The sequence below is a fragment of the Hydrogenoanaerobacterium saccharovorans genome (assembly GCF_016901815.1).
Classification (GTDB): Bacteria; Bacillota; Clostridia; order Oscillospirales; family Ruminococcaceae; genus Avimicrobium; species Avimicrobium caecorum.
On record NZ_JACSNR010000003.1, the window covers coordinates 115,071 to 171,325 of the forward strand.

A 56,255-nucleotide genomic window follows, 5' to 3' on the forward strand; every position below is an offset into this window, starting at 1 on the left:
GGGGACGCATGAACCTAAAGAAGAAGGTCAGCAGCAGGGTGCGGATATGGGAACCGTCCACATCGGCATCCGCCATGATGATGACCTTGCCGTACCGCAGCTTGGAGAGGTCAAATTCACTGCCGATGCCGGTGCCCAGAGCGGTCACCACCGGCATGAGCTTGTCGTTGCCATAGACACGGTCCAGCCGTGCCTTTTCCACGTTGAGCATCTTGCCCCACAGGGGAAGGATCGCCTGGTACCGGCGGTCACGGCCGCTCTTGGCAGAACCGCCCGCCGAGTCACCCTCGACGATGTAGATCTCGGTGAGGTCAATATCCCGCTCCGAGCAGTCTGCCAGCTTGCCGGGCAGCGAGGCTGTCTCCAGGGCGGACTTGCGCCGGGTGAGTTCCCGGGCACGCCGGGCAGCTTCCCGGGCCCGGGCCGCGCCGACGCCCTTGTCCAGAATGGTGCGGGCCACAGCGGGATTCTCCTCCAGGAAGTAGCTGAGCTTTTCATAGACAATGCCGTCCACCAGGGAACGGATCTCGGTATTGCCGAGCTTGGCCTTGGTCTGGCCCTCAAACTGGGCATCGGTGAGCTTCACCGAGATCACCACGGTAAGACCCTCCCGGACATCATCGCCGGTGAGGTTCTTGTCGCTGTCCTTGAGAATGGCATTCTTACGGGCATAGTCGTTGAGTGCCCGGGTCAGTGCCGCCTTGAAGCCGGCCTCATGGGTACCGCCTTCGGGGGTGTGGATATTGTTGGCAAAGGACAGCACCAGTTCGTTGTAGGTGTCGTTGTACTGCATGGCGACCTCTGCCATCTGACCGTTCTGTTCGCCGGAGATGTAGATAATCTCATCGTGCAGCACTTCCACGCCGCGGCGCTTGTGGATATAGTCCACAAAGCTCTTGATACCGCCTTCATAGCACATGGATTCGCTCACCGGTTCCTCGCCCCGGCGGTCGGTGAAGGTGATGCGCACGCCGGCATTGAGGAAGGCCTGTTCCCGCAGACGGGTGAGCAGGGTTTCATAGTCATAGAGGGTGGTTTCAAAGATGGCGGGATCGGCGGCAAAGGTGACAGTGGTACCGCTTTCATCAGCGGGACCGGCATCATAGAGGTCACCGGTGGCCTTGCCGTATTCAAAGCGCTGTTTCCAGCACCGTCCGTCCCGGCGCACCTCGACTTCCAGCCAGGTGGACAGGGCATTTACCACCGAAGCACCCACGCCATGCAGACCGCCGGACACCTTGTATCCGCCGCCGCCGAACTTACCGCCGGCATGGAGCACGGTGAATACAACAGTGACTGCGGGAATTCCCAGTTTGGGCTGAATATCCACCGGGATACCACGGCCGTTATCCCGGACCCGGACCACATTGTCGGGCAGCAGTTCCACTTCGATATGGGTACAGAACCCCGCCAGAGCCTCGTCGATGGCATTGTCCACGATCTCATAGACCAGATGGTGCAGGCCCTGGGGACCGGTGGAACCGATATACATGCCCGGGCGCTTGCGGACGGCTTCCAGGCCTTCCAGGACCTGGATCTGACTGCCGTCATACTGTTCGCTGATAGGTTTGTTTTCCACAGATGATTCTCCTTTGATGGTCGCCCGGTCCGGCGCCTGTGCCGGAACGGACATAGTATACAAAACAACCGGTTCCTGTCCCGCCCCGGCATTGCCGGCACAGAACAGGAGCAGAATGGCAGACGCGAAATTTCAGGAAAGCCGTGCCGGCTGTCCTTCCCCGTTTCCTGTATGGAACAGGGAAAGTCAGCGCAGGGCCGCGGCAGTATTTTCCACCCGGCGGCGCAGAGTAGACGGCGCCAGATGGGATACATAGACCCGTCCCACTCCATCGCTTTCACAGAGCAGGAAGGATTTGGGCAGTTCAGTGCCGCTCAGATAGATGATCTCGCCCCGGCTCTGGGCCGCGGCAAAGAATTCCCGGGTGATTTTGGAAACCGAGCTGTTCTCGATGTCCAGAATGGCAACGATCTCCCGGGTACAGATCACCGTATTGGTATCCAGATGCAGGTACATTATCCTTCCTCCTCACAGATGGGAAAGCCTCCGGGGTAAAATTCCCCGTTTTGGACCGCGACGACTTCGGCGTCACTGGTTTCCCAGAGAAGGCTGTCGTCACAGGCGGTGATGAACACCTGCCGTCCGGTGAGACGATTAAGAAGATATTCCCGGCGGGAACGGTCCAGCTCGCTCATCACATCGTCGAGCAGCACCACCGGCTGGCTGTGCATGGTATCGGCGATCATTTCGCATTCGGCGAGCTTCAGCGACAGCACGATGCTGCGCTGCTGTCCCTGGGAGGCAAAGTTCCGGGCAGCACGGCCCGAGAGCCGCAGCGCCAGGTCGTCCCGATGGGGGCCTGCCCCGGTGCTGCCCAGCCGGAGATCCTCTTCCCGCCCCTGTTCCAGCAGCGAGAGCAGAGCCTGTTCCAGCTCTTCCCGGCTGCCTTCGGGGTCGAGGATACCGCTGCCGGTGCCGCCGATGGTATAGCGCACCGAAAGCTCCTCCTTCCCGGCGGAGATCCCCTGATGGAACCCGGCGGCATATTCTGCCAGGCGGGTCAGATAGCTCTGCCGGGTGACCTGGATCAGGCTTCCCAGCCGTGCCACATGGTAATCGAATACCGGCAGCAGATCCAGCCGGCCGCGGTCCCGGAAGGCCTCCCGGAGCAGGGTGCTGCGCTGGGCCAGGGCACGGTTGTAGTCGCTGAGCACCTTGATATACTGGGGCCGCAGCTGGGAGATGGCGCCGTCCAGGAAATCCCGGCGTTCCGCGGGGCCGTCCCGCACCAGGGAAAGATGGTTCGGGGAAAAGATCACACAGCATAACTTCCCGGAAAAGGCGCCCCGTCCGGGTTCGGTGATGCCGTTGATCTTCACCTGCCGCCGGGGCCAGAGGATATATTCCAGTTCCTGATCCCGTCCCTCGGCAAAGACATTGGCATAGACCCGGGTGCGCTGGGTTTCCCGGTCCATATCCAGCCGGGGAATATCATGTTCCCGTCCGTAGCGGAAGGTTTTCTCCCCGGTGAGCAGCCAGATGGCCTCCATGAGGTTGGTTTTGCCCTGGGCGTTGTCGCCGACAATGAGGTTGACCCCTTCCCCGGGGGTGAGGTCACACCGGATAATATTGCGGTAATTCTCCAGGGAAAGGCTATTGATCCGCACGGGCAATGACCTCGAATTCCAGATCGGGAATATCCGGGGTGGTGACAATATCCCCGGGACGGAGCTTTTTGCCCCGCATGGTGCAGACTTCGCCGTTTACCAGCACAGCGCCGGCCTGAATGGCATCCTTGGCCTGACCGCCGGTCTGGGCAAGGCCCGCGAATTTCAGAAAGCTGTCCAGTTTGATGAACTCGCTGTCAATGGCGATCTGTTCACGTTCCATAGCGGCTTCCTCCTTTTTGTATGATCGGTTACTGTTCGGTCTTGAGGCGCACCGGCAGTACCAGGAACAGGAAGCTGTCCCCTTCCGGCGGCACCAGCTTCATGGGCGAAAGCGGTCCGCTGATCTGCAGGCAGATCTCATCGCAGTCCGCTGCCCGCAGGGCATCCAGGACATATTTGTTGTTGAAGCCCATCTCCAGGGCATTGCCCTCGATATGGCAGGGCACTTCATCATAGGCCTTGCCCAGGGAGGTGGTACAGGTGATGCGCAGGCTGTCCTCCTCGAACCTGAGACGCAGAGGGCTGCGCAGCCGGTCGGAGATGATCAGCGAGGCACGGTCCACCGCGGCGATGAGTTCCCGGGTGGAGACGGTCACCTGAGTGGTATAGCCCTGGGGAATGGCAGCCTGATAGTCCAGGAATTCGCCGTCCAGCAGACGGGATACCAGGCTGTAACTGCCGATGGTGGTGAGGATATACTGCCGGGATACCTGAATGGAGGCAGTCTTTTCCGGCTCTCCCTCTCCGGCGGGCTCGTCCGAAAGGAGCTTGGCGATCTCCGCCAGGGTCTTGCCCGGCACCACAAAGCGGGTTTCCAGGCCGGTGTCGCACAGTTCCCGGCGCACTGCCATGCGGTAGCCGTCCACCGATACCACGGTGACGCTGTCGGGCATCACATCAAAGAGGGAACCGGTGTGCACCGGCTTGGTATCGTTCTGGGAGATGGCGAACTGGGTCTGTTCGATCATCGACTTGAGGGCATGCTGGGGCAGGGTGAGGCTCTCGGCATCGCCCAGGCCGGGCAGCTCGGGATAGTCAGCGGCATCCATGCCCAGAATGGTGAACTCAGCGCCGCCGCCCCGGATCTCGGTGAGCAGCTTGTCGTCGCTGGCTACAAATACCTCGCCGCCTTCCAGCTTGCGGATCATCTCACCGAACAGCCGGGCGCCGAGAATGATGCTGCCCTCTTCGGATACCGCAGCGGGGATCACGGTGGTGATGCCCAGTTCCAGGTCGTAGCCGGTGAGGGTGAGGGTATCCCCTTCCGCCCGGATCAGAATGCCTTCCAGGGCCTGGAGAGCGGTGCGGGTGGTCACCGCCCGGGATACATTGGAGACCGCGGCAGAGAGCACGGCCTTGTCGCAGGAAAACTTCATCTCAAAAACCTTCCTTTCAGTACAGCTCCTTGAAGGAAATCAAGGAGGGACCTCCGCCCTGGGACAACCCCTCCACTCTAAGTGAACGAACCCTGGTTTAGGAAGGTACACTGAGAGTGGATCGGCTGGTTTTCCCCGAAGGACACTGCCGCAGGCAGCTGATCCATCATAAAAACAGCGGAGTATATATCTATACAGGTAGATAATATTTAGTAGGAGTAGTAGGGGGCGCCGAAACCTTGAAAACCGGAAAAAACCGCATAGTGACGCGGTTTTTTGAGGGTGCGGCGCTGTCCGGAGCCTGTGGAAAAGGCTGTGGATTCCCGCCGGCGGGTCCGGGGCAGCGTGGAAACTTCTCAAAGCGGTGGAGAACTTCCGGTGTTTTCCGGGAAAATCCGGTGGAAAAGCACCAGTGGAGTCCGGCGGAGTTTTCCACCGTCCGGATAAGTGGATATGTTAAAAACCCGGGCAGAACCGGCGGCCTGTGGAAAACTCCCCCGAAAAGGGGGTTCTGCCGGGAGCAGTTTAGCTGTCCCGTATATTTTTCACAATGTCTTCCACCGTTTCCTTGAAGTGGGTGTCCTCCTTCATGCGGCTTTCCACCTGACCGATGGCATAGACGATGGTGGAGTGGTCCCGGTTGCCCAGCTCATCGCCGATGGCCTGCATGGACGCCTGGGTGATCTCCCGGATCACATAGGCGCTCACCTGCCGGGCGGTGGAGATATGGGCGGTGCGCTTCTGGGAGCGGATCTCATCGGGGGTGACGCCATAGGTGCGGCCCACCTCGCTGATGATGCGTTCCACCGTCACCTGGATGGGCTGGCTGTCATTGAAGATGTCCCGGATGGCATTCTGGGCGATGAGAATGGTGGTGGGGCTGCCCACCAGCAGCTTATAGGCCTTGAGCTTCTTCACCACGCCCTCCAGCTGCCGGATATTGGATTTCAGTTTGTTGGCGATGTACTCGCTCACCTCCGGGGGCATATCCAGATCCATGAGCTCGGCTTTGCGGCGGACAATGGCCACACGGGTTTCGAAGTCCGGGGGCTGGATGTCTGCCAGCAGGCCCCATTCAAACCGGGTCTTGAGGCGGTCCTCCAGGGTTTTGATCTCCTTGGGCGGCCGGTCGGAGGTGAGAATGATCTGCTTGCCGTTCTGGTGCAGCGTTTCAAAGGTATGGAAGAATTCCTCCTGGGTACGCTCCTTGCCGCCGATGAACTGAATATCGTCCACCAGCAGCACATCGGCACTGCGGTACTTGTTGTGGAACTCATTGGTGGTGTCATTCTTGATGGCGTCCACGATCTGATTGGTGAATTCCTCGCCCTTGATGTAGATGCAGTTGTAATCGGGGTGATTCTGTTTGATCTCGCTCATGATGGCGAGCATCAGATGGGTTTTGCCCAGTCCCGAACCGCCGTAGATGAACAGCGGATTGTAGGCCTTGGCAGGATTGGCAGCCACGGCCTGGGCAGCGGCATGGGCAAACTTGTTGGAGTTGCCCACAATGAAGGTGGCGAAGGTGTATTCATAATCGCCGCCCTGACTGCTCTTTTCGATCTCCTCGGGGCTGTACCGGTTGAAGGCCACCGACTGTTCTTCAGCCGCCAGGATGGGATTGACCTCGGTGGGTTTTTCCACGCAGAGGATCTCCACTTCCGCAGGGAAGCCCATCACTTCGGAAAAGCCCCGGGTGAGGACATCCATGTACTTTTTGGAGACCACGTCCTGCATGAAGCTGCTGTTCACCGAGAGCCTGGCTTTGCCGTCCTCAAAGCCCACCGGCTGGATCGGGGCGATCCAGAGGTCATAGGGCACGGGGCTGACTTCCTTTTTGCAGTACTCTTTGACGAGGGTAAAAACTTCCGCAAAGGACTCCATAACTCAACTCTTTCCTTCCTTTGGTTTTTCACTGATTCCACTTCTCCGGAACTGCTCTGTGGAAAGGGTGGGAGAAGGGTGTGGATAACTTGGTGGAAAATGTGGAAAACTCATCTTCCACGAATTTTCCGGGATTTTACACAGCCGGAAACTGTTCAAAATTCACTCATAAATGATACCATAGTTTCACGCTCTTTTCAAGATTTCAACGGGTTTTCAGCCTATTATATATAAATAGTATAGCCCATCGGGCCATAAACTGGGGCGGATGCCGGAAATAACCGGAAAAAAGTTTTGGGAAAAGGCGATTTTCCGGGAAAAAATGTGGGTTTGTGCCTTGACAGCGGGGCTTGGGATAAGCTATACTATATTCTTGCAAGGTTTCGCTTTGAAAGGAGGGTGTCCTGATGCTTAGAACCTATCAGCCCAAGAAGCTTCAGAGAAAGAAGGAGCATGGCTTCCGCAAGAGAATGAAAACTAAAAATGGTCGCAAGGTGCTCGCTCGCAGAAGAGCCAAGGGCAGAAAAAGACTGTCTTACTAAGATATTATAGGACCGCAAACGATCGCTTTGTGGTCCTGTTTTGTTATTGGTAAGAATCCGGAATTTCTGCTGCCTTACGGCAGACCATCAGGCAGGGAAAGCCAGAAGGAGTTTGCATGCAGTCGGTTACGCTCAATGAGAACAGGGATTTCAGACGGGCCTATGCCAAAGGCAAGAGCCGGGTCCACCGTCTTTTGGTGACCTATGTCCTGAGGAACCGGCTGGGTGTGAACCGGGTGGGTTTCACTGCCACCAAAAAAATCGGCAAAGCCTGCAGACGCAACCGCGCCAGACGAGTTATCCGCGAAGCCTATCGTATTCTGGAGCCGCAGCTTCGTCAGGGGTATGACATCGTATTTGTCGCCCGCGGCGCCACCGGCGAGGTAAAAATGCAGGAAGTCCTGGCTGTGATGAAAAACCAGCTGGGTTCCATTATGCTGCCGCAGCAGGCCGATGCTGCCCGGACTGAGGAGAATGCCCGATGAAAAATCCCCTCAAGGGGCTGTGTCTGGCCCTGATCCGGTTTTATCAGAGATGTATCAGTCCATATACGCCTGCCCACTGCAGGTTTTATCCAACCTGCTCCTCTTACGCGTTCCAGGCGATCAGTCGCTTCGGCGTACTGAGGGGCGGGTTTCTTGCTGTCAAACGGATTCTGCGATGCAATCCCCTCTTCCCCGGCGGATATGATCCTGTCCCGGAAGAGTTCCATTTTTTCCGCGGAAAATCCGAACCGGACTGATCGTCCCGCGTTTCCCCGAAAAAGGGCAGGGTCCCCGTTCCCCCGGAGGACTCCCTCTTTTCTGACCAAAACACCGTATCATACAGGTTCGCCCCCTCCTTTTTACTACTCAGAGCCTGTGTGATCCCTGAAAATTCCGGGGGACCTATGAACCGTCCGAAATAATCCACTGTAAGGAGTACACAGAATGAGAATACTTGGTATCCCGCTTGGCTGGATTCTCCACTTCTGCTATTCGCTGGTACAGAACTATGGTCTGGCCCTGGTGATGTTCACTGTGCTGGCCCGTCTGATCCTGCTGCCCCTTTCCATCAAGCAGCAGAAGGGCATGGTCAAGATGGCCATGTTCCGCCCGAAGATGGAGGAGATCCAGAAGAAATACGCCAAAAATCCCCAGAAGATGAATGAGGAGCTCACCAACCTCTATGCCAGAGAGGGCTATAACCCCATGTCGGGTTGTCTGCCCACCCTGATCCAGTTCCCCATTCTCTTTGGTCTGATTGATGTTATCTATAACCCCCTGACCCATCTGCTGCGCATGGATGCGGCTACCATTTCCAATGCTGTTTCCATTGCCCAGAGCGTACTGGGTGAAGGCGGTATGAGCCGGTACAGCAAGGAAATGAGTGTCATCAGCGCGGTGGCACAGAATCCCGCGGCATTTTCGTCCATTGGCGGCGATTTTGTCAGCCAGATCCAGAACTTCGACTTTACCTTCTTTGGTCTGGACCTGGGTACAACTCCCACCTTTGCCCTGAATCTCTTCCTGCTCATTCCGATCCTGTCGGGACTGTCTTCCTTCCTGATGTCCTGGCTGTCCATGAAGAACAATGCCATGCCCAATGAAGGTTCCACCGCTGCCATGAACCGGTCGATGATGATCATGATGCCGCTGATGTCGGTGTGGATCTCCTTCCAGGTACCGGCAGGCGTAGGTATCTACTGGGTACTGTCCAACGCGCTGGCTCTGATCCAGATGTATGTGCTGGGCAAGCTCTACAATCCCCGTGAGATGGCACAGAAGGCCAAGGCTGAACTGGAAGCCCAGCGGGAAGCTGAGCGCCAGGAGAAGATTGAAGCCCGCAAGGCAGCCAAGGAAAAGCAGGCGGAAAAGAACCGCAAGGCCGCGGAAGCTGCCAAGGCAGGCAAGAAGCGGAATGCTCCGGTGGAAGTAGAGGAAGAGACTCTGATCGATCTGGTAGAGAACGATGAAGTAGACGAAAAGGCGCTCTCCCAGAAGGAGATCAACCGTATGAAGCTGGCAGCAGCCCGTCGCCGTGACGCCGAGCGTTATGGCGAGGAATATGTGGAAGTTTCGGACGAGGATCTGGAATAAGAGCAGATCTGTTCATCGGAACGGTTCCCGTCGCCGGGGATTCCTGTCCCGGCAGTTATACAGCGGTCTGTATCAAGAGGAGGAACACAGATGAAACGAGAATATATCGGCACCGGCAAAACGGTGGACGAAGCAATCGAAGCAGCTTGTGCGGCACTGGGCTGTGAGCGTTCGGAAATCGAGTTTGAGATCCTGGCACTGGCCAAGAAGAGCTTCTTTGGACTGCGTACCACACCGGCTCAGGTCAAGGTGACCTGGGAGGACGGCACACCGGAACCCCGTGCCAACCGTCCCCAGGAGGGCCGTCGGGAGAAGAAGGCGGAAAAGCCTGCCGAAAAGCCGGCAGAGAAGAAGCCGGAACCCCGTGCGGAGAAGCCGAAGAATGAGCCGAAGCCCGAGAAGCCCAAGGCAGAAAAGCCGGCGGAACCCAAGCCGGAAAAGCCCAGGGCGGAAAAGGCAGAGAAGCCCAGAGCCGAGAAGCCGGCGGAGAAGAAGCCGGAGATCGAGCCCATGCGTCCCCTGCCCGAGCTGAGCGATGAGATCCCCGAGGCAGTAAAGCCCAAGGCAGAGCTGGCAGCGGCCTATCTCACCGAAGTGATCAGGGCCATGGAAGTCAAGGACTTCACCATCACCCCGAAGATGCGGGAAGACACCCTGGTGCTGCTCATTGAGGGCAGTGATCTGGGCGTCGTGATCGGACGCCGGGGCGAAACCCTGGACAGCCTGCAGGTACTCACCGGCCTGGCAGCCAACCGGGGCGAAGGCGAGTATGTCCGGGTGAACCTGGACAGCGGCAACTTCCGGGAGAAGCGCACCAGGACCCTGGAAGAACTGGCTGTGAAGATGGCAAAGAACGCGGTCCGTACCGGACGCAGCACCACTCTGGAGCCCATGAACCCCTATGACCGCCGGATCATTCACGCGGCGGTAGCGGGTGTGGAAGGCGCAGCCTCCACCTCCATCGGGGAGGAGCCCAACCGTCGGGTAGTTATCAGCTCGCTGAATCCCCGCAAGCCCCAGCAGGATCGCCGGGGCGGACATGGCGGCAGAGGCCGTCGGGGCGGACGCGGCGGCGACCGCCGCCGGGACAGCCGTCCGGTTGAGAATACCGCGGTAAACGCCGAGAAGCCGGCAGCTCCCAAGGCTCCCCTGAAGGAAGCCGAGGACAAGCCGCTCTACGGCAAGATCGAGCTGTAATCCTGTCTTTGAAGCAGACAGCGGGAAGAGAAATCCCCGCTGTCTGTTTTTTTGCGCTCGGGCAGGTGACAGCCCCCGGGCCGCTGTGGTAAGATAGAGGCAAACAAGGCCCAGTATGAAAGGAGATTTTCAGTTATGCAGCATCGTATGAAGGAGTTCTCCATGACACCCGAAGCCACCCTCGCCCTGCTCGGACGGGGACAGGTGGGTGTGCTCTCCACCTCGGGAGCGGACGGCGCACCCTATGGCGTGCCGGTGCACTATCTCTGGCAGGACGGCAAACTCTGGTTCCATGGCCTGCCTGCCGGGGAAAAGCTGGAGAATATCGCCCGGGATCACCGGGTGTGCTTTACCGTATGGGAGTTCGGCGGAATCCTCACCGAGGGCGCCGGGAATCCCTGCCAGGCCGACGCCGCCTATGTGTGCGCTGTCCTCCGGGGCAAGGCACGGCTGGTGGACGATCCCGCCGAAAAGCGCCGCGTCTTCCTGGCGATCACCGAGAAGTATGCCCCGGAGCTTCTGGATCTGCCCATTCCCGAGGCCCGCATCGCCGGTACAGCCCTGGTGGAAGTCACTCCTGTCACCCTCACCGGCAAGTATCACCGCTGATGGTTTCCTGTTCCCGCCCTGCCCCGTATTCCCGGAGCAGGGCGGTTTTCCGCTCTCCAGGCCGGAAAAGGTTGCCATCCCCGGCGGGAACGATTATAATGGGGTTTGTAAATCCTGTCCCGGAACGGGTGCCGTCCGGGGAGGGGAACTTTTTGCCGCAAGGCAGAATCTTTATGCCCTGGCCCCGGCTAAAAAAGAAGAATCGGGGATAGAATAAAAGGGAGAAAGAATCCCAATTTTCACCCAATCAGAGAGGAAGCGTTTCCTATGAAACTTACACTGGAACAGTACCACAGCATGATCAAGACCCGCTCCATCGGCTTTATCGGAGTGGGTGTCAGCCATCGGGAGCTGATCCGTCAGTATGCCGCTGCCGGAGCCCGGCTCACCGTCCGGGACCGCCGCAGCCTTGAGGAACTGGGCGACTTCGGCAGGGAGCTCACTCAGATGGGAGTCCGGCTCATGCTGGGCGCCGATTACCTCCGGGACATCACCGAGGAGGTGCTCTTCCGCACCCCCGGCATGAAGTTCTATACCCCTGAACTCACCGAAGCCCGCCGCCGGGGTGTGGCAGTCACCAGTGAGCTGGAGCTTTTCCTGGCGCTCTGTCCCTGTCCGGTGTATGGCATCACCGGTTCGGACGGCAAGACCACCAGCACCACCCTCATCGCCGAACTGCTCCGGCGGTCGGGCCGGACGGTGCATCTGGGCGGCAATATCGGCGCGCCGCTGCTGCCGGTCATCGACCAGGTTAAGCCCGAAGATGCCGCTGTGGTGGAGCTTTCCAGCTTCCAGCTCATCTCCATGCGCCGCAGTCCTGATACCGCCCTCATCACCAATGTGGCGCCCAACCATCTGGATATGCACAAGGATATGCAGGAGTATGTGGATTCGAAAAAGAATCTCTACCGCCATCAGGACGCCTTCAGCCGGACGGTGCTCAACTGGGATAATGACATCACCCGTTCCATGGCTGAGGAGGTCCGGGGGGATCTCTACTGGTTCTCCCGCCGGGAAACCGTTTCCCGTGGAACATATCTCGACACCGACGGCGTCCTCCATCATATCGATGAAACCGGCGATGTGGCGCTCTTCCCCATGCAGGAGATCCGCATTCCCGGCATGCACAATGTAGAAAACTTCCTTGGCGTCATTGCGGCGCTGTGGGGCGAGGTTTCCCCGGAGCTGTTCCGCACTGTGGCAAGGGAGTTTGCCGGAGTGGAGCACCGCATTGAGTTCGTGCGGGAGCTTGATGGCGTCAAGTGGTACAACGACTCCATTGCCTCCAACCCCACCCGTACCATTGCGGGACTGATGAGCTTCAATCAGAAGCTCTGCATCATCGCCGGCGGCTATGACAAGAAGATCCCCTTCCAGCCGCTGGCAGACCCGGTGGCGGAGCGGGTGAAGCTGCTGATCCTCACCGGTCCCACCGCTGATAAGATCGAAGCGGCAGTGAAGGCAAGCCCCAAGTATGACCCGGCTCAGTGCCGGATTCTCCGGGCGAAGGATCTGCCCGAAGCGGTGGCACTGGCCCGGCAGGAGACTGTCCCCGGGGATATTGTATCCCTCTCCCCGGCGTGTGCCAGCTTTGATGCCTATCCGAACTTCGAGGTGCGGGGACAGCACTTCAAGGAGCTGGTACGGGCGCTGTCCTGAGCCGGGACAGAACTCCCTCCCACTATAAGAAGAAAAAACCGGTGATCCGGGCAGAAAAACGCCCCAAAACCGGTGCTTTACATAAATTTTACACAAAGCCCGTCCTGTCCGACCAGGGACAGGACAGGAAGGAGGCGTTTCATGCGAACCATAGAGGAAATCCGCCAGCTGCTGCTGGAATTGTCCGCCTGTACCGGGGTATCCGGTGATGAGGGCGGCATTGCGAAAAAGATCGGGGAACTGCTCAGGCCGGCGGCAGACTGCCGGCGCACCCCGCTGGGGAATGTGATTGCCGTGCAGAATGCCGGCGCTCCCAAAAAGCTGATGACTGCTGCCCACATGGACGAAGTGGGATTTCTGGTGACCCATATTGAGGAGGACGGTTTCCTGCGGGTGAACCAGGTGGGCGGAGTGGACCGCAAGCTGTATGCCTCGTCCTGTGTGACGGTGCATACCGCGTCGGGACCGCTCTCCGGGGTGATCTCCTCGGTGCCGCCCCATCTGCGTAAGGAGGAAAAGGAACTCCCTGCCTCGGACGAAGTGGCAGTGGATCTGGGTCTTTCGGGCGAGCGGGCCAGGGAACTGGTCTGCCCCGGCGACCGTGTGACCATCGACTGTGAACCGGCGGTGCTGCTGGACGGCAGCGTATCCGCCAAGGCGCTGGACGACCGGGCCTGCTGTGCGGCAGTGATCCTGGCGGCGGAGGAGCTTGCCGGGAAAAATCTCCCGCTGGAGCTCTCCTATGTGTTCACCACCATGGAGGAGGTGGGCTCCCAGGGAGCTGTGACCGCCGCCGGGGAGATCGCCCCGGATTATGCGGTGGCACTGGATGTGTCCTTTGCGGTGACCCCCGATGTCCCCGCCCGCAACTGCGGCAAGATGGGCGGCGGCGTGATGCTGGGCATTGCCCCCATTCTCGACAATGGGGAAACCGACCGGGTACGCCGTGTGGCAAAGGAACAGGAACTGCCCCTGCAGTTTGAGGTCATGGGCGGCAGCACCGGCACCGATGCGGACTGCATAGCGGCATCGGGCAGCGGGGTGCGTACCGTGCTGTTCTCCATTCCCCAGAAGTATATGCACACCCCGGTGGAGACGGTGGCGCCGGAAGATGTAAAGGCCACAGCGGAACTGCTCTGCGCCTATATCACCGATCTTGCCAAGGATCTTGCGAAGGAGGGAAACTGACATGGAACTGACCCAGCGAATCCGGGAACTCACGGCGCTGCCGGGAGTATCGGGACAGGAGGACGCAGTGCGGGAGTATCTGCTCCGGGCGCTCCAGGGCCGGGAGGACTGTGACTGCCGGGTGGATGCCCTGGGCAATCTCATTGTGAAGAAGACCGGACGGCAGACCCCGGCAAAATCCCTTCTCATCACCGCCCACATGGACGAAGTGGGCTATCTCATCACCTATATTGAGGACAGCGGCCTGCTGCGGTTTGCCCCGGTGGGAGGCGTTTCCCCCGAGGTAATGGCAGGCAAGCGGGTGTATGTGGGCCAGAAGCTGCTGCCCGGCCTGGTGGGACTCAAGGCAGTCCATCAGCAGAAGGCAGCGGAGCGCACGGCCCCGCCCGAAGCGGACAACCTCTATATCGATATCGGCGCAAAGAGCCGGGAGGAGGCCGAAGCCGCCGTCACCCTGGGCGACCGGGTGAGCTTTGCCCAGAACTATGCCCGGTTCGGGGAGGGCTTTGTCCGGGCCAAGGCGCTGGATAACCGTCTGGGCTGTGCCTTCCTGCTGGAACTGCTCCTCTCGGAGAGCGAGTACAGCTTCACCGGCGCCTTCACCGTCCAGGAGGAGAACGGCTGTATCGGAGCCAAGGCGGCAGCGGGTTCGGTTCAGCCGGACATCGGCCTGATCCTCGAGACCACCACGGCGTCCGATCTCCCGGGCAATGACGGAGCCAAAAAGGTTTCGGTGGTGGGAGCCGGCCCGGTGATCTCCTATATGGACCGGGGCACCATCTATCCCCGGCGGCTGACCCGGTGGCTGGAACAGCTGGCAGCGGAGGCGGGAATCTCCACCCAGAAAAAGACCCTCATTGCCGGCGGCAATGAAGCCCGGACCGTACAGACTGCCGGAGCCGGTTCGGAGGTCATGGGGATTTCGGTGGCCTGCCGGTATCTGCACAGCCAGGCGGTGACCGCTTCGGAGCGGGATGTTGAGGATACCCTGCGGCTGGTGCGTCTGGCAGTGAGCCGGGCAGGCGAACTGTGATCGCCTATCTCAATCCCCTGCAGGGGGAGGAATTTCTCGACCTCTGCTGTGTGGAACCGATCATCGGGGCGAGGATCTGCAGCTGGTACTGCTGTTATGCCAATGCCTATCCCTTCTGTGACCTGTGGATCATCTATTCGGACAAAAAGAACCCCGACTTCCCGCCCTCCGAGATCCATGAGGGCTATCCCCATGGAGTGGCGGCCCGGTATCAGGGGACGCTGTGCATTGCCTGTGACCCGGACGTGGACTTTGACGAGCTGGCGGAGTTTATAGCGGGCAGCGGCGCCATGGAGGTGGAGTGTCTCTCCCCCATTATGGACGAGCTGCTTCCCCGGATTCCCTACCGGCTGCGTCAGCGCCAGATGGTGATGACCTACGACTTTGACCGGGAAGGCCAGCCGGGCTTCCCGCCGGCAGCGGTGCTGAGCGAGCGGAATTTTATATACAGCGACCATCTGGACAGCGATGCCGATGCCTTTGTGGAGAACCGGGAGCTGCGGGAGATGTATGAGGTGATCTGCCAGTGTTTTGAGGGCTTCCGGGAGAACAGCCCCTTCCCGGGGTGGTATGTGGATACCTTTGCCCGCATCAAGAAAGCGGAGAGCTATCTCTGCGGGCTCACCCGGGAGGGAGAGCTGGTGTCCACAGCGGGGGTGTACAATATCTCGCCGGTGTCGGCGATGATCAGTTCGGTGGCGACCCTCCCCCATTGGCGGGGACAGGGTCTGGCCCGGCAGTGCATCCGCCGGTGCCTGGAGTATATCCGCTATCTGGACTGTACTCCCTACCTCACCGCCGCCGAGCCCAGCCTGGTGGAGTACTACACCGGCCTGGGCTTCACCCCCTGCGCCGAGCGGTGTTCGGCCCTATACTGGCCACAACGCTGAAGCGTTGTGGCGCAGCGAATTTGCTTCGCAAATTCGTGGCAAGGTCGGGCGTTGAGGCGCTGCGAATTTGCAAAGCAAATTCGCAGGTGGGGTGTGTTGAGGCACTGCGAATCTGGCTTCACCAAATTCGGGGCGGGACAGGAGTGCGGAAGCGTTACTGCCCGGCGGCTGTGAGTTTTCAGAAGAAAACCTCCCGCCGCCGCACCTGGCCTAGTAAAATATTATACCGGTCTGGGCTTCACCCCCTGCGCCGAGCGGTGTTCGGCTTTATATTACCCACGGTAGCCCGGCGCCCCGCCCCCAAATATGTTTTCTCTCCGGCAGGAGCCGGATTTCCCATACGATTTTTACAGAAAAGAGGACAGATCAAACTACCATGAAAGAACCGTTTTTCACCATAGATGAGAGGATCGAAACCCTCTGCCGTCAGGCCGAGGAACAGTGTGCCGGCATTTTCCGGCAGATCGACGATACCGCCGACTACAATGCCCGGAAGGTACTGGCTGCCTTTATCAGGAACCGGGTCAGTGAGCCCATGTTCGCAGGCACCACCGGCTATGGCTACGGCGACATCGGACGGGAAGCCCTGGATGCGGTACTGGCAGACATCTTCGGCTGTGAGGACGCCCTGATCCGCCACAATTTCGTATCCGGCACCCATGCCCTCACCACAGCGCTGTTCGGCGTGCTGCGGCCCGGGGATACCATTGTGTCCCTCACCGGACGCCCCTATGATACCCTGGAAGAGGTGGTAGGTCTCCGGGGAGAAGGCCATGGCAGCCTCAAGGAGTGGGGCGTGACCTTCAAGATGCAGGAGCTGGCTCCGGACGGACACATCGATTTTGATGCCATTCCGGCGGCGGTACAGGGAGCCAGGGTGGCCTATATCCAGCGCAGCCGGGGCTATACTCTGCGTCCGTCGGTGACAGTGGCAGAGATCGCCCGGGTGGTGGAGCTGGTGAAGAAGGCCAGTCCGGACACCATCGTCATGGTGGACAACTGCTACGGGGAGTTTGTGGAGCGGCAGGAGCCCACTGAGGTGGGAGCCGAACTCATCATCGGGTCGCTCATCAAGAACCCCGGCGGCGGCATTGCCCGCACCGGCGGTTACATAGCAGGCCGGGCCGATCTGGTGGAGCTGTGTGCTCACCGGCTCACTGCCCCGGGCGTGGGCAAAGAGGTCGGCTGTACCCTGGGTGAGAGCCGCAATATGTTCATCGGCCTGTTCCTGGCGCCTACGGTGGTGGCTGCGGCAGTCAAGACAGCGGTGCTCACCTCGGCGGTATGCCAGAATCTGGGCTATGCGGTCACTCCCCGCTGGGACGAGAAGCGCACCGATATTATCCAGGCCATCACCCTGGGCGATGAGGCGTCGCTGGTGGCCTTCTGCCAGGGCGTCCAGAAGGGCGCGCCGGTGGATGCCTATGTCACCCCCGAGCCCTGGGATATGCCCGGCTATGAGAGCCAGGTCATCATGGCAGCCGGCGCCTTTACCATGGGCGCTTCCATTGAGCTGTCCGCCGATGCCCCCATCCGCGAACCCTACGCCGCCTGGATGCAGGGCGCCCTCACCTATCCCTCGGGCAAGGTAGGCCTCAAGCTCGCCCTCCAGTCCATGCTGGAGCAGGGCGCGCTCAAGCTGTAATGGAGAGAAAAATCATGTCCGGTTGTTTTGTGCCTGTTCTCTTTGCGGGAGTGTTTCTGCTGGGGCTGTGGAAAGGCCTGAGCCGGGGCCTCTGATACAAACCCATGGTTTTTCATGAAAAAAGGACTGTCTGTTTTCCAGACAGTCCTTTTTTCTGTGTGGGAAGGGATCAGTCGTCGATGTGTTCCAGCTTGAACACCACCGGACGGGCGCCGTCATTGCAGCAGGTCAGAATGGTGTGGTTCACCGCCCAGGAGGGTTCGCCGCCCTGCACCATGGTGAATACATAGGTGCTGATGGCGTTCCAGGCTTCGGAGCAGAAGGGTTTCTGAAAGCGGAGATTGAAGAAGCTCTCCCGGTCCACAAGGAACTCGTCCCCCACTTCGAACACCTCACAGGGGACGGTAGCGGGGTCACAGTACCGGGCGATGAGATCGGCATAGAGATCCTTTTTCACCACAGTGATCCGGCATTTCGACATGGGTTATTCCCCCTTGTACTCATAGAAATCGTCCATGTCCAGATTCTGATAGATGATCTCCACCGGTCTGGAGCCCTCAGCCAGCAGCAGGTCAGCCAGAGCTTTGGCAACCTTTTCCTGGAGCTCCTTGGGACGCTGTTTCCACTGGATCACCACCATAGCGGACCGGGCATCGGCCTTGCCGCCCCGGAAGAAGGCGACCTCATTGTGTTCGACCACGATCCATTCCTCCGGAACGGCGATAATGGACGCCACAGTTTCAGCGATCCGGGGAGCCAGAGCGGCGGTTTTTTCCCGGGAAATACCCTTGACAATGACCTGAGGCATAAGAAATACTCCTTTCTCAATCGGGTGGAAAACGGATAAGTATAGTATATCACAACCGGGACAGATGCGCAAAAACACCGCCTCCGGCTTGACAGACCGGGTGGATTCTGGTATGCTGATTTGCGAATGATTCGCAAATTGAGGAGGAAACGGATATGCCGCGTTATACCACCCGTCAGCGGGAAGCCCTGCTGGATTATCTGAGCCATCACCCGGACCAGCCGCTCACGGTCCGGGAGATCGCCGCCGGTGTGGAGCCGGACGGCGTGAGCCTGAGCGCGGTATACCGGAACCTTGCCGAGCTGGAAGCCGCCGGGCTGATCCGCCGGGAGAGCCGTCCGGGAAGCCGGGAGGCAGTGGTGCAGTATGTGGGCGCCGAGAACTGCCGGGGCCATCTGCACCTGACCTGTACCCGCTGCGGACGCACCGTGCATCTCAGTTCAGCTGCCGCCAGCCTGCTCACCGGCATGGCTGCCGGGGAGGGCTTTTCGCTGGATCTCACCCGCACGGCACTCTATGGGCTCTGTCCCCGGTGCCGGCAGGAGGTGCAGCCATGACCCGGCTGTCCCATCTGCCCCGCCTTTGCCGGCTGGATCGACTGTCTGTCCGTTCCAAGCGGCTGGCGGCTTTGCTGGCAGCGGTGCTGCTCACCCTCTCGCTGGTGACCCTGCCTCTCTTTGCCGCCGCCGAGCAGAACCATGCCTGTGCCCGGGAACACTGTGCCATCTGTGCCCAGTACCAGCAGCTGCGCCAGAGCACCGGAGCCGCTCCGGCTCCGGCAGCGGAACCTCCGGCATTGCCCCGTCCCCGGCGAACAGCGGTCTCTCTCCTGTCCGACGGGAGCCGGACTGCCCTGTCGCCGGTGATGCTCCGGGACAAGCTCTCCTGCTGAGTCCTGGCCCATACGCCAGCCAAGAGGCCTGCCGCAAGTTCCCGGAAGGGACGCCATGCGGCAGGACCCCCGGCCTTTTTCTGTCTTTTGCGGGGAGGGCCGGGCGAGGACCAGCCATCAGGCAAGGAGAATTTTTATGAAAAAGTATATGTTGGCCCTGGGACTGAGCCTGCTCACCGTCCTGGGACTGTTCACCGGCTGTTCCCCGAAGGCCGAAACGGCTTCGGGTTCGGACAGTCTGAAGATTGTTGCCACCATCTTCCCGGAATACGACTGGGTGCGTCAGGTGCTCGGCGACCGGGCCGGGGAGGTGCAGCTCACCCTGCTGCTTGACAGCGGTACGGACCTGCACAGCTATCAGCCCACAGCGGCGGATATGCTCACCATCGGGGAGTGTGACCTGTTTCTCTACAACGGCGGGGAATCGGATGCCTGGGTGGAACGGGTGCTTGCCACCGCCGCCAATCCCGACCGCCGCACCCTCAGTGTGATGGAAGTGCTGGGGGATTCGGTGCTGGAGGAGGAAGTTGTGGAGGGTATGCAGGAGGAAGAGGACCACGACCATGCCGAAGGCGAAGCCCATGAGGAGGAAGCGGACGAGCATGTATGGCTTTCGCTGCGCAATGCCCGGACCGCCTGTGCGGAGATTGCCCGGGTACTGGGCGAACTGGACCCGGACCATGCGGCTGAGTACCAGGCCAACGCGGAGAACTATATGGCAGAGCTGGAGGCGCTGGACGGGGAATATACCGCTCTGGCGGAGAATGCGGCCCGCAGGACGGTGCTGGTAGGGGATCGTTTCCCGTTCCGGTACCTGATGGACGACTATGGCCTGGAGTATTATGCGGCTTTTTCGGGCTGTTCAGCGGAGACCGAAGCCAGCTTTGAAACCATCGCTTTCCTGTCGGGCAAGACCGAGGAACTGGCGCTGCCCTGTATTCTCACCACCGAGAGTCCTCAGCCGGGGGTAGCGGAGACCATCCGCTCCAATACGGCATCGGGGGATCAGACGATCCTGCGGCTGGATTCGATGCAGTCGGCAGGGACAGGGGACAACTACCTGGATATTATGAAGGAAAATCTGGAGGTACTGCGGCAGGCACTGGCCTGATCCCGCAGGCAAGGGAAGGAATGATACAATGGCACAGCTTGTCTGTGAGGAGCTGACCCTGGGCTATGACCGTCCGATCCTGACGGGACTGAGCTTTGAGGTAAATGCCGGGGATTATCTGTTTATCCTCGGGGAAAACGGTGCAGGCAAAAGCACCCTGATGAAAACAGTTCTGGGACTGATTCCGCCGCTGGCGGGGAAGATCACCCGGGGTGAGGGACTCTCGGCGGGGAAGATCGGGTATCTGCCCCAGCAGACCCGGGCCCAGCGGGATTTTCCGGCGTCGGTGCGGGAGGTAGTGCAGTCGGGCTGTCTGGGCAGACGCCGGGGACTGCGCGCGTTCTATTCCGCCGGGGAAAAAGCCCGGGCGGCACAGGCTATGGAACGCATGGGCATCACTCCGCTGGCGGACCGGTGTTACCGGGAGCTTTCGGGCGGACAGCAGCAGCGGGTTTTGCTGGCACGGGCGCTCTGTGCGGCGGATTCCATGCTGCTCTGTGATGAGCCGGTCACCGGCCTGGACCCGGCAGCCACCGAGGAGCTCTATCATGTGATGGACGAGCTCAACCGCAGGGACGGCATGACCGTGGTGATGATCTCCCATGATCCGGCGGCAGCCCTGCGGTATGCCAGCCATATCCTCTATCTGGGAGAGCCGGTGTATTACGGCACCCGGGAGGGCTTCCTTGCCACCGGGGCCGGACAGATCTATTCCGGAAGGGGGAACCGTCCATGCTGATGACCCTGCCTGAGATGTGGGATTTTCTCAGCCTCTATCTTCAGTACAGCTTTGTGCAGCGGGCGATGATTGTCACCGTGCTGGTGGCGCTCTGTTCGGCGCTGCTGGGCGTGACCCTGGTGCTGCGGCGGTTCTCCTTTATCGGGGACGGCCTTTCCCATGTGGCCTTCGGCGCCATGGCAGTGGCGGCAGTGCTGAACCTCGCCAGTGAACTGCCCCTGGTGCTGGCAGTGACGGTGATCTGTGCCGTACTGCTGCTGCGCACCGGCCAGAACGCAAAGATCATGGGTGATGCCGCCATGGCAATGGTGTCGGTGGGGGCACTGGCTATCGGCTACCTGCTGATGAATATCTTCTCCTCCTCCACCAACCTCGCCGGCGATGTGTGTACCACCCTGTTCGGCTCCACTTCCATCCTCACCCTCACCGAGTGGGAGGTCTGGCTCTGTGTGGGTCTGGCAGTGGCAGTCACCCTGCTCTTTGTGCTGTTCTATCATCAGATCTTTGCGGTCACCTTTGATGAGAACTTCGCCGCCGCCACCGGGGTGCGCACCGGCATGGTCAACCTGCTGCTGGCAGTGGTCACCGCTGTGGTCATCGTCCTGGCTATGAACCTGGTGGGCTCGCTGCTCATCTCGGCACTGGTCATCTTCCCGGCTGTGTCCGCCATGCGGGTCTACCGCAGCTTCAGGGCAGTTACCCTCTGCGCGGCAGTGCTGTCGGTGGTGTGTGCCTTCCTGGGCCTGATCCTCTCCATTCTGTTCGGTACCCCGGTGGGGTCCACCATTGTGGCAGTGGATCTGGCAGCCTTCGGGCTGTTCTCCCTGGCAGGCCGCATCCGGAGGGCTTAGTCCATGGGCCGGGTTATCGGGGCCCTGCTGCTGACCGTCCTGCTGCTCACCGGCTGTGCCCGGGAAGAGCCGCTCTCCAGCAGTCAGCCAGAGCCTTCCGCCCAGAGTTCCTCCCGGTCCGGACCGGTAGCGGAGGAACCTTCTTCCCAGCCGGAGAGCCAGTCCGAAGCCTCCTCCGATACAGAGGCTGCGGAGGTGGATCTCACCGGCATGAGCAGTACCATGGTTTTTGCGGAGGTCTACAATATGATGGTGGAGCCGGAGAGCTATGAGGGCAAAACGGTGCGCATGCAGGGGGAGCTGGTGAGCTACCCTCACCCCTTCACCGGGGAGGACTGTCATGCGGTTATCGTCAAGGACGCCCTGGCCTGCTGTGCCCAGGGGTTCCAGTTCCAGCCGGCGGAGGGGGTCACCCTGCCCGCGGACGGCGCCGAGGTGACGGTCACCGGGATCTATACCCTGGACGAGTCGCTGATGGATCAGGGGATTATGATGAGCTATCTGGCAGAATGTGCCGTGGAATAGCCGGAATAAGAAAACGCAGAGGAATATCCTCTGCGTTTTTTGCGTTCTGTATAGGGATTTGGGGGTCAGTTCCGGCAGAGCGCCGAGAGAATCGCATAGATATAGGACGACCCCCGGACCAGGCTGCTGATCTGTCCTGGGCCGGACAACGGCATCTGTTGAAAGGCCTTTTCAAAATCGGCCCGGGAGAGCTGGTAGCGGGTACGGCTGGGGATTATGGTATTCCCCTGCACTGTGTAGCGCAGTTCCTTGCCCCGCACCGTGTAAAAGACCTGTCCCTCATGTGCTTTGATCTGTTCCCAGAGTTCCGGAAATTCCATGGCAGTTTCCTCCTTTGGCTGGCGGGGTTTTGCCTGTGCTGCGGTAGTACAGGATCTCCTCCCCGTCCTCCGCAGGTTCCGCCGGGAGTTCCGGCTCCTGAGGCTCAGAGGGCTTTTCCGGCACAGGACCGGTGGGTTCAGCGGGCTTGGTTCCCTCCTCCTCCGGCATGGGCTTTTCCGGGGAAACAGGCTGTACCGGGGGTTCTTCCGGCTGTTCCTGACCCACAGCGGATTTGGGGTCGGGATCTCCGGCAGCGGGACCCGGTTCCGGGGTACAGGCACAGAGGGTCAGGCAGAGCGCCAGACCAAGCATCAGACGGCAGAGTTTCATAAAACAGCACCTCCTGACAGTAGTACAGTTTCAGTATGGCATGTCTGGAAGGGATTTACAAGCGCACCGGGGATTTTTCGGCAGAACCGCCGGGGCGCAGACCGAAAATTTGGGCGGTTTTCTGTATTTTGAGTGGAGGCAGTTGATTCCCCGGGAAAATCCCCCTATAATGGAAGGTAAGAAACAATCCTTCAAGGAGGGACAGAATATGATGAATCACAGATGGATCGAAGAGCATGTGGATGCTTTTATTGCCGACAACCGGGAGGCACTGATCCGGGATCTCAAGACAGTCATTGACATTGACAGCGTGGAAGCGCCGGCAGAGCCCAATGCCCCCTATGGTCCGGGCGTGCGCAAGGCACTGGATGCCGCTCTGGAGATTGCCCGGAACCTGGGGCTTGAAGCCGGGGAATGCGATGGATATATGGGTTATGCCGATGTGAAGGGTGTGAGCGAAACCCAGCTTGCCACCATTGCGCACCTGGATGTAGTGCCTGCGGGCAATGGCTGGAACAGCGATCCCTTTGGCATGATCGAAAAGGACGGCTGGCTGATCGGACGGGGCGTCAGTGATGACAAGGGCCCGGCTCTGCTGACTTTGTATATGGCAAAGTTCTTCAAGGAGTACTGCGACCAGACCGGTGAGACCCTTCCCTATACCCTGCGGGTCCTGCTGGGCTGCAGTGAGGAAACCGGTATGACCGATGTGGATTACTATCTGGAGCGGAACCCCATGCCGGCCTTCTGTTTCACACCCGATGCCGACTTCCCGGTGGGCTATGGTGAAAAGGGCGGTTTTGGCGGTGCCTTTGTGAGCCGGAAGCTCTCGGGCAATCTCCGGGACTTTGCGGGCGGTGTAGCCGGCAATGTGGTGCCCGACCGTGCTTCGGCGCTGGTGAAGGCAGACATCGCCGCTCTTCAGGAAACCGAGAATGTGAAGATCGCTGCCGAGGGTGACTGTGTACGCATCACCGGTTATGGCATCGGCGGACATGCCTCCAAGCCTCAGGGCACCGTGAATGCCATCGGCCTGGTGGTAAACTACCTGCTGGACAATCACCTCTGCACGCCGGAGGAGGAGACCTATCTCTTGATGCTGCGCACACTGCTGTCCTGCACCGATGGTTCGTCCTTTGGCATTGCCTGTCAGGACGAGGTCTTTGACCCGCTGACCTGCATCGGCGGCACCATTTCCATGACCGATGGTGTCCTGCGCCAGACCATTGATGTGCGGTTCCCCACCTGCATCACCGGAGAGAAGCTCATCGAAAAGAGCAAGGCTCTGGCAGCCACCGGCGAGGCGGAGTTTATTCCCAGCCGGGTGAACAAGCCCTTCTATATCCACCCCGAGTCCCCGGCCATTGATGTGCTGATGAATGCCTATCGCAGCGTGACCGGCAGTGACAAGAAGCCCTTTACCATGGGTGGCGGCACCTATGCCCGTCATTTTGCCAATGCGGTGAGCTTCGGCCCGGACGACGATGCCGAGAAGCCCGACTTTGTGGGCAGCATGCACGGTGCCAATGAGGGCGTGAACACCGAGTTCATGCTGAGTGCTCTGAAGATCTATATTCTGGCGATGGCAGGTCTGATGGATCTCACCTTCTGACCCCATACCGCGCAAAATAAAAAAGGAGGCTGGAATCCAGCCTCCTTTTTTATTCCTCCGGCCAGTACCGGATATATTGTTCATAGATGTCCGGGTGGACAATCTCCGCCAGTTCCTCCCGGGAGATGCCGAAGTCCCGGAGAAGGTCATAGACTGTTTTTCCTCCGGAGCGGTTCTCTCCCCGGAGCCAGGCTTCAAAGGCATCACTGCCAATATAGTTGATCAGCCGGATATCCACATAGCCGCCGTGCTCGATGATCTCCTGATCGCTGGGAACACGCCAGGCCAGGAAGGAATTGGGGTCCGTGGCAGCCTCCTGGGCATAGGGTATGATGAATTCCAGCAGTTCCTGGTCGGTGATGCCGAAGTCCTCGATCAGGTCAGGTACCACCCAGTCCTCACTCCAGGGATTGCTCCAGGCTACCGCGTCCCAGGCGTTTTCCTGGGTCTGAATCCAGGCCTCCACCTCCTCGCTGCCAAGATACCGGCAGAAGGCAGCATAGAGCATCATTCGGTTTTCCTCCAGCAGAGCCTGTATCAGTCCGGCGGTGTCCTCCTCCGGGGGCAGGAGCGATGCCAGGTCGGCATTGGCGCCCTTTCCCAGCAGCCAGAGCCATTGGGTCCAGCCGGGACGCCCTCTGAGAAGCTCCTCATCAGGCCAGTACCGGATATACTGCTCATAGATGTCCGGTTGGACAATCTCTGCCAGTTCTTCCCGGGAGATGCCGAAGTCCCCGAGAAACTGATACACACCGGGCCGCAGCTGGGCAGTCACCCACTGTTCATAGGTCTCTGTTCCCACATAGTCGATGAGTGCGCTGTCGAAGTAAGCCCCTTCCTCCAAGACATCGCCATAGTATTCCCGGCGCTGGAGGCTGGTCAGGGCAGTGTCCGCCTGCCGGGGCAGGGCAGCGGCAGAGACCAGAGCCGCAAGGGTGCAGAGCAGCGCTGCAAAAGGCTGCATAATCTTCCCTTCTTTCGGTGGTTTTAAGGCGCGGGACCAGAGCTTCCCCTTTCAGCGTACCGCAATTCACCGGGAAATACAAGGGGGTCCGGGGCAGCGGCTTCCGGCAGGGTGGGCGCACTGTCTTATTCCTGGGCAGTTTCCGCTCCCTCCCCGTTTCCCGCCCCGGCAAATGAGTTTAGGACAAATAGTCCATTCTGCTTGTAGGACAATCTGTCCTTTGTTATAGTGGCACTGGTGATGAAAGATGAAACTGCGCATCCGGGACCTGCGGGAGGACCGGGACCTCACCCAGAAGGAGGTTGCCGCCTACCTGCACTGTGACCAGTCCCTCTATTCCAAATATGAGCGGGGCGAACGGCTGCTGCCGCTGGACCGGGCGGTGCAGCTGGCGGATTATTACGGGGTAACGCTGGACTATCTCACCGGGCGGACCGACACCCCGTAACCCGCCCGCACACAGCAAAAAAACAGAGCGGAACCAGTTCCGCTCTGTTTTTTTATATTGGGGGGTAATGAGGGGAAAACTCAGTCGTCCCAGTCGGTATCCCATTCCAGCACAGCGCCGGTATAGGCATCGATGGTGAACTCATAGTCGGTGCGTCCGGAGCGCATCTCGCCTTCATAGACAGTGCGTCCGTCGTCCCGCTCCAGCTTCAGTTCCCGGAAGGTGCCGCTGACACCCGCCCGGTCGGTGACGATGCTCTTGACCTTCTCGGTGCTGATGGTATCGCCCGAAGTGCTGGACGAGCCGTTCCACTGGTACTCGGCGTCATAGTCATAGCTGAGAATGGTGCCGTTCGAAGCCAGGATCTCATAGTCGTACTCCTTGCCGTCAGCCCAGAACTCCACATCATAGACCCAGCGCCCGTCGTCCCAGTCCTTCTTGGCATAGATGTAGCTGGTGTCGCTCTCGGAGATGCCGGCGTGACTGAGGGCAACGCTTTTGGCCTTGGCTTCGCCGATATCTGTTGTGCTGGCGGAAGCGGTGCTGCCAGTGCCGGTCGAGCCGCTCCACTGGTACTCGGCGTCATAGTCATAGCTGAGAATGGTGCCGTCCGAGGCCAGGATCTCATAGTCGTACTCCTTGCCGTCCGCCCAGAACTCCACATCATAGACCCAGCGACCATCGTCCCAGTCCTTCTTGGCATAGATGTAGCTGGTGCTGCTCTCGGAGATGCCGGCGTGACTGAGGGCAACGCTCCTGGCCTTGGCTTCGCCGATGTCTGTTGTGCTGGCGGAAGCGGTGCTGCTTGTGCTGGAAGCGGAGGCAGTGCCAGTGCTGCCAGTGCTGCTTGTGCTGCCAGTATTGGAGCTGCCGGAAGCGGCGGTGCCGTTCCATTCAGCCTCTCTGTCCCGGCTCAGAATGTCGCCGGTTTCTGCGTGGATCTCATAGTCATACTCCTGGCTGGCGGTGTAGAACTCCACCTCATAGATGCGCACGCCATCGTCCCAGTCGGGTTTTACAATGAGGTGCAGGGCGTCCCCGGCGGCAACACCGGCGTCTGCCAGGGCGATCTCCTGGGCTTTCTGCTTGCCGATGACATTCTGCCAGCCATATCCGGCGTCATCGTCTGCCGAATACCATTCCAGCTCGGTATCGAACTTGAGCACCCGGCCCGAAGCGGCGTCAATGGTGTAGTCATATTCGGTGCCGCCGGCGTAGAATTCCACCTCATATTCCTTGCGTCCGTCGTCGTAGTCCGCCTCGGCAATGAGGAAGACAGTGTCGCTCTCGGCAACACCGGCATGGCTCAGAGCAGCTTCCTTGGCCTTTTCGACACCGATGTCGGCGGTGGTGGCAGCGGCAGCGGGAACCGCCAGAGCGGCGATGAGCAGGGCAGCGGTAATGGTACGGGTCAGGGTCTTGGTCATGGTCATTTCCTCCTTGTGTTTCAGTAAAACCGGCGGGGGAGCCGGAGATCTTTTGTGTTTGGGTTTCGCCTGTAATATGCGTCAGCGGGAAGTTTTGTTGCAGCAAAAAAATAAAAATCCCACACTTTGGCGGAATACACAGAAAACATAGGAAGAAACTGGACAATTTTCATAAAAATACTGTGGGTTCTCCGGGGACAGACACAAAAAAGCGAAGGGCCCCGCTGAGGGGATACCCTTCGCCTGAGAGAGTCAGTCTTTCTTGTCCTGTTCCCGGAGGAGAACTTCCCGGGCCTCAGCCAGACGGGAGCGTTCGGTTTCCGAGAGCTCGGGATACCGGGGATCGCACTGCCGGAGCAGATCCACCAGGATCTCGCTGACCAGGTAGCGGGTGTACCACTTCTGGTCGGCGGGCAGGACATACCAGGGGGCATGGTCGCTGGCAGTCTCCCGGATCACCTCCTCATAGAGGTCGGTATATTCCTCGAACCGTTCCCGGGTCTCCAGATCCGACGAGGAGAACTTCCAGTTCTTTTCCGGCTCCTCGATGCGTTCCAGGAAGCGTTTGCCCTGTTCCTCCTTGGATACATGCAGGAAGATCTTCACCACCCGGTAGCCGTTTTCATAGAGGTATTCCTCGAACTGCCGGATCTGGCGGTAGCGCTTGTGGAAGAATTCCTCCCGGCTGTCCCGGAGGACCCGGTCGGGCATCTGATAGTTCTTCCAGAGGTCCAGGATCTGCACTGCCAGTACATCTTCATAGTGGCTGCGGTTGAAGATGGCAATGCTGCCCCGGGGCGGCAGATGCTGTACCACCCGCCAGAGGTAGTCATGGGCGAGTTCTTCGGCGCCCGGCTGTTTGAAGCTGTGTACCATCACACCCTGGGGATTGAGCCCGCTCATCACATGCTTGATGGTGCTGTCCTTACCGGCGGCGTCCATGGCCTGGAGCACAATCACAATCCCCTCCCGCCCATCGGCATAGAGGGCGTCCTGGAGTTCCTTCATGGTTTCGATGTTTTCGGCGGTTTTCTCCTCGATTTCCTCCCGGCAGTCCTTGTCCACTCCGGCATGGGTGGGCAGATCCCGGAGATCGGGACGGTCATGGTCATCATAGCGGTAGCGGTCAGCTTTCATACACAGAACCTCCTTCTGGAAAAATAAACGGACATACTTTCATTATACTGATTTTTATGACAAAAAAACATCATAATTTTTTACATTTTATGGCGCACGAAATAGTGCGATTGTGTTATACTGTATCTATATAGAAATCGGTACAGACCGACAGGATTCGGTCTGAAAGGCGGTGTATGCATGACAGAATTTCCCATTTGCCGGCTGAAGACCCGGCCCCAGTTCGATACTCTGCCGGTGATGAAGGTCACCCAGTATCCATTGGAGCCGCGGGATTACAAACCCTTTGCCCAGGGGCTCCTGGCAGTGGACCCTCAGCGGCTGTATATCCGGTTGTGGGCGTTTGAAACGCCGCCGGAACCGGAGAGCCGGATCATCTGTGTCCTGCGGGATCAGCAGGAACTGCGGATCGAGGCAGGTCCTCAGGCGCTGGAGATCACGCTGGACGGCAAACCCATCGAAGCGCTGCTTGCGCACCCCTTTACCGGGGAAGATCTTCAGGGCAAATACTGGGGCTGGCTGGCAGAACTCCCGGCAGATCTGCTGGGGGAACTCACTCCAGGCCGGCAGCTCCGGGGAAATCTCTATAAACGCAGTGACGGCAAACGCCCCCATACCGGCAGTTTCTATCCCATGGCAAATCCCATGGAGCCGCTGGCAGCGGAAAATGACGGGGTATTTGTGGTCTGTGATTTCTGATCGGGAGGTATGAGAAAATGAAACTGGTTGCCAAACTTCTCACCGGCATCGGGGTGCTGGTGGGACTGGGGTATCTGTGCTGCCGGGGCGTAGGTGAAAAGCTGCACCTGTGCCGGAAGTAACCGGATCTCCCCATCTCCGGGAGACTCTGCCCCATCGGCGGTGGGCAGGATTCCGGGGGAAGTATTTCTCCGGGCGGACCGGGGAAAATATTACGCTTTGCTATATTTCTGACCAGCCGGAGCGGGTTTCCGCCCCGGTTTTTTGCTGCCCCGGGGAGTTTTGCACCGGCAGTCCGGGACAGCAAAGGGACTTTTCCCCCAGCATCTGTTCAGAAAACAGAGATGCTGTCCCGGGAAATCCCATGAATCAGAGGGTTTCCCTCGTCCTGGGGAGAAACGCGCCGGGTTTTCCCAGCCTTTCCCCAAACCCTGTGGAAAACTCCGTTGAAAGTGTGGAAAACTTAACGCCCGGTATAATTTTCCCCTGCCGGGTGTGCAAAAAAGCCCTCTGTTCCGGGATATTCCGGAGCAGAGGGCTTTTTTTAATGCATCAGAGATCCTTTTCCATGAGGATATGTTCCACCGGGGCATAGCTCAGCAGGAAGATTTCCCCCACAGTATGGTACCCGGCCCGCTCATAGAAGTGCTGGGCTGTGACCCGGGCATCCAGACAGATATGGGCGGCACCCTGTTCCCGGGCAGCGCCTTCCAGGGCTTCGAGCAGCTGACGGCCCAGACCCCGGCTCTGGATCGCGGTGTCCACACAGAGGTATTCCACCTTGCAGGTGTCCCCCTCCCGGGACATGGAACCCATGCCGATCACCTGTTCCCCATCAAAGGCGGCATACAGCACGCAGTTCTGTTCAAAGCTGAAGTCCTCGTCGTGAATGTTCAGTCCCAGCGGCAGACGCATGACCCGGTTGCGCAGTTCCAGCGTTTCCAGGTAGGCCGGGGAACCATAATGGATCGGTTTGATGGAAATCATGGGTTTTCTCCTTTCAGTCATAATGAATGCGGTTCCGTCCGCCGGGGAGGGAAATTTTTCCCGGGGCGGCGGCTGTTTCTCTGTTATAACATGAAACCCGGCGGAATGCAAGAGGGGAAACCCGGCTCTCCGCACAAAAAACAGCAGGGAGAGATTCCCTGCTGTAAACCGGTTCTGAAGGGAAGCGGCGGGACTTAGTCCACCAGCTTTTCCAGTTCCTTGATGTGTTCGGTTTCGTTGGAGGTCTTGTGCTTGGCCTGCTTGGCATACAGGTGAACCTGAGCCTGGCTCTTCTTGATGGACTGCATGGTACCGGCGCCGGCAACACAGCCGCCGGGACAGGCCATACCTTCCAGCAGATAGCCCGGATACTTGCCAGCCACAGCGTCCCGGAGCATCTTATAGCAGTCCCGGAGACCTTCGGCATTGGCAACCTTGATCTCACGGTCGGGGTAACGCTCCTTGATGACATTGACCACAGCCTTGGCAACGCCGCCGGATACCGCAAAGTCACGGCCGTCGGCGGAGGCATCGTTTACGCCGTCGGGATCTTCCTCAATGGTGGCGAGATCCAGTTCCTTGGCAGCGAAGATACCGGTCATCTCCTCGAAGGTGAGGACGAAGTCCACTTCACTGCGGACACTGCGGCGCATGGCTTCCAGCTTCTTGGCAGCGCAGGGGCCGATGAATACAACCTTGCCGTTGGGGTGTTCCTTCTTGATCAGACGGGCGGTGAGCACCATGGGAGTGAGGGCCATGGAGATGCAGCCCGCATATTCCGGGAAGCGCTTCTTAGCCATTACCGACCAGGCGGGGCAGCAGGAAGTACCCATGAAGGGCAGCTTTTCAGGAACTTCGGCAATGAAGTCCTCCGCTTCCTGGGTGGCACAGAGGTCAGCGCCGATGGCAACCTCAAAGACATCGGCAAAGCCGAGCTTCTTCATGGCAGCACGGAGCTTGCCGGGGGTTACCTTGGGTCCGAACTGACCGACGAAAGCGGGAGCCACAGCGGCATAGACACGCTCACCCGACTGGATTGCCCGGATGGTCTGGAAGATCTGGCTCTTGTCAGCGATGGCGCCGAAGGGACAGTTCACCAGGCACTGACCGCAGGATACACACTTGTCGTAGTCGATTTCAGCCTTGCCGTTGATGTCGGTATGGATAGCGTCCATACCGCAGGCAGCGGCACAGGGACGCTCCTGGGTGATGATGGCATGATAGGAGCATACTTCAGCGCAGCGGCCGCACTTGATGCATTTTTCGGGGTCGATATGGCTGCGGCCGTTGTAGCGGTCGAGGGTGATGGCACCCTTGGGGCAGACCTCTACGCAGGGGTGAGCCAGACAGCCCTGACAGCCTTCAGTCACCAGGACACGCTTTTCAGCACAGCCATTGCAGGCGAACTTGATGATATTGATCAGCGGAGGGGTATAATAAGTTTCGTCCCGGTCCGCAGCTTCGATGTTATCAGAAATGGGGGCATGTTCACCGGCGCCGCGGTTGGGCAGGCCCATAGCCAGACGCAGGCGTTCCCCTACGATGGCACGCTCCAGGAAGACATCGTTGCGGAAGTTGCCCACTTCACCGGGGATAATCTTGTACGGGAGTTCCTCAATGCGCTTGGCAACCGACCATTCGGTATGATAAGCCATACGGGCCACTTCGGTAAAGATCCGGTGGCGTATTTCCTGAATACGGGTCTCAACGCCTCTCATAAAACAGACACCTCTTTTTTTACTCGTAACGGACATGACAGCTTACCCACTGTCATGGCAAACCTTTTGATTCCATGCGGACCCGCCAAAAACGGCGAATCCTGCCTGATACCATGATACAGGAAATCGGGCGGTCTGTAAAGTGTCAAAAACTTAACAAATTCATCAGCCGAACCCCGAAACTTTCAGTAAATAAGCCAAAGGCCCGAAGGGCCTTTGGCTTATCCCGGCTTACTGTGTAAGCCGGGCCGCCTGCGGGCGGGTATTCCGCTGCGCTGGCGCTACGCTCAAATGTGGTAGGAACCTACGGTTCCCCCACAAACGCCCCCTCCCTAAAATGCGGCGCCCATAGCATCTGAGCGGGCAGGCGGGCACCTTTTTCCCTCTCACAGTTCTGCCCCGGAGGAATCTCACACTCCGGCAAACCCGCCCACTTCCCGGGAACGCCAGAGAATTGCTCCCCGCAGGGGCGCTGCGCTCAAATGTGGCAGGAACCTGCGGTTCCCCCACAAACGCCCCCTCCAAAAACGCGGTGCAGGGGTTTGTGATTGGCTCAGTTTGTGCAGCCGCGTTTTTCATAGGGGGATTATCCCCCTCCTGACGCTGTTTTTCTCCGCCTCCGGCTCACAAAAAACAGCTGTCACCCCCTTAGAGGAAGGGCGGCAGATGCCATCCGGCCTGCCGCCCCTGCGGGGGGATCAGTTCCCTGGCGACCCCCGATGGCTGAGCGGGCATGCGGGCGCCTTTTTCCCTCTCACAGTTCAGTCCCGGAGGAATTTCATACTCCGGCAAACCCACCCCACTTCCCGGGATTGCCAAGGAATTGCTCCCCGCAGGGGGCTTCCCTATTTCATGGGGATATGATAAAATAAGTGCCGGAGCGGTCGGAGCGCGATTTTACACTAACAAGTCTGGAGCGAAAGAGAACCATTTATGCAGAGAATTATGGGTATGGCCCGGAAGGCCATTACAGAATATGATATGATCCAAAATGGCGACCGTGTGGCAGTGGGTGTCAGCGGCGGCAAGGATTCGGTGGCATTGACCATGGCGCTGCACTGGCTGCGGCGGTTCATCGGCATTGACTATGAGGTAGTTGCCATCACACTGGACCCGTGCTTTGGCGGAGTGGAATGTGATTATTCCCCGCTGGCGGAACTGTTTGAACGGGAAGGCATCGAGTATGTCATCAAGCGCACCAATATCGGACGGGTGGTATTTGATGTCCGGGAGGAGACAAATCCCTGCAGTCTGTGTGCCAAGATGCGCCGGGGTGCTTTGCATGACACAGCCAAGGAGCTGGGCTGCAATAAACTGGCTCTGGGCCATCACAAGGACGATGCGGTAGAGACCTTTATCATGAATCTGTTCGATCAGGGGCGGATCGGGTGTTTTTCGCCGGTCTCCTATCTGAGCCGGAAGGATCTGACTGTGATCCGTCCTTTGATTCTGGCGGAGGAAAAGGAAGTCAAGCAGGCAGTACGGCGGGAGAATTTCCCGATCATCAAGTCGAGCTGTCCGGTGGACGGACATACCGAACGGGAATGGGCCAAGCAGTGGGTGCGGGAGATGGAGCACCAGAAGCGGGACATCAAATCGCAGATATTCGGTGCCATGCGGCGGGCGCATATCAGCGACTGGTAAGAGAAGGAGCGGTACATCGTGCGAATGCGGCGGAAAAAATGGGCACGTCCGGAACTGTCGGTCTGCCCGTATTTCATGAAGGACCCGAGCAAGAACCGGGGACATTGGGCAGAGCAGTTTGAGCGTCCGGAGCAGCCATTCTGGCTGGAACTGGGCTGCGGCAAGGGAACCTATGCAGCCCGGGTGGCAGCGGATCACCCGGAGATCAATCTCCTTGCCATTGACATCAAGAGCGATATTCTGGCAGTAGCCCGGCGGAATATCCAGGCTGTCTATGCAGAGGCAGGGCGTCCGGTGGATAATCTGCGCCTGACCGCCTATGAGATCGGCATTATCCATACGCTGCTGGCGCCGGAGGATACAGTGGACCGGATCTGCATCAATTTCTGCAATCCATGGCCCCATACCGGACACCGGAAGAAGCGGCTGACCCATCCCAAGCAGCTGGTGCTGTATGCCAGCTTCCTGCGGGACGGTGCGGAGATCCACTTCAAGACCGATGATGATGATCTGTTCCGGGACAGCCTGGAATACTTTACCCAGTGGGGCTTCCCGGTGACCTATGTGACCTGGGATCTCCATGAGAGCGGACGCACCGACAGCCCCTCCACCGAGCATGAGGAGATGTTCACAGCCCAGGGCATCAAGACCAAGTTCCTGATTGCCCGCTACCGCGGCGAAGCTACCGACCGTCAGATTGAGAAGATGCTCTCCCAGTACCCGAAGTTCGCCCCGGCAAAGGTACCCGAGGGCGTCTTCAAGCCGGAGATCGTCTGACCCCAGCGGGGAGCGCCCCGATGGGGTGAGTGAATAGGGAAAAGTGAATAGTGAAAAGTTTCGGTGTGCCGCAAGCGGCACAGAATCGAAACGCAAAAAAGCGACGGCATTGCCGTCGCTTTTTATATTGCATGAGCGCAGAGGACACGGATTTTTCGGACTGAGCGGCAGTCAGAGTTTACCGTTTCCGGCTGCCTGGCTCAAATTCCCCTTTGCACCACCGCAGAAAGTTTGACGAGTGGAGCAGATAAGTCCTGGCTGTTTTTTCGGTCAGCCGCCCCTGTTCCTGGGCAGAAGTGACCTCAGCTTCCCACAGCTGGTACAGCCGTTCCATTTCATGGAGCGTGTTCCGGTCTGTTTTCATGCTTTTCTCTCCTTTTCAGAATCGTCAGGCTTTCTTTGCTCTCTTGGGCTTGGGAGCTGGAAGTTCCTCGTACAATGCCTGTATCAGTTCTGTCAGCAGTTCCCGGTTCTCGGGATCGCGCACCAGCAGCATCTCCTTTGCCCCCTCATAGGGCAGTTCCCGGGGCGCATCGGGCAGCAGCCGGACAGCCGAGGCTGTGGGTTTGACCAGCAGACGGTTGTCATAGATACCGCCCACCAGCTTCCCCTGACAGTAGAGCAGATATTCCCCCATCATGGCCCGGCAGGAGATCCCCTCCAGGCCGGTGAGCTGATCCAGAATATAATCCCGGTATTCCTGTGTGGATGCCATGCGTTTTCCTCCTCTCTGTAAAGAAACAAAGCCGGGAAGCGCTGCTCCCCGGCTCCGGTTCTGTTATGCCGCCTTCGCCGGTTCGCTTTCCGGTTCGCTCTCAGCGGCGGAGCTGCCCGGATTGGCCTTGACCTCCTCGATCCAGGCGTTCACATTGCGCTCCACGATGAAGTAGGGCACGCTGCCGCTCTTTAGAATGGCAGTGTGGAAGCCCATCTCGGTAAAGCTGTCGTCCAGCTCCTTTTCGGCATAGTCCCGCAGGCTTTCCAGCTTGAGCCAGCCCGCATAGTAGGACAGATAGGCAGTGGGTTCCAGACGCATCATGTCATAGTAGTAATCCGCAAAGGACGGATCGATATACATGCTGAAGGCGTCAGCGAATTCCTCCCGGCTCATGCCGTCATAGTTGACCGAGATGTCCATGATGGTCACCAGACAGTTGGAGAGTTCCGCGTTGAGCCGTTCCATTTCCAGCACTTCGGCAGGGATTCCCTGTTCCTCCAGGTATCCCAGGCTGAGCAGTTCCACATAGGTGGCATATCCCTCATTGTAACCGGTCTGAGAGGCCAGCACCTTGCGGAAATCGGAACTGAGGTTCTGATAGCTGTATGCCGAGGCATACATGTGTCCGGGGATTCCCTCATGGGCCAGGGTGGAGAAGGTGGACAGGGCATTCATATCCACCGTGTTCTGGGTGTTGACCCGGATGCGCAGCGGACCGCTCTCGTCCACAGCGGGATTGATGAAGTAGGCAGCCACACCGCTGTTGGCAACATCGGCGGGAATGGGATCGATCACATAGGAGAGTTCTCCCACATCCGGGAAACTGGCATCGGTGGCGCTGTCCAGGAAGGTGAGCATCTCCTCATAGCTGGCAAAGGCAGTCTTGTAACCCTCTTCCAGCCAGCCGTTGTAGGCATCGGGATAGAGGAAGGCCAGCCCTCCCATCCGGGAGATGGTCTTATCCAGGCGTTCCTCTGCCATCTGCCGGATCTCATCCGGGGATTCGTCCAGAGCGGTGGCAGCGGCAAAGAGGATCTCATAGTAGTCCTTGCCTTCGGGCAGAGCTGCCATGCCTTCGGTGTTGTTGAAGCCGTGTTCCAGTTCCCGCATGGTGTCGGCAATCTTTTCATAGCTGGGGATAAAGCATTCCAGATAGGCTTCCCGGATCTCGGACTGATAGCGGGCTACCGCCTCCTCCGAAAGTCCCAGTCCCTCAGCCTGGGCCAGCAGGTTCAGAAGGACAGTGCTGTCCTCTCCCTGGCTGGCGGTGGAATCACAGACATCGATCACCGAATCAAAATCAATGGTCAGCACTTCTTCCTCCTGCTGTTTGCGGGTGTATTCCAGCAGGCTGTCGATATAGTCAGGAATGCTCCGGAGCAGATCGGGAATCTTCTGGAGATCCTCTTCCGACTGTACCTGCAGTTCGCTCAGAGTGGTGAGCAGACTGGTATGCACACCGCTGAGATTGGAGAAGTAACTTCCATAATACCGGAACCGGTCCTCATAGCTTTTCTGGCTGAGTTCACCGCTCCATTCCAGCAGATCATAGGTGTCCTGCTGTTCCGCTGTGAGCAGCGACCGGTCAAACCGATGCAGGGCATCCAGGGTAGCTTCATTCTGTTTGGCAGTTTCCCGGAAGTTTTCGTCCGATTCCTCCACACCCACGGTGACTTCCATCTCACTGCGGTCAAAGCCATAGGCTTCGGGGTTTTCCACAAAATAGACCGAACTGGTGAAGTCACTCTGCATGGTACCCAGGAACATTTCCTGAGTGAAGTCATCGAACCGGCTCTGGACCACAGCGGGATCACCGGAGGAACAGGCCGCAAGGGGAAGGGTCAGGCTGAGTGCCAGCAAAAGGGCACTCAGGCGTTTGGGCAGGGTTCTCAAAGGATAAAACCTCCTTTTATGAATCGGGGTATTCCAGATCAGTATAGTCTTTCTGACCGGGAAGATATGCGTTGTTTACAGGGATTTGCCCAGGTCCCGGATCTCCCGGAGCAGATCGGGCTGGCTGTGGACTTCGCCGGGTTTGCCGGCGGAAATGGATTTGGAGAAGGCCAGAGTAAAGCCCACATAGTCTGCCATGCACTGGAACTGTTCCCGGATCAGACGGTACTGGGGACTGTCGAGGGCATCGGCGCCGGTGACGATCAGACCGATGGGCTTGCCTTTGAGGACACTGGAATCGGCATACAGACGGTCGATGGCCAGCTTGAGCTGCGCGGTCATACCCCACCAGTAGACAGGGGTGGCAAAGACAATATAGTCTGCCTGACGCATTTCATTCATCAGGAGCCGGGAATCGTCCTTCTGGACACAGATCTTTTCCCCCCGTTTGCAGCCATCGCAGCCCAGACAGGGGGCGATCTTCATGCGGGTGACATCCACTGTTTTGACCGAATGCTTTCCGGCTTCGAGGATACCGGCAGTGAGTTCTTCCAGGAGGGCATTGGTATTGCCGTTTTTGCGGGGGCTTCCGGAGATGAGCAGGATATTCATACAAAAAACCACCTTTCAGGATCTGGGATCAGAGAATGAGGCCCATGCGGCGTTTGACTTCCTCAAAGGAGATGGGACGGTAGTCGGTGCGTTCCACACAGACGCAGCAGGACTGGGAGCTGGCGTCGGCATAGGCGGGATTGCCGTGGACATGTCCGAAGAGATTGCCATAGGGCATATTGCTGTTGAGGTAGAGGGGCTCATGGGAGAGCAGCCAGAAGGATTCAAAGAGGATGGGACAGTCATAGACCTCCTCAAAGCCGCAGTCCCGGTACCATTGGGTGCTGCGGGTGTCGTGATTGCCCATGACCAGACGGATATGTCCCTGGAGAGCGGAGAGGATCTCAGTGGATTTTTCCTTACCGTAGAAGGAGAAATCCCCCAGCAGATAGACGGTATCCTCCGGGGAAACAGTTTCATTCCAGCGGCGGATGAGTTCCTGATCCATCTCCTCAGCCGAGGCAAAGGGACGGTTCTCATAGCGAATGATATTGGTATGGCCGAAATGGGGATCGGCAGTGAAAAAGACAGTGGACATACAGCACCTCCTATACTATGATTCTATCCTAACACAACGCCGGTAGACAGGCAACCCCCGAACGGTGGGGACAGGCCGGGGAATTGACAAGGCAAGGCTAAAAATGGTATAATACGGGTACTTGTCGGCCTGCTGTTTTGTGAATGTGCAGGGCCAAAGTGAAATAAGCGGAAGTGGCGGAATGGTAGACGCTCTGGTCTTAGAAGCCAGTACTTCGGTGTGTGGGTTCGAGTCCCATCTTCCGCACCAAAAGAAAAAGGGCACCGAAAGGTGCCTTTTTCTTTTGGTGCCAAGGCATTTGGCATAGCCAAATGCCGCCCGCTGCGGCGGGGACTTCCGCTTCGCTCCATGTGTGGCAGGAACCTGCGGTTCTCCCACACACGCCCCCTCCCTTTTTGTGATACCATACAGTTTGCGATCGAAACTGACCGCTCCTGCCACAGGCCGGGGCCTGGAGCCAAATCGTGCTCTGGGCTTTTCCTGTGCTCAAAATTTGTCGCCCCCGTTCCAGCCGATCTGAACCTTCCCGGATCAAAGAAGGCACCCGGGGGTGCCTTCTTTTGCTTTGTACCACCGGCTTCCCCAAGACAGCCCTTCCCGAACCCGTGCCGCAGAGCGGCACACCAAAACTATTCACTTTTCTCTATTCTCTCTTCCCTCGCCCCACTCCGGCCTTCCCCTCCCACTTCCCGGGAAGGCCAGAGAGCTGCTCTCAGCAGGGGGGCGGAGGATCAGTTCCACGGCAGCAATGCGGGACTGCAAAACGCCCTTTCCCCCCCGCACAGCCCCGCATGCCGGGCACAGGCTCATTCTGAACCCATGCCGCAGAGCGGCACTCCGCAACTATTCACTCTTCACTCTTCTCTATTCACTCTCCCAGCCCCGGCCTTCCCCTCCCACTTCCCGGGAAGGCCAGAGAACCGCCCTCCGCAGGGGTTGACATTTGTTCCTTTATATGCAACAATAGTTATACAACATAAGTTACATATAAATCAAAAGGGGGATCTGTATGCCGCCAAAACCGAAAGTCACCAAGGATATGATTCTGGCTGCTGTTCTGAATCTCACACAGAAAGAGGGATTTGAAGCAGTCAATGCCAGGAGTATAGCGGGGAAACTGCAGTGTTCCACACGCCCGATTTTCACCTGCTATGAGAGCATGGAACAGCTCAGGGCTGAATTTTTGGACTATGCCTTTGCATTCTATACCCGGTATGTGGCAGAATACGGCACAGCCCATAATACCAACCCGGCACTGCTGTTCCCTCTCTCCTATATCGAATTTGCCCGGGAGGAAACCAATCTGTTCCGTCTGCTATTTATCAGCGATATGGATCTGGATATGACTGAAGCGAAGGACTTCTATAAAGAACTGGGCAATGAGGAAAAAGCAAAGGAATTTTCCCGGCAGATTGGTGTAGAACTGTCCCGGGGCAAGGCAATTTTTCTGGATCTGTTTTTCTATTCCCATGGGATTGCGGTGCTGGCTGCCACAGGAAAACTGACTTTCCGGAGCCGGGACATGGAAGAGATGCTGCAGAACTTCCTGGACACACAGGTGAGCCGGGAAACAGGAAAGGCAGGGGAATAATAAGATGACCAATCCATATCTGATTGAATTTTATAATACCTATGATGAGGATAGCCGGCTGGGGTCCCGGCATGGTTCGGTGGAGTTCCTGACCACCATGCACTATGTGGAGCAGTACCTGGCTCCCAAGGCCCGGATTCTTGAGATCGGCGCAGGGACCGGGCGGTATTCCCATGCACTGGCACGTCAGGGGTATCCGGTTGACGCAGTGGAGCTGGTGGAACACAATATCGAAGTATTCCAGAGAAATACCCGGGCTGGTGAGCCGGTCACTATTTCCCAGGGAAATGCACTGGATCTCTCTGCCATTCCGGACAACTGCTATGATATTACCCTGCTGTTGGGGCCGCTTTATCATCTGTATACCCCGGAGGATAAGCGGCAGGCCATCCGGGAGGCGCTCCGGGTTACAAAGCCGGGAGGAATTCTCTTTGCCGCCTATGTGATCTCTGATGGCTGCCTGCTGGACGAGGGTTTCCGCCGGGGGAATATTGATGTAGCAGAGTATATCCGCACAGGACTGCTGGACGGGGAAACCTTTGCGGCAAAATCTGAGCCGAAGGATCTGTTTGAACTGGTACGGAAAGAGGATATTGATGCGCTGATGTCGGGATTTCCGGTGAAGCGTCTGCACTATGTGGCATCGGATGGATGTGCCCGGCTGCTCCGGGAAGCCATTGACGCCATGGATGATGAAACTTTCCACCTCTATCTGAAGTATCACTTTGTCACCTGTGAACGGGAGGATCTGGTGGGGGTTACAAGCCATGCACTGGATATATCCCGGAAGCTGTGACTTCCTGCCGTTTTCTATATCCTCCCACACGCCCCCTTTTCCCTCCGGAGCGGACAGCAAAACAAAAATATATTTTGTTTTTTGGTCACTTGACACATAATTCTGCAAGGTATAATATAGGTCTGAATTTGATTATGGAGGGAAAAGAATATGGCAAAACTGGATCTGCGTGAAGGAGAAGAACTCATTGAACAGGCAGCAGCATCGCATGTAAAGAAGGTGCTGATCATGCCTCAGGCCAATCCCGGCAATCTGTTTGTGACCAATCAGCGGGTTGTATTCCGGCCGACACAGGGCCGTCCCAGCTCGCAGTTCGAATATGAGCTGAGCGATCTTCGCTCCTTCTCGGTGGGCATGGCAAGCACCATTACCCTGCACACCAAGTCCGGCGAGGAGCACAAGATCACCGGTATGTTCAATAAGAAGCTGATCAGCGCACTGGAGAAGGCTGGTCTGGCTCAGGAATAAAGACACCCGAAAACCGGAACGGCATGGACTGTTCCGGTTTTTTGCTGTGGTGACGGGAAATCCGCCGGGTGTGCGGGCCGGGGGATTTTTTGGAGAAAAAACGAAAATCCGCTTGACAACGCAGGGGATTCTTGCTATACTATATGAGTAACTTGCGGATATGGCGGAATTGGCAGACGCGCTAGATTCAGGTTCTAGTGGTAGCAATACTGTGCAGGTTCAAGTCCTGTTATCCGCACCAAGCAAAAGGCACCCGATTCGGGTGCCTTTTTTCATTTGGCAAAGACAGTTCCCCTCCCCGCCAATCCCCATAAACAACCCAGCCCCCCGCCAGCCGGAAACCCGGACCGAGCAGGGGGCTGTTTTGTTGCGCAGGAAATCATCGGACAGGAGCCAAACTCCCCCGGAGAGTGCCGCCTGTCACCGGGCAGAGCCCTCCCGTCACCCCCATAAACAACCCAGCCCCTGCCCGACCGGAAACCCGGTCTGAGCAGGGGCTGTGGCGATTGGGTTATGCCGAGGGGGCGGAGGTCCCGGCTTCGGTGAGCCGGACCAGCACCCGCCGGGTCATATCCAGGTTGCAGGTAAAGAGGGTCATATCCCATTCCCCGGCGTCCAGGGCTGCGGGGTCATCAGCGTCAATCTCGGTGATCCCGGTGACCTGATAGCGGGTGACTGTGCCGTCCTCCCGGGTATAGGTCAGGAGAGTGCCTTCCTCCAGGCTGGCGAGCCGTCCGAAGTGATTGCGGTAGTTGTGACCGGCAATCACCTTGCGGCTGCCGTCGCTCTCCTGGCGGTACAGGCAGATACTCAGCCGGAGGTTTTCCTCGCTGTAATCTGCCAGCACCGGGAGTTCCAGTCCCAGATCGGGAATGGACAGAATCCCATCAATGGCATAGCCAGCCAGGGGATCGGGGTTGAGGGGATCATCATCGGGCTGGGGATTTTCCCCGTCCAGACGCTGCTGGGCCAGAGCCAGCAGATGGGCGGAATTCTGTTCTGCCTGACACTGCTCCCACAGGTTGCCGAGGGTAAGGCCCAGGGCAGCCAGCAGCAGACAGCTTCCCAGGATCACACAGATCCGTTTCCAGAGGGGATTATTCCGGCTGAGAGGGTTCATGGTCCTTCCTCCTTCGGAGCAGGCCCAGGCTGAGCAGGATCACACCGCCGGCACTGAGAAGACCCACTGTACGCCAGTCCTGACCGGTATAGGGAAGTTCCGGATCAGGGGACGGAGTCGGATGGTCGTGCCTGGGATCGGGATCGGGATCGTGACCGCCGCCTCCACCGCCGCCCCGGTAGTTTTCAAAGGAGGCGGAGATGGTGCTGCCGGGCAGGACTGTGCCGGAAGCTCCGGTGGAAGATACCTGATAGCCGGTGTTGTCGCTCTCGGTGAACTGATAGGCGGCATTGCCGGGCAGTTCGCTGATGGTGATGCTCTCATTGTGACGCAGGGTGAAGGTTTCGCCGCTGCGGATCACACCGGTTTCCGGGGTGCCGTCCTGCCGTGTGATGGTATAGGGATAGGCATCTGCCGGTGCGGTGGAGGGCAGACCGCTTGTCAGGGTAAAGGTGAAGGTAAAGGCCTTGGAGGTATCACCCCGGCTGCCGCTTACCTTCTTGGTGAGGGTCACAGCGCCGTCTGCCACATTGGTGAACTGGTAAACCGGTTCCTCATTGCTTTCGGGGGTGCCGGTGACAGCCTCTCCATAGTAAACCCGGTAGCCAAGCGGCATCGACTGGCTCTCCTCCCGGACGCTGTACCGGATCAGAGCGCCATTGGAATCGTATTTGGCAAGGCCGTCAAAGCTGCCCTTCCAGTCATTTGCTGCGGTGAGGGTCAGGGTCCGGGCGGGATCAGGACTGCCGTTGACGCACAGTTCCACAATGATCTCATCCGGGCGCAGGCCAAGGGCATTGTCGTTATCCTGCCAGAGCTTTTCCACCTGCAGGTCCACCGTGCCGGTGAGGGTGTTGGTGAGATTCATGCCGTTCTGGGTGGCTGTGTACTGATCTCCGCCCGCCGGACCGGTGGTTTGGATCTCCTCCACACGGTAGGTATACGTTTCACCCTGGGCATTGGCCTGGGGCAGGTGGGTGTAGGTGTAGGTCCAGGTATTGCCGCTCTTTACCCAGGTGGGCTGGAGCGGCTTGCCGTCCGCACCGTTGACAACCTCCTCAGTGCCGGTTCCGGCCTTGCGGTACAGGGCCAGGGTAATGCCATCCGGACGGGTGTCGTAGTCATCGCTGTTGTCCTTCCAGGTCTTGGTGCCGGTGATGTCGCTGTATTCCACATTCACCAGGGTGGTCTTGTAGCTGCCGGTGGTTGTGGTATCAAAGCTGAACCGGAAGTGATACTCCTTGCTGCCGATGGTCACCAGATAACAGCCATCCGCCGCCTTCACAAGGTCCTTGCCGGCGATCTGGATCTCCTTGGCATAGTAGTAGATCGGATCGCCGTCCGCTGTGTAGAGGGGCAGGTTGGTGAAGCTGCCCGTCCAGTTGGCGGAAGCAGGGTTAGGATTCCGCAGGATCAGGGTCTTGCCCTCGACCTTCAGACGGTCGGCGGTGTTGCCCTTCTCCGCATCCTCCGGGTTGGTGGAGGAGTAGAGCTGCACGGTGATGCTTGCGGGCAGCGAAGTGGCGGCCAGCGAGGTGCCCCACTTCTTCTCCACCGTCAGGCTGGTGCTCTTCACATTGGTGAAGGTCGCTTCTGGATTGTCCGCGGTGACCTCCTGCCAGGTGGGACTGCCGTCCACAGTCTGGTAGCCGCCGGGGACAGTCTCGGCGATGCGGTAGCGGGTGTTCCTGTCATTGCCGGTCACACTGCCGGGCATCACGGTGGGCACCTTCTCCCAGACAGCGGTCCAGACAGCGCTGCCAGCCGGGGTATTCTCATAGTAGGGATCGGTGAGTTTCGGGCCAGCTGTGCCGTCCAGTTCCACCGTTGCCGGGGTCGGGAAGCTCGCCCAGACCTCCTTGCCGTCGGCACCGATCTCCTTCAGGTACTGGAGTTCCAGGGTCAGGGAGTCGGCAGGAGTGCCGTGCCAGGTCTTCTGGGCGGTGAACTGCAGCAAAGAACCATAGGTGTTCTTTGCCACCAGCGTGCCGTTATCAGCGGTATAGTTGGCGGTGTAGTTGTGGTGGAAGGTTCCGTTTTCGTCCGCAATGGCGTCTTCCGCCTCTTCCACGGTGATCTCATTCACCTCGCTGTACCACCGGGTGTTGTCCTCCGCATCGGGCTGCAGCTCCCGGACACGGTAGGTGAACTCATTGCCCTCCAGGTCATGGGTGGGCAGGCCGCTCAGCGTGGCGTTGGCGGTGCTTACGTCCTGCTCATTGACGCCGTAGACATGCAGAATCACCGGATGATCGATAGTTATCGGTTTCTGGGTGTCGGGGTCCTTGACCGTTTCGTATGTGGTGAGGGTCTTCCAGTTGGCATCATCGGTGCTGTACTGCACCAGCAGGCTCACTTCCCAGTTGTAGTCATCACGTCCGGTGGTCGGGCGTGTGCCATAGGCGTTGTCCTGATCGCCGTCCCATTCCTTCCGTACGGTGATGCTGGTTGTGTTCAGGTAGTTCTGGATGGTGAAGATACTGCTGGTATAGGCTTCCGCCTTCGGGCTGAAGGGCGAAGTACCGGCGCCGTTCCAGGTGAAGCGGTACTGCCAGCTGTCCTTGCTGTCGTTTTCCACCGAAACAGTGATCTGACTGCCGCCGTCCCAGCTGATTCCGGTTTCCACAACACGGTAGCTCAGCTGGGTGGTGCCGCCCTGTCTATCGCTGATGAACCGGGGCAGACCGGTGAAGGAGTGGTTCTTGCCCCAGACGGTGCTGTCGTTGATCCGACCGGTGAGCTCGGGTGTGAAGTCATAGCTGCCGAAGAGCTTGGTGTAATTCTCCGAATCGAGGGCATGCTGGAAGAAGGTATCTCCGTTCTCCCACTGAGAGGCGGTGTCGTTCCACACCTGCAGCTGGAAGGTGACGGTGATTTCGGTGCCCAGGTAGTCCTCGGTGACGGCGGTGCTGTCCGAATTCAGCCACTGCTTCCGGTAGTAGACCGTCTGCGTGATGGAGTTGGTGAGGTCGCCCGCAGTGAGAACGCCGTCCACAGGATCACCGGTGGTCCAGGTTTCGCCGCCGCTGGCGGATTCGTATCCGGACGGCTCTTCCTCTACGATTCTATAGATCCAGGGCATGCCGTTGGGAGCGTACCGCTCCAGTTCGCCATCTTCCGTGCCGGTGATGGTGTAGTGCCAGGTATCGTCGTCGTCATCTTCCACTTCCACAGCGATGTTATACAGGCTGGAATCCACCGTCTGCGGCAGGATTGCGTTGTCCTGGCCTTCCTGCGCATGGGCCTGGCGCTGAACCGTGAGGGTCAGTTCATCGGGCCGTGTGCGGAAGGCGTCGCCGAAGTCGTCCCATACCTTGTCAAACTCGAGGGTGACCGTCTCACGGGTGTCGTCCGGCTTGTTGTAGAAGGAGGCTGCCACTGCCGCATTGTCGCCGCTCTCATTGAGTGTGATATCGTCCGGATTGACTGCAATGCCATTTTCCGCATTATAGTCGGTGGTAATCTGGGTGATATCGATATCTCCCGGCTCAGCGGTGATCTCATAGCCGCCCAGCCAGCCGTCAGTGACTTCCCGGATGCGGTACTCCCACCGGGAGCCGTTGGGGGCATAGTAGTCCAGGTTCTTGAAGGTGAGTACATTTTCCAGGGGGGCAGTCTTGTCCTGGGCCGCTTTGGAGGCTTCCTGGACTTCGGCGGAGGTCCAGGTCACCGTCTGCACTTCCTCCTCCCAGTCGGAGGGAGAGCCGTTATTCCTGGTGTAGCGCCGGTCGAGTGTGAACTGCACTGCCGGATAGGCGGTGGGGTCGCCGTTCTCATCGGTGGGCAGCTGCAGGAACTTCTTCACCGACAGGGCCCCCTGGATGCTCCGGTAGCCGTTTTCCACCAGGTAGGTGTTGATCACCGGGTCGAGGTAGACCAGCTTGGAATCGGTCTTGGAGCCGGTGCGGTTTTCCAGGGTGATGGCAGTTTCCTTGAGGGTATAGGTGTACCGCTCGCCGTCCGCATTGTACTTGGGCAGGGGCTGGGCGTTGTCATTTCCGGGGGCCGGCTCGATCTTCAGCGAGCCGTCGTCCGCCACGGTCACCACATTGGCGCCGGTATAGGCGATGCCGAAGTGGAAGGCGCCGTCCTCCACCGGGAGATTCCAGCTCCGGATGGTGAGGGTGGCAATGTCCTTGGTTTCGGTGCCCAGGGTCTGCTGGAGGGTAAAGGTGACCTCCGGCAGATCCGCAGCGGGATAGCTGGCGGGCATGGTTTTCCACAGCTTCTGACCCAGGACGGTCACATTGGCGGAGGCGGTGTTGGTAAAGGTGCCGTCCTCCAGCAGGGCATAGCGGCCGGCGTCGGACTGGCCGTCGGGGATCAGCACCGCCACAGGGGTGCCGTCCTCATCGGTGGGGATGGGGCCGGGGTCGATGGCGGACTGCGTGCCGACCTCGGTGAGGACGCCCTCCAGCGTATAGGAGATGGCGGTATCCAGATAGTCGAAGTCAGCGGCGTTCACATGGGTATTCTCCACCGCGTAGTAGTAGATCTCATAGCCCAGGCTGTCATACTTGGGCAGGCTGGAGAATACAGCATGCCAGTGGTAGATGGGGCTGAGCAGCTGATCGCCGTTCCCTACATCGTCCTCGAGGTAGGTCCAGTGATAGTTGGCCTGATAGAGGGATACCTGTGTGGTGGGTTTGCCCTGATTGTCCCGCACATGGGTCACCTGGTAGATGTCCAGATAAATATCGGGGCGCAGGCCGTTTTCATAGTTATAGGTATCCTTCCACTGCTTGTGCCAGAGCACCGACTTGGTGCCGGAGAGCCGGTTGGTGACCGTCATGGTCTGGCTGTCGCTGTCATGGAGTTCGCCCACCAGGTACTTTTCATCGGAATAGCCGGTGGAATAGGACCGGATCAGCGCATAGGCATCGGGGAATTTCTGGGCGAGCTCGGTACGGCTGAGTTCCCTGCCGCTGCCGTCCACCCAGACTTCCACGGCGGTGTAGTGGACTACCTGACCGCTGCGGTCATATTTGGGCAGGTTGTGGAAGTAGTACTCCGTAGTGCTGTCCTTCAGGCTGACAACCTGCACCGACGAAACCCGATTGCCGTTCTGGTCGAGGATGGCGACCTGGTTGTCCGGGTTGCCGACGGTGATGGTGTCAGGTGTGTCCGGGCCGTTCCGGGTGATCGCATAGTAATCCTCTCCCCCGACCAGATCCAGACGGATGGCCAGGTAGAGCTGGTCGGCGGGGTCGGCGTTGTCCTGGGTCTTTTCCAGCTCGGCGAGGAGCTCTTCCCGCACACCGCCTCCGCCGTCCAGCCACTGCTTGGTGACGGTGAGGTCGATGTTGCCCAGACGCCGGTTGGTGACGGTAAGGAACTCGGTGCCGGCGATGGTATCCCGGGAATAGGTGGCCTCATACCGGTGGTACTCGGTTTCATACTGAATGGCGGTGTATTCGTCATCCGGGGCGTACTTGTCATATTCATCCGGCTGTGCGGGATTGTCATAGTTGGCAGAGCCGACATCCATGTAGTAGGTGGTCAGGGGAACCCTGTTGGTCCCCACATTGGTTTCGAGGATATAGACCTCATCGGCTGTATAGCTGCCGATGCCGATATAGTCATACCAGACGCCGTCCCGCAGGGTAACCGAGGAGATTTCCTTGTTATTCTCCTTGGCATAGGCCTGGATGGTCACCGGCAGACGGTGGGTGGTATCACTGTCGTCGATCCACACCTTGCGCACCATGATGCGGTTGCCGGCGCCTCTGGGTACATTGATGACCCGGGTCTGGTAGCCGCCGTCCTCGGTGCGTTCGGTTTCATAGATGGGGAAGCGGGAAACCCCGTCGCCCTCTTCCAGCAGGTAGTATTCATACTGGCGACCGGAGCTGTCGAATTCGGGCAGGTTCCTGACCTCTCCCTTCCAGGGTTCGGTCTCCTGGACGGTGATGCCCAGATCGGCATTCACCACCGTGGGAGCCGGGTCGGCAGCGCCGTCCAGTGTGATCTCCACATAGGGATCGGGGTCAAGGGGTTCGCCGGGCAGTCCCTGGAAGATCTGCAGGGTGACAGTCTCCCCGGCAGGAGCCTGCATGGGCTGTCCCTGTTCGTCCTGCCAGTCCTTGGCTACCAGGTAGTCCAGGGAGTTGTCCAGGGTATTGGTGATGAGGGTGCTGCTGCCGTCCTGCTGTACCGAGGAGGACTGATAGTTCACCGAGTAGCCGTTCTGCTGGAGGGTGAAGGTGCCGTCGTCCCGGAGGAGGTTTTCCTCGCTCTTCCCCTGGTAGACACCGCATTCCACCCAGCGGTATTCCAGTTCCCGGCCCAGCATGTCATACTGGGGCACCGACTGGCTGCTGATCTGGGTGAGCTGTTCGGAATAGAATTCGTCCATGGTCACAGTGGGCAGACGGGTATCTTCCCAGGGCTCATCGCTGTCCTTGGGACGGGACTGGAGTTTCAGTTCCACCCGGACATCTTCCAGTTCCGACTGGAAGGAAGCAGCGTCCCAGGTCTTGGTGACCCGGGTGGTGATATTGGCGTCAATGCAGTTGGAGAGGGTGCCGCCGTTATAGAGATAGGCGTTGCCCGCGGGGCGCTTGCCCTCGGTATCCTCCACAATGGAGCCGTTCACTTCAATCCGGTCCAGGAGGGTGTCGTCGTCCTGGACTTCACCGAAGACCTGCTTGTAGTGATTGGAATCGGCCCTGCTCTGGGTGACTTCCTTGACGCAGTAGATGTATTCATAGCCCTCGGGGTCATACTTGGGCAGGAGGCAGTCGTCCGCATGGTCGTCGCCGTCAAAGTCCACCCAGAAGATGATGTGCTGCCGGGCGATGCCGTCCTGATCCGGCTGGGGATTGGTGTTCACTTCCACCTCCACAAAGGTGCCGTCGGCGTTCCGGATGGGGGCGGCGGCGCCGAAATCAGCGCCCTTGCGGTACCGCCAGAGCTGGAAGGTGCCGTCGGGACGGGCGTCGATGGCCTCCTGGGTGCCGCTGTCCATCCAGACCTTGTAGGCCTCGAACTCGGTATTGCCGGTGAGGGTCAGGTTCAGGGTGCCGCCCGAATAGAGGGCGTCCTCAATGGAGCCGAAGTTGGGCACATTGGAGTTGTTATAGGTGATGGCGAGGTAATCCTCTCCCATATTCTCCAGCGGAAGACGCCCGGGGGTCGTACCGCCTTCCGACTCGGGAAGCTGATCCACCTTATAGGTGATGAGTGAGCCATCGAGATTGTATTTCCATACGCCGGCAACGGTCAGGGTCAGGTTGTCATTGTCCTCGGTGATCTGTACATAGCTTTCCATGGCCCGCAGGATGGAAATCTGTGTTTTCTGCTCATCGCCCACATTCCAGAAGGCGGTGAACCGGAAGTTATCCAGAATCTTGTTGCGGAAGGACTTTTTGGATTCCTCGGTCGAAGGTATGGTGCCGTCCCGGAGTACCATATTGAAGGTGAGATCCCGCTTGAGGACATAATACCAGCCGGGCTGGGATACCGAGTCAATGGTGTCGCCGTCAATCTCCTCCTGGGTGACCGGGCGGAGATAATAGCCGTCATTTTCCTGGGGCGTGACCTGCCATTCCACCGTGTAGTCGGTGGCGTCGCCGTAGATGTCGGTGACCCGGATCTCCGAGGGCAGACCCTTGGAGTTCCCCTCAAAGATATATTCCCAGCCGCCGGTGCTCAGGTCTTTGATGGTGGGCCGGGGCAGGGCATCCAGCCCCAGATCCCCCATATTCTCCTCGGTGAGCACCGTGAAGTCCCCGGAGGGAGTGCCGTCCTTCGGCGTGATGCGGAAGGCCAGCTGGGGCGCGGTAAAACTGCCGGTGCTGGGCCGGTTGTGCAGCTCATCGTTGTTGTCCACCCAGAAGATATTCTGGCGGTATTCGGCCTGCCATGCAGTGGGTTCGATGTCCTGCACGGTGGAGAGCCACAAAGAGGAACGGCTGGTCACTGTGGAGCCGCCGCTGGTGAGAGTGAGGGTGAGTTCCACCTCGCCGCCGGCCTCCGTCTGGGTGTCCGCGGGAGCCGCCAGCAGCAGATTGACTGCCGGACGCAGGGTGCGAAGCGCCGTTCCGGGTACTGTCAGGGTCAGATCCAGACTGTCCAGATCACTGCCGGAGCGTTCCAGAGTGAGGGTGAGTTCCCGTTCGCCCACACTGGTGCCGCCGATGGTGACCGAGCTGTCCAGACCGTCCAGCCGGAGGGCTTCGGTGCCGCCCAGGCTGAGGACACTCCCCTGCCATTCCGGCTCCCCTTCGATAAAGGCAAAGGGAGCGGGCAGAGTCAGGCAGAGTTCCAGGGTCTGGCTTTCCACCGTCCGGGCCGCAGGGGAACCGGGTTCCAGATGGACGGTAAAGACCAGATCGGACGGCTCTTCCGCCGACCATTCCAGATCCTCGCCGCTCTCTACCGCGGCGTCCCAGTCTGTGGCTTCGGCGGGCAGTGTCCCGGCGTCTGTACCGGAGCCTTCGCCCGTACCGGAGCCTTCGCCCGTACCGGAGCCTTCGCCGGAGCCGGAGCCTTCGCCGGAGCCGGAGCCTTCGCCGGAGCCGGAGCCTTCACCGGTACCGGAGCCTTCGCCCGTACCGGAGCCTTCGCCCGTACCGGAGCCTTCTCCGGAGCCCTCGCCGGTGCCGGAGCCTTCGCCTGTACCGGAGCCTTCTCCGGAGCCGGAGCCTTCGCCCGTACCAGAGCCTTCGCCCGTACCGGAGCCTTCGCCCGTACCGGAGCCATCGCTGGTGCCGGAGCCGGAGCCTTCTCCAGTGCCGGAGCCTTCGCTCGTACCGGAGCCTTCGCCCGTACCGGAGCCTTCGCCGGTACCGGAGCCTTCGCCGGTGCCGGAGCCTTCGCCGGTGTCGGTACCCTCGTTGAAGTCAGAGCCCTCGCCGGAATTTGTACCGGGGGGGTATTTACATCCGCGCTGATGAGGTTCGCCGCGGAATGGGTGGTCGGGGTTTGGAGTGCGTCCGCCTGGGACAGCAGACTGGCGCCCGGATCACCGACAGCCAGAACCAGGGCCAGGATCAATGCCAGGGCACGGCGCTGCCAGGTTCGCTGTTTCATGTTGAGGTCACACCTTTCATGGACAGCCGGAGGGACTGCGATACCCCGGCTGCAAGAATCACTGGAAGTTTCCCGGAAAAGTACAGAGTATAGGAAAATCCCCCCGGAACGGAGGGATTTTAAGCTGATTCACAAGATTCTTGTGTGTATATTCCGAGAAGTTAGCAAGAAAATAATAATTATAGTTTATAATTAAATGATACTATATTTGCAGTAAATCATCAATAAATTTTGTGCAAAATAACAAATATATGATGAAAGTGTGACCGGAATATAAAGTATTTTTATGAATTTCAGGTGAAGTCTGGGTTACATATAAAAGGAGGGAAACGGACTTCTGTTTCCGGGGGCAGAACCGGGAAAAGAGGGGCCGTCCATGGGAAATCCGGCAGAGGAACCGGGCGGGTCAGCCGGGCGGAGAGGGATCGATCCGGGGGCAGCGGCATAGGATAATCCGAAAGGAGGGTGTGACCCCTATGCCGAAACGTTCCCGGCGCAGGGTGACGCTGTTTTCCCGGTTCCGGCGGGAACTGCGGACCGCTGTCTGTTTTTCATGTTCCTGGTGCTGCTGGTGCAGTCTGCGGCGGTGATGTTCTCCCCGCCTCCCGAAGCCGGCGGGGAAATCGACATCATTGTGCGCACCTCATCGGCGTCCGTCTTCGGGTATCTGCTCAGCGGGGGACTGTCCGGCTCAGCTGCCGGTGAATCAGCCCTTGTAATCGGGAGCCTTGCCGATGGAGGCAATGATCTCCTTGACAGCTTCGATCATATTGTCGATATCCTGCTTGTTGTTGACCCAGGAGCAGGAGATCCGGAAGCCGCCCACATGGTCGGTGAAGCGCTGGGCGATGAAGATCTGACGGCTGTGCAGTTCCCGCAGAATGGCACGATCCTGTTCCACGTCCTGATAGAGCCGGGTGATGATGATACCGCCCCGACGGCCCGGGTCACGATGGGTGATGACAGTACCGCCGATTTCTTCCCAGCGGTCCATGCAGTACTCACCGATCTCCCAGACACGCTGCTGGATATTCTCGATGCCGATCTCATTGACCAGACCCAGGGATTCACCCAGGGCAATGGCGCCGGCATAGTTGCTGGTGCCGCCGATCTCATACTTGCGGGCGGTGTTGGGGAAGGTCCAGTCATAGACAGCCTGGGCGTCCACCTTTTCCCAGTAAGCACCCCAGCCGCCTTCGGGCACGGTGGTGTTCAGATAGCCGGCATAGCTCTGCTTGATCTTATCCAGGCTGTTCTTGTTCACATACAGCACACCGGTGCCATGATCGGGGAGAGCGACTGTATCCTGGGACAGCCATACAGCAGTACCGCCACGGTGGTGCTGCCCAGCCGGGTCCGGGCGGTACCGTCGGCACTGGTGCAGGAGCTGTTCCATGCCGACCCGGTGTTTGCGGACTGGCTGCTTCAGTACCAGGCCCGGAAGGTGCGTCTGCTGCTGGGGCAGAACATGACCCTGTCCTTTGACCGGGCCAGGCAGCGGGTAGCCAAGACCCTGCTCTATCTGTGCGGACAGTACGGGCGGCAGAAGGAGGACGGCATCTGGCTGACCAACCGGTTCACCTGCAGCGATGTGGCGGGGATCACCAATGTGAGCCGTGTGAGCGTGAACCTGATCTTCCGGGAGTGGGAGGAGGCGGGAATCCTCACCCGGGCGCACGGACGCTGCTGCATCCGGGACCCGGAGGAGCTGCGCCGCCTGGCGGAGCCGGATTGAGGGTCAGCCTCTCCCGGCCCGGCAGACCGGCATCATGCAAGGAACCGCCGGCAGGCATTTCCCACGAAACGGGAGGGCCCGCCGGTGGTTTTTTCTGCCGCTTCTGCAGGAGGGGACCGGCCGATCCGGAAAAAATCCGGCGGAATCCGGCTCTTAAGGGAGAAAAATGCAGTTTTGCTTGCGTAAAGCTGCAAGATTCGGTATCATATAGATAACAGGATTTCCATTTCCCGGGAAAGAACCGGATCAAAGGAGGCGTTTGTGAATGGAAGCGGTAAAAAATCTCAATGGTGAGATGTGGATTTTTGCGTTCCTGCTCATCGCCATTGTGGTGCTCCAGGCGTGCTGGTTCCTGCGCCTGGCGCTGAGGTACAACAAGAAGCATAACTACTTCACCAAGGAAGAAGTGGGCCATCTGCTCAAGATGGGTTCGGTTTCGGTACTGGGCCCGGCCTTCAGTGTGGTAGTTGTGGCAATTTCCCTCATTGCCATGGTGGGCAGTGGTCTTACCTTCATGCGGGTGGGCGTCATCGGCGCTGCCGGTTATGAGATGATGATCGCCACCACCGCGGCAGAGACCATCGGCGTCCAGTTCAATACACCCGAATTCAATGAGTCAGTCCTGGTGCTGTGCGGATTCGGTATGGCCTTTGCGTCCATTCCCTATTTCATCTCCACCCCCATCGAGCTGATGATCATGGATAAGGCTGCTGCCAAGGCCGGCGGCAAGGCAAAGGACAAACCCTCCTTTATCCCCTATCTGGGCAAGGCAGCCATGATGGGTCTGATGGGTTCCTTTGCGGTATCCTATCTGGCTTCGCCCATCAACTGGGTGGCCTTCCTCACGGCTGCCGCTGTGGTAATCCTCATTATCAAGCGGGTGGCAAAAACCGGGAAGAAGGGCCTCATGGACTGGTGTATTACCATTGCCATGCTCTGCGGCATGACAGTGGCCCAGATCGTTTCCATGCTCATCGCATAAGGAGGGAAGCAGTATGGAAAATATGGAAAACAAGATGCAGACCACAGAACTCTCTCCCCGGGAGGAATACCATCAGGAATTTCTGCCCCAGGTCCATAAGATCGGCGCCACAACCATGGCAATCGCGCTGATCCTCTCGCTGCTGCCCACCATTTACTTTGTCTTTATCAAGGGTATCGAAGTGCCGCTTTCCACCTTTATCAGCGTGATGATCGCCATCTTCACCTTTGCCATCGGCATGTGGCTGTCTGAACCCGCTGCCTTCTGGCCCGTGCTGGGTTCTGCCGGTACTTACTTTGCCTTCCTCGCCGGCAATGCCTCGAGCATGCGTCTGCCGGTGGCACTCACCGCCCGCAGCTCCATCGAGGGCGGCGATGACCTGGAAAATCCCCGTACCCATGTGGCGATGATCATTGCGCTGTTTGCCTCGGTAGTAGTCAACCTGGCAATTCTGCTCTCCATTGTCCTCATCGGCGACGGACTCATCTCCATTCTGCCGGCAAGCGTCCTGGCAGCGTTCAATTTTGTCATGCCCTGTCTGCTGGCAAACAATATCCTCATGCAGTCCAAGGGTCCGGACGGCACCATCATCAAGGGATTCCTCAAGGTGCTGCCCTATCTGCTCACCGGTGTGGCGGCCCAGCTGCTGGTGAAGAATGTCTTTACCTTCCTTTCCAATTATGGCATTCTGCTGGCAGTGGTGCTGTCGGTGCTGGTGGCCTATGGCTTCTACCGGCGGGATCTGGCTGCCCATGAAAAGCAGAACAGCTAAGCCTTGTTTCTCAGCCTTCCCTGCCGCTGCGGTCATGCGGCGGTGAGAACAAATATAGAATCAGTCATGCAAAGGAGAGATCAAACCATGCTCAATCAGGCAAGAATAGACGGACTGCTGAAGTATATGGATCAGATCGGTCTGAGCCAGATGCTGATCCGCAATCCGGTGCTGGTACGGTACTTTGTGGGGATTACACCCCGGGGCGCGGACCGTGCCACCATTCTGTATGTATCGAAGAAGAACGGCGTCAAGCTGATCCTCAATGAGCTGACCAACTATCCCAAGGAACTGGGAGTGGATCAGGAATTCCATGGGGATCAGGACAATGTGGCGGAAGTGATCTCCCGGTACACCATTCACGATGAACCCCTGGGCTTTGACGGGGAATATCCTGCCAAGTGGCTGCTGTCCCTCCGGGAATTCGGGGCAGCCAGTGACTATGTGCTGGGTGACCGGGCGCTCAATCTGCAGCGGGCGCACAAGGACGCTGAGGAGATGGAACTGCTCCGGGAAGCCAGCCGCATGAATGACCGGGTAATGGCCCGGGTGCGGGGCGTATTCCATGACGGCATCACCGAAAAGGAAGCTGCCGGCATCATCTCCAGGATGTTTGTGGAGGAAGGCGCTGATATGCCCGGCTGGGTGATCGTAGCCTTTGGCCCCAATGCCGCCAATGTGCATCATATCCCCGGCGATGCCCGCCTCAAGGAAGGAGACGCCATTCTCATTGATATGGGTTCGCCCCGGAAGGGCTATCATTCGGATATGACCCGTACCTTCTTCTGGAAGAGTGTCGGCGAAAAGCAGCGGGCTGTCTATGAGCTGGTGAAGAATGCCAACATCGCCGCTGAAAAGGCCATCCGTCCGGGCATGAAGTGCAGCGATGTGGATAAGGTTGCCCGGGATCTCATCACCGAGGGCGGCTATGGCCCGTACTTCACCCATCGTCTGGGCCACTACATCGGCGTGGATCTCCACGATCCCGGCGATATTGCCTGGTACAATCCCGATCCGGTGGAGCCCACCATGGCCTTCTCCTGTGAGCCGGGTGTCTACCTGCCGGGCGAGTTCGGCGTGCGGGTGGAGGATCTGGTCATCGTCACCGAGGACGGCTGCGAGATCCTCAACAGCGACAACAAGGAGCTGGAGATCCTCGGCCTGTAAACCAAATAAAAAAGCCGCCCCTGCAGGCGGCTTTTTTTATTTGGAGCCAAAGGACACCACTTCAAAGTGCGCGCTGCCCTCTGCCTTATCTCCGGTCACGGTGATGGTATAGGTTCCGCTTTCCTCGATCCCGATGGCGAAGTCGCAGGAGGCAACAATGCCGTCTCCGCTGTAAAGCGGTTCTTCGCCCTCTTTCTGGATCTGAACGGACAGTTCCCCGCCATCCACGGTAATGTCCGCACGGATCTGATCTCCCGCTTGGGCGGTCAGCTCCTGGGAATCGGTGGTGTTGAACATGGTGTAGTCCAGAAGAAACTGCTCATCGTTCCCTGTCCGGCTGCCGTTGAACGCAGGGGTACTGCCGCAGGCTGCCAGGGAAATGATGAGCAGCGCGGCGCCTGCCAGATATTTTGCGGTTTGCATTGGAATTCCTCTTTTTTACAATTTTTCATTTGCCGGAGCTTCTCCCGGCTGGGGTACAAGCTCGATGGCCTGCTTGCCGGTGAGATGCTCCACGGTGAGCACCAGTACCGTCACCGCTGCCAGTTCC

At 58.7% G+C, this 56,255-nt stretch carries 55 protein-coding genes and 2 tRNA genes (2 of these 57 cut by a window edge); 31 read left to right on the top strand and 26 right to left on the bottom strand.

The genetic code is table 11. The features are described from left to right. The 6 genes from gyrB to dnaA form a co-directional block, all read right to left on the bottom strand. On the bottom strand, positions 1–1,633 hold the 5' portion of the coding sequence (gyrB, locus tag H9X81_RS04175; protein WP_204720216.1) for a DNA topoisomerase (ATP-hydrolyzing) subunit B. It extends 350 nt beyond the left edge of the window; 1,633 of the gene's 1,983 nt are visible here — the first part of the coding sequence; it begins with the start codon at positions 1,631–1,633; the stop codon falls past the left edge of the window. Positions 1,634–1,765: 132 nt separating this feature from the next. Then, positions 1,766–2,035, bottom strand: coding sequence for an extracellular matrix regulator RemB (remB, locus tag H9X81_RS04180; protein WP_177503897.1), 270 nt, complete (start codon positions 2,033–2,035; stop codon positions 1,766–1,768). Continuing rightward, entirely contained in the window at positions 2,035–3,186 is a 1,152-nt protein-coding gene (recF, locus tag H9X81_RS04185; protein WP_204720073.1) for a DNA replication/repair protein RecF, read from the bottom strand. Before recF ends, remB begins: the two co-directional genes overlap by 1 nt. Continuing rightward, positions 3,173–3,409 (bottom strand): RNA-binding S4 domain-containing protein, encoded by a 237-nt coding sequence (locus H9X81_RS04190; RefSeq protein WP_177503893.1) that lies wholly within the window; start codon positions 3,407–3,409, stop codon positions 3,173–3,175. Before H9X81_RS04190 ends, recF begins: the two co-directional genes overlap by 14 nt. Before the next feature lie 28 nt (positions 3,410–3,437). Next, positions 3,438–4,565: a DNA polymerase III subunit beta gene (dnaN, locus tag H9X81_RS04195; protein WP_204720075.1), complete on the bottom strand. Its 1,128-nt coding sequence runs from the start codon at positions 4,563–4,565 to the stop codon at positions 3,438–3,440. A 525-nt stretch (positions 4,566–5,090) separates the two neighbouring features. After that, positions 5,091–6,449, bottom strand: a complete 1,359-nt coding sequence (gene dnaA, locus H9X81_RS04200) for a chromosomal replication initiator protein DnaA (protein WP_204720077.1) — start codon at positions 6,447–6,449, stop codon at positions 5,091–5,093. Positions 6,450–6,856: 407 nt separating this feature from the next. Between dnaA and rpmH the strand changes: the two genes are divergently transcribed. From rpmH to H9X81_RS04255, 11 genes are all read left to right on the top strand, one after another. Continuing rightward, positions 6,857–6,991, top strand: coding sequence for a 50S ribosomal protein L34 (gene rpmH, locus H9X81_RS04205; protein ID WP_177503887.1), 135 nt, complete (start codon positions 6,857–6,859; stop codon positions 6,989–6,991). Between the two features lie 116 nt (positions 6,992–7,107). Further along, the gene (gene rnpA, locus H9X81_RS04210; protein ID WP_191392130.1) at positions 7,108–7,476 is read left to right on the top strand and encodes a ribonuclease P protein component; all 369 of its coding nucleotides are present in this window, start codon (positions 7,108–7,110) and stop codon (positions 7,474–7,476) included. After that, the gene (gene yidD, locus H9X81_RS04215; protein WP_177503884.1) at positions 7,473–7,733 is read left to right on the top strand and encodes a membrane protein insertion efficiency factor YidD; all 261 of its coding nucleotides are present in this window, start codon (positions 7,473–7,475) and stop codon (positions 7,731–7,733) included. Before rnpA ends, yidD begins: the two co-directional genes overlap by 4 nt. Positions 7,734–7,920: 187 nt before the next feature. After that, complete coding sequence (gene yidC / locus H9X81_RS04220; protein ID WP_204720079.1) at positions 7,921–9,069, top strand: membrane protein insertase YidC; 1,149 nt, start codon at positions 7,921–7,923, stop codon at positions 9,067–9,069. A 90-nt stretch (positions 9,070–9,159) separates the two neighbouring features. After that, positions 9,160–10,266, top strand: a complete 1,107-nt coding sequence (gene jag / locus H9X81_RS04225) for an RNA-binding cell elongation regulator Jag/EloR (protein WP_204720081.1) — start codon at positions 9,160–9,162, stop codon at positions 10,264–10,266. A gap of 135 nt (positions 10,267–10,401) precedes the next feature. Further along, positions 10,402–10,875 (top strand): pyridoxamine 5'-phosphate oxidase family protein, encoded by a 474-nt coding sequence (locus tag H9X81_RS04230; RefSeq protein ID WP_204720083.1) that lies wholly within the window; start codon positions 10,402–10,404, stop codon positions 10,873–10,875. 267 nt (positions 10,876–11,142) lie between these two features. Next, complete coding sequence (gene murD / locus H9X81_RS04235; RefSeq protein WP_204720085.1) at positions 11,143–12,534, top strand: UDP-N-acetylmuramoyl-L-alanine--D-glutamate ligase; 1,392 nt, start codon at positions 11,143–11,145, stop codon at positions 12,532–12,534. 141 nt (positions 12,535–12,675) lie between these two features. Then, positions 12,676–13,722 carry a M42 family metallopeptidase gene (locus tag H9X81_RS04240; RefSeq protein ID WP_204720087.1) on the top strand — a complete coding sequence of 349 codons (1,047 nt, stop codon included), beginning with the start codon at positions 12,676–12,678 and terminating at the stop codon, positions 13,720–13,722. A 1-nt stretch (position 13,723) separates the two neighbouring features. Next, complete coding sequence (locus tag H9X81_RS04245) at positions 13,724–14,755, top strand: M42 family metallopeptidase (RefSeq protein ID WP_204720088.1); 1,032 nt, start codon at positions 13,724–13,726, stop codon at positions 14,753–14,755. Continuing rightward, positions 14,752–15,645: a GNAT family N-acetyltransferase gene (locus H9X81_RS12000; RefSeq protein WP_204720090.1), complete on the top strand. Its 894-nt coding sequence runs from the start codon at positions 14,752–14,754 to the stop codon at positions 15,643–15,645. The genes H9X81_RS04245 and H9X81_RS12000 overlap by 4 nt, the downstream gene beginning before the upstream one ends. A 376-nt stretch (positions 15,646–16,021) precedes the next feature. Continuing rightward, positions 16,022–17,290, top strand: a complete 1,269-nt coding sequence (locus H9X81_RS04255) for an aminotransferase class I/II-fold pyridoxal phosphate-dependent enzyme (RefSeq protein ID WP_204720092.1) — start codon at positions 16,022–16,024, stop codon at positions 17,288–17,290. 169 nt (positions 17,291–17,459) lie between these two features. Here H9X81_RS04255 and H9X81_RS04260 read toward each other — a convergent pair whose 3' ends face one another. Then, entirely contained in the window at positions 17,460–17,771 is a 312-nt protein-coding gene (locus H9X81_RS04260; RefSeq protein ID WP_204720094.1) for a TIGR04076 family protein, read from the bottom strand. A gap of 3 nt (positions 17,772–17,774) precedes the next feature. Then, positions 17,775–18,098 (bottom strand): DUF1904 family protein, encoded by a 324-nt coding sequence (locus H9X81_RS04265; protein ID WP_177503865.1) that lies wholly within the window; start codon positions 18,096–18,098, stop codon positions 17,775–17,777. 155 nt (positions 18,099–18,253) lie between these two features. On the opposite strand from H9X81_RS04265, the gene H9X81_RS04270 reads away from it, so the two are divergent. From H9X81_RS04270 to H9X81_RS04295, 6 genes are all read left to right on the top strand, one after another. Further along, positions 18,254–18,655: a Fur family transcriptional regulator gene (locus H9X81_RS04270; protein ID WP_204720096.1), complete on the top strand. Its 402-nt coding sequence runs from the start codon at positions 18,254–18,256 to the stop codon at positions 18,653–18,655. Then, positions 18,652–18,990, top strand: a complete 339-nt coding sequence (locus tag H9X81_RS04275) for a hypothetical protein (protein WP_204720098.1) — start codon at positions 18,652–18,654, stop codon at positions 18,988–18,990. The genes H9X81_RS04270 and H9X81_RS04275 overlap by 4 nt, the downstream gene beginning before the upstream one ends. A gap of 136 nt (positions 18,991–19,126) precedes the next feature. Next, on the top strand, positions 19,127–20,101 hold the full coding sequence (locus H9X81_RS04280) for a metal ABC transporter substrate-binding protein (RefSeq protein WP_204720100.1): 975 nt from the start codon (positions 19,127–19,129) through the stop codon (positions 20,099–20,101). A 28-nt stretch (positions 20,102–20,129) separates the two neighbouring features. After that, on the top strand, positions 20,130–20,840 hold the full coding sequence (locus H9X81_RS04285; RefSeq protein ID WP_177503903.1) for a metal ABC transporter ATP-binding protein: 711 nt from the start codon (positions 20,130–20,132) through the stop codon (positions 20,838–20,840). After that, positions 20,834–21,691 carry a metal ABC transporter permease gene (locus H9X81_RS04290; protein ID WP_430673028.1) on the top strand — a complete coding sequence of 286 codons (858 nt, stop codon included), beginning with the start codon at positions 20,834–20,836 and terminating at the stop codon, positions 21,689–21,691. Before H9X81_RS04285 ends, H9X81_RS04290 begins: the two co-directional genes overlap by 7 nt. Before the next feature lie 3 nt (positions 21,692–21,694). Further along, entirely contained in the window at positions 21,695–22,216 is a 522-nt protein-coding gene (locus H9X81_RS04295) for a hypothetical protein (protein WP_204720103.1), read from the top strand. 65 nt (positions 22,217–22,281) lie between these two features. On the opposite strand, the gene H9X81_RS04300 is transcribed toward H9X81_RS04295, so the two are convergent. Both H9X81_RS04300 and H9X81_RS04305 read right to left on the bottom strand, forming a co-directional pair. Further along, positions 22,282–22,536 carry a hypothetical protein gene (locus tag H9X81_RS04300; RefSeq protein WP_204720105.1) on the bottom strand — a complete coding sequence of 85 codons (255 nt, stop codon included), beginning with the start codon at positions 22,534–22,536 and terminating at the stop codon, positions 22,282–22,284. Beyond that, entirely contained in the window at positions 22,496–22,867 is a 372-nt protein-coding gene (locus H9X81_RS04305; protein ID WP_204720107.1) for a hypothetical protein, read from the bottom strand. Before H9X81_RS04305 ends, H9X81_RS04300 begins: the two co-directional genes overlap by 41 nt. Positions 22,868–23,075: 208 nt before the next feature. Between H9X81_RS04305 and H9X81_RS04310 the strand changes: the two genes are divergently transcribed. After that, complete coding sequence (locus H9X81_RS04310; RefSeq protein ID WP_204720110.1) at positions 23,076–24,479, top strand: Sapep family Mn(2+)-dependent dipeptidase; 1,404 nt, start codon at positions 23,076–23,078, stop codon at positions 24,477–24,479. A 49-nt stretch (positions 24,480–24,528) separates the two neighbouring features. On the opposite strand, the gene H9X81_RS04315 is transcribed toward H9X81_RS04310, so the two are convergent. Beyond that, complete coding sequence (locus tag H9X81_RS04315; RefSeq protein ID WP_204720112.1) at positions 24,529–25,443, bottom strand: hypothetical protein; 915 nt, start codon at positions 25,441–25,443, stop codon at positions 24,529–24,531. Between the two features lie 247 nt (positions 25,444–25,690). On the opposite strand from H9X81_RS04315, the gene H9X81_RS04320 reads away from it, so the two are divergent. Next, entirely contained in the window at positions 25,691–25,891 is a 201-nt protein-coding gene (locus H9X81_RS04320; protein WP_177503854.1) for a helix-turn-helix domain-containing protein, read from the top strand. A gap of 80 nt (positions 25,892–25,971) precedes the next feature. Here H9X81_RS04320 and H9X81_RS04325 read toward each other — a convergent pair whose 3' ends face one another. Both H9X81_RS04325 and H9X81_RS04330 read right to left on the bottom strand, forming a co-directional pair. Next, positions 25,972–27,318, bottom strand: a complete 1,347-nt coding sequence (locus H9X81_RS04325; RefSeq protein WP_204720114.1) for a PepSY domain-containing protein — start codon at positions 27,316–27,318, stop codon at positions 25,972–25,974. 252 nt (positions 27,319–27,570) lie between these two features. After that, a complete protein-coding gene (locus H9X81_RS04330; RefSeq protein WP_177503850.1) occupies positions 27,571–28,455 on the bottom strand; it encodes a PPK2 family polyphosphate kinase in 885 nt (294 codons plus the stop codon). A 180-nt stretch (positions 28,456–28,635) separates the two neighbouring features. On the opposite strand from H9X81_RS04330, the gene H9X81_RS04335 reads away from it, so the two are divergent. Next, on the top strand, positions 28,636–29,154 hold the full coding sequence (locus tag H9X81_RS04335) for a hypothetical protein (protein ID WP_204720116.1): 519 nt from the start codon (positions 28,636–28,638) through the stop codon (positions 29,152–29,154). 552 nt (positions 29,155–29,706) lie between these two features. On the opposite strand, the gene H9X81_RS04340 is transcribed toward H9X81_RS04335, so the two are convergent. Next, complete coding sequence (locus tag H9X81_RS04340; protein WP_177503846.1) at positions 29,707–30,141, bottom strand: GNAT family N-acetyltransferase; 435 nt, start codon at positions 30,139–30,141, stop codon at positions 29,707–29,709. A gap of 194 nt (positions 30,142–30,335) precedes the next feature. After that, positions 30,336–31,859 (bottom strand): 4Fe-4S dicluster domain-containing protein, encoded by a 1,524-nt coding sequence (locus tag H9X81_RS04345; protein WP_204720118.1) that lies wholly within the window; start codon positions 31,857–31,859, stop codon positions 30,336–30,338. 933 nt (positions 31,860–32,792) lie between these two features. Here H9X81_RS04345 and H9X81_RS04350 point away from each other — a divergent pair. After that, complete coding sequence (locus tag H9X81_RS04350) at positions 32,793–33,503, top strand: tRNA 2-thiocytidine biosynthesis TtcA family protein (protein ID WP_177503842.1); 711 nt, start codon at positions 32,793–32,795, stop codon at positions 33,501–33,503. An 18-nt stretch (positions 33,504–33,521) separates the two neighbouring features. Beyond that, on the top strand, positions 33,522–34,280 hold the full coding sequence (trmB, locus tag H9X81_RS04355) for a tRNA (guanosine(46)-N7)-methyltransferase TrmB (protein ID WP_204720120.1): 759 nt from the start codon (positions 33,522–33,524) through the stop codon (positions 34,278–34,280). Between the two features lie 178 nt (positions 34,281–34,458). Here trmB and H9X81_RS04360 read toward each other — a convergent pair whose 3' ends face one another. The 5 genes from H9X81_RS04360 to H9X81_RS04380 form a co-directional block, all read right to left on the bottom strand. Then, on the bottom strand, positions 34,459–34,644 hold the full coding sequence (locus H9X81_RS04360) for a hypothetical protein (RefSeq protein WP_204720122.1): 186 nt from the start codon (positions 34,642–34,644) through the stop codon (positions 34,459–34,461). Between the two features lie 24 nt (positions 34,645–34,668). Continuing rightward, on the bottom strand, positions 34,669–34,995 hold the full coding sequence (locus H9X81_RS04365) for a TfoX/Sxy family protein (protein WP_191392045.1): 327 nt from the start codon (positions 34,993–34,995) through the stop codon (positions 34,669–34,671). A gap of 63 nt (positions 34,996–35,058) precedes the next feature. Then, positions 35,059–36,891, bottom strand: a complete 1,833-nt coding sequence (locus H9X81_RS04370; RefSeq protein ID WP_204720124.1) for a DUF885 domain-containing protein — start codon at positions 36,889–36,891, stop codon at positions 35,059–35,061. Positions 36,892–36,966: 75 nt separating this feature from the next. Then, entirely contained in the window at positions 36,967–37,503 is a 537-nt protein-coding gene (locus tag H9X81_RS04375) for a flavodoxin family protein (RefSeq protein ID WP_204720126.1), read from the bottom strand. 28 nt (positions 37,504–37,531) lie between these two features. Further along, on the bottom strand, positions 37,532–38,041 hold the full coding sequence (locus tag H9X81_RS04380; protein ID WP_177503830.1) for a metallophosphoesterase: 510 nt from the start codon (positions 38,039–38,041) through the stop codon (positions 37,532–37,534). A 167-nt stretch (positions 38,042–38,208) separates the two neighbouring features. Between H9X81_RS04380 and H9X81_RS04385 the strand changes: the two genes are divergently transcribed. From H9X81_RS04385 to H9X81_RS04405, 5 genes are all read left to right on the top strand, one after another. Then, positions 38,209–38,290, top strand: a tRNA-Leu gene (locus tag H9X81_RS04385). A 760-nt stretch (positions 38,291–39,050) separates the two neighbouring features. After that, positions 39,051–39,632, top strand: coding sequence for a TetR/AcrR family transcriptional regulator (locus H9X81_RS04390; protein WP_204720128.1), 582 nt, complete (start codon positions 39,051–39,053; stop codon positions 39,630–39,632). Positions 39,633–39,636: 4 nt separating this feature from the next. Next, positions 39,637–40,428, top strand: a complete 792-nt coding sequence (locus H9X81_RS04395; protein WP_204720131.1) for a class I SAM-dependent methyltransferase — start codon at positions 39,637–39,639, stop codon at positions 40,426–40,428. Between the two features lie 150 nt (positions 40,429–40,578). Further along, on the top strand, positions 40,579–40,896 hold the full coding sequence (locus H9X81_RS04400; protein ID WP_204720132.1) for a GRAM domain-containing protein: 318 nt from the start codon (positions 40,579–40,581) through the stop codon (positions 40,894–40,896). A 154-nt stretch (positions 40,897–41,050) separates the two neighbouring features. Further along, positions 41,051–41,137, top strand: a tRNA-Leu gene (locus H9X81_RS04405). 270 nt (positions 41,138–41,407) lie between these two features. Here the strand turns inward: H9X81_RS04405 and H9X81_RS04410 are convergent. From H9X81_RS04410 to H9X81_RS04425, 4 genes are all read right to left on the bottom strand, one after another. Next, on the bottom strand, positions 41,408–42,016 hold the full coding sequence (locus H9X81_RS04410) for a sortase (protein WP_204720134.1): 609 nt from the start codon (positions 42,014–42,016) through the stop codon (positions 41,408–41,410). Next, a complete protein-coding gene (locus tag H9X81_RS04415; protein WP_204720136.1) occupies positions 41,994–50,300 on the bottom strand; it encodes a Cna B-type domain-containing protein in 8,307 nt (2,768 codons plus the stop codon). The genes H9X81_RS04410 and H9X81_RS04415 overlap by 23 nt, the downstream gene beginning before the upstream one ends. 92 nt (positions 50,301–50,392) lie before the next feature. Next, the gene (locus tag H9X81_RS04420; protein ID WP_204720139.1) at positions 50,393–51,049 is read right to left on the bottom strand and encodes a hypothetical protein; all 657 of its coding nucleotides are present in this window, start codon (positions 51,047–51,049) and stop codon (positions 50,393–50,395) included. A gap of 706 nt (positions 51,050–51,755) precedes the next feature. Continuing rightward, positions 51,756–52,445, bottom strand: a complete 690-nt coding sequence (locus H9X81_RS04425) for an aminotransferase class V-fold PLP-dependent enzyme (protein WP_204720141.1) — start codon at positions 52,443–52,445, stop codon at positions 51,756–51,758. Between H9X81_RS04425 and H9X81_RS04430 the strand changes: the two genes are divergently transcribed. The 4 genes from H9X81_RS04430 (at position 52,332) to H9X81_RS04445 (ending at position 55,705) form a co-directional block, all read left to right on the top strand. Then, positions 52,332–52,784, top strand: a complete 453-nt coding sequence (locus H9X81_RS04430) for a Crp/Fnr family transcriptional regulator (RefSeq protein ID WP_243424006.1) — start codon at positions 52,332–52,334, stop codon at positions 52,782–52,784. The two genes, H9X81_RS04425 and H9X81_RS04430, sit on opposite strands and share 114 nt — an antisense overlap. Before the next feature lie 265 nt (positions 52,785–53,049). Next, positions 53,050–53,766 carry a DUF5058 family protein gene (locus tag H9X81_RS04435; RefSeq protein ID WP_191392875.1) on the top strand — a complete coding sequence of 239 codons (717 nt, stop codon included), beginning with the start codon at positions 53,050–53,052 and terminating at the stop codon, positions 53,764–53,766. 13 nt (positions 53,767–53,779) lie between these two features. After that, positions 53,780–54,538 (top strand): hypothetical protein, encoded by a 759-nt coding sequence (locus tag H9X81_RS04440; protein WP_204720145.1) that lies wholly within the window; start codon positions 53,780–53,782, stop codon positions 54,536–54,538. An 87-nt stretch (positions 54,539–54,625) separates the two neighbouring features. Beyond that, positions 54,626–55,705, top strand: coding sequence for a M24 family metallopeptidase (locus H9X81_RS04445; protein WP_177504010.1), 1,080 nt, complete (start codon positions 54,626–54,628; stop codon positions 55,703–55,705). A 36-nt stretch (positions 55,706–55,741) separates the two neighbouring features. On the opposite strand, the gene H9X81_RS04450 is transcribed toward H9X81_RS04445, so the two are convergent. Beyond that, positions 55,742–56,128, bottom strand: a complete 387-nt coding sequence (locus H9X81_RS04450; protein WP_204720147.1) for a hypothetical protein — start codon at positions 56,126–56,128, stop codon at positions 55,742–55,744. 15 nt (positions 56,129–56,143) lie between these two features. After that, a protein-coding gene (locus H9X81_RS12070; RefSeq protein ID WP_243424018.1) for a pyridoxamine 5'-phosphate oxidase family protein crosses the window boundary here: on the bottom strand, positions 56,144–56,255 show its 3' end. 389 nt of this gene lie beyond the right edge of the window; 112 of the gene's 501 nt are visible here — the last part of the coding sequence; the start codon falls outside the window, past its right edge — the gene reads right to left on this strand; it ends in the stop codon at positions 56,144–56,146.

Coding starts and splice junctions, on each gene's coding strand:
- H9X81_RS04350 (WP_177503842.1), top strand. CDS start 32,793: ATGCAGAGAATTATGGGTATGGCCCGGAAGGCCATTACAGAATATGAT.
- H9X81_RS04390 (WP_204720128.1), top strand. CDS start 39,051: ATGCCGCCAAAACCGAAAGTCACCAAGGATATGATTCTGGCTGCTGTT.
- H9X81_RS04265 (WP_177503865.1), bottom strand. CDS start 18,098: ATGCCTCAGGTCATTGTCAAGGGTATTTCCCGGGAAAAAACCGCCGCT.
- H9X81_RS04300 (WP_204720105.1), bottom strand. CDS start 22,536: ATGGAATTTCCGGAACTCTGGGAACAGATCAAAGCACATGAGGGACAG.
- H9X81_RS04450 (WP_204720147.1), bottom strand. CDS start 56,128: ATGCAAACCGCAAAATATCTGGCAGGCGCCGCGCTGCTCATCATTTCC.
- H9X81_RS04345 (WP_204720118.1), bottom strand. CDS start 31,859: ATGAGAGGCGTTGAGACCCGTATTCAGGAAATACGCCACCGGATCTTT.
- H9X81_RS04440 (WP_204720145.1), top strand. CDS start 53,780: ATGGAAAATATGGAAAACAAGATGCAGACCACAGAACTCTCTCCCCGG.
- H9X81_RS04310 (WP_204720110.1), top strand. CDS start 23,076: ATGATGAATCACAGATGGATCGAAGAGCATGTGGATGCTTTTATTGCC.
- H9X81_RS04245 (WP_204720088.1), top strand. CDS start 13,724: ATGGAACTGACCCAGCGAATCCGGGAACTCACGGCGCTGCCGGGAGTA.
- H9X81_RS04425 (WP_204720141.1), bottom strand. CDS start 52,445: ATGGAACAGCTCCTGCACCAGTGCCGACGGTACCGCCCGGACCCGGCT.
- H9X81_RS04230 (WP_204720083.1), top strand. CDS start 10,402: ATGCAGCATCGTATGAAGGAGTTCTCCATGACACCCGAAGCCACCCTC.
- murD (WP_204720085.1), top strand. CDS start 11,143: ATGAAACTTACACTGGAACAGTACCACAGCATGATCAAGACCCGCTCC.
- rpmH (WP_177503887.1), top strand. CDS start 6,857: ATGCTTAGAACCTATCAGCCCAAGAAGCTTCAGAGAAAGAAGGAGCAT.
- H9X81_RS04315 (WP_204720112.1), bottom strand. CDS start 25,443: ATGCAGCCTTTTGCAGCGCTGCTCTGCACCCTTGCGGCTCTGGTCTCT.
- H9X81_RS04260 (WP_204720094.1), bottom strand. CDS start 17,771: ATGTCGAAATGCCGGATCACTGTGGTGAAAAAGGATCTCTATGCCGAT.
- H9X81_RS04375 (WP_204720126.1), bottom strand. CDS start 37,503: ATGAATATCCTGCTCATCTCCGGAAGCCCCCGCAAAAACGGCAATACC.
- H9X81_RS04190 (WP_177503893.1), bottom strand. CDS start 3,409: ATGGAACGTGAACAGATCGCCATTGACAGCGAGTTCATCAAACTGGAC.
- H9X81_RS04270 (WP_204720096.1), top strand. CDS start 18,254: ATGCCGCGTTATACCACCCGTCAGCGGGAAGCCCTGCTGGATTATCTG.
- H9X81_RS04420 (WP_204720139.1), bottom strand. CDS start 51,049: ATGAAACAGCGAACCTGGCAGCGCCGTGCCCTGGCATTGATCCTGGCC.
- H9X81_RS04325 (WP_204720114.1), bottom strand. CDS start 27,318: ATGACCAAGACCCTGACCCGTACCATTACCGCTGCCCTGCTCATCGCC.
- yidC (WP_204720079.1), top strand. CDS start 7,921: ATGAGAATACTTGGTATCCCGCTTGGCTGGATTCTCCACTTCTGCTAT.
- H9X81_RS04295 (WP_204720103.1), top strand. CDS start 21,695: ATGGGCCGGGTTATCGGGGCCCTGCTGCTGACCGTCCTGCTGCTCACC.
- dnaN (WP_204720075.1), bottom strand. CDS start 4,565: ATGAAGTTTTCCTGCGACAAGGCCGTGCTCTCTGCCGCGGTCTCCAAT.
- H9X81_RS04255 (WP_204720092.1), top strand. CDS start 16,022: ATGAAAGAACCGTTTTTCACCATAGATGAGAGGATCGAAACCCTCTGC.
- H9X81_RS04400 (WP_204720132.1), top strand. CDS start 40,579: ATGGCAAAACTGGATCTGCGTGAAGGAGAAGAACTCATTGAACAGGCA.
- H9X81_RS04435 (WP_191392875.1), top strand. CDS start 53,050: ATGGAAGCGGTAAAAAATCTCAATGGTGAGATGTGGATTTTTGCGTTC.
- H9X81_RS04335 (WP_204720116.1), top strand. CDS start 28,636: ATGACAGAATTTCCCATTTGCCGGCTGAAGACCCGGCCCCAGTTCGAT.
- remB (WP_177503897.1), bottom strand. CDS start 2,035: ATGTACCTGCATCTGGATACCAATACGGTGATCTGTACCCGGGAGATC.
- H9X81_RS04340 (WP_177503846.1), bottom strand. CDS start 30,141: ATGATTTCCATCAAACCGATCCATTATGGTTCCCCGGCCTACCTGGAA.
- H9X81_RS04360 (WP_204720122.1), bottom strand. CDS start 34,644: ATGAAAACAGACCGGAACACGCTCCATGAAATGGAACGGCTGTACCAG.
- H9X81_RS04320 (WP_177503854.1), top strand. CDS start 25,691: ATGAAACTGCGCATCCGGGACCTGCGGGAGGACCGGGACCTCACCCAG.
- H9X81_RS04240 (WP_204720087.1), top strand. CDS start 12,676: ATGCGAACCATAGAGGAAATCCGCCAGCTGCTGCTGGAATTGTCCGCC.
- H9X81_RS04445 (WP_177504010.1), top strand. CDS start 54,626: ATGCTCAATCAGGCAAGAATAGACGGACTGCTGAAGTATATGGATCAG.
- H9X81_RS04380 (WP_177503830.1), bottom strand. CDS start 38,041: ATGTCCACTGTCTTTTTCACTGCCGATCCCCATTTCGGCCATACCAAT.
- H9X81_RS04280 (WP_204720100.1), top strand. CDS start 19,127: ATGAAAAAGTATATGTTGGCCCTGGGACTGAGCCTGCTCACCGTCCTG.
- jag (WP_204720081.1), top strand. CDS start 9,160: ATGAAACGAGAATATATCGGCACCGGCAAAACGGTGGACGAAGCAATC.
- H9X81_RS04395 (WP_204720131.1), top strand. CDS start 39,637: ATGACCAATCCATATCTGATTGAATTTTATAATACCTATGATGAGGAT.
- H9X81_RS04330 (WP_177503850.1), bottom strand. CDS start 28,455: ATGAAAGCTGACCGCTACCGCTATGATGACCATGACCGTCCCGATCTC.
- H9X81_RS04365 (WP_191392045.1), bottom strand. CDS start 34,995: ATGGCATCCACACAGGAATACCGGGATTATATTCTGGATCAGCTCACC.
- dnaA (WP_204720077.1), bottom strand. CDS start 6,449: ATGGAGTCCTTTGCGGAAGTTTTTACCCTCGTCAAAGAGTACTGCAAA.
- H9X81_RS04275 (WP_204720098.1), top strand. CDS start 18,652: ATGACCCGGCTGTCCCATCTGCCCCGCCTTTGCCGGCTGGATCGACTG.
- yidD (WP_177503884.1), top strand. CDS start 7,473: ATGAAAAATCCCCTCAAGGGGCTGTGTCTGGCCCTGATCCGGTTTTAT.
- rnpA (WP_191392130.1), top strand. CDS start 7,108: ATGCAGTCGGTTACGCTCAATGAGAACAGGGATTTCAGACGGGCCTAT.
- H9X81_RS04290 (WP_430673028.1), top strand. CDS start 20,834: ATGCTGATGACCCTGCCTGAGATGTGGGATTTTCTCAGCCTCTATCTT.
- H9X81_RS04410 (WP_204720134.1), bottom strand. CDS start 42,016: ATGAACCCTCTCAGCCGGAATAATCCCCTCTGGAAACGGATCTGTGTG.
- H9X81_RS04430 (WP_243424006.1), top strand. CDS start 52,332: ATGATCGGGGAGAGCGACTGTATCCTGGGACAGCCATACAGCAGTACC.
- H9X81_RS04285 (WP_177503903.1), top strand. CDS start 20,130: ATGGCACAGCTTGTCTGTGAGGAGCTGACCCTGGGCTATGACCGTCCG.
- H9X81_RS04305 (WP_204720107.1), bottom strand. CDS start 22,867: ATGAAACTCTGCCGTCTGATGCTTGGTCTGGCGCTCTGCCTGACCCTC.